General features: G+C 71.7%; 42 protein-coding genes and 1 pseudogene (1 of these 43 running past the window's edge). 27 read left to right on the forward strand and 16 right to left on the reverse strand.

The features are described 5' to 3' along the window. From ACFY01_RS43135 to ACFY01_RS43145, 3 genes are all read right to left on the reverse strand, one after another. A partial coding sequence (locus ACFY01_RS43135; RefSeq protein WP_390741244.1) for a GNAT family N-acetyltransferase occupies nucleotides 1–359 on the reverse strand: 359 nt, incomplete at its 3' end. Between the two features lie 608 nt (nucleotides 360–967). Then, complete coding sequence (locus ACFY01_RS43140) at nucleotides 968–1,210, reverse strand: DUF6207 family protein (RefSeq protein WP_390741285.1); 243 nt, start codon at nucleotides 1,208–1,210, stop codon at nucleotides 968–970. Between the two features lie 231 nt (nucleotides 1,211–1,441). Further along, a complete protein-coding gene (locus ACFY01_RS43145; RefSeq protein WP_390741245.1) occupies nucleotides 1,442–2,077 on the reverse strand; it encodes a TetR/AcrR family transcriptional regulator in 636 nt (211 codons plus the stop codon). Nucleotides 2,078–2,191: 114 nt separating this feature from the next. Here ACFY01_RS43145 and ACFY01_RS43150 point away from each other — a divergent pair, with 114 nt between their 5' ends. From ACFY01_RS43150 to ACFY01_RS43165, 4 genes are all read left to right on the forward strand, one after another. After that, the gene (locus tag ACFY01_RS43150) at nucleotides 2,192–2,578 is read left to right on the forward strand and encodes a DUF4267 domain-containing protein (protein WP_390741246.1); all 387 of its coding nucleotides are present in this window, start codon (nucleotides 2,192–2,194) and stop codon (nucleotides 2,576–2,578) included. Nucleotides 2,579–2,820: 242 nt separating this feature from the next. Then, complete coding sequence (locus ACFY01_RS43155) at nucleotides 2,821–3,720, forward strand: aminoglycoside phosphotransferase family protein (protein WP_390741247.1); 900 nt, start codon at nucleotides 2,821–2,823, stop codon at nucleotides 3,718–3,720. A 139-nt stretch (nucleotides 3,721–3,859) separates the two neighbouring features. After that, the gene (locus tag ACFY01_RS43160; RefSeq protein WP_390741248.1) at nucleotides 3,860–4,537 is read left to right on the forward strand and encodes a haloacid dehalogenase type II; all 678 of its coding nucleotides are present in this window, start codon (nucleotides 3,860–3,862) and stop codon (nucleotides 4,535–4,537) included. 5 nt (nucleotides 4,538–4,542) lie between these two features. Beyond that, on the forward strand, nucleotides 4,543–4,758 hold the full coding sequence (locus ACFY01_RS43165) for a hypothetical protein (protein WP_390741249.1): 216 nt from the start codon (nucleotides 4,543–4,545) through the stop codon (nucleotides 4,756–4,758). Nucleotides 4,759–5,051: 293 nt separating this feature from the next. Here ACFY01_RS43165 and ACFY01_RS43170 read toward each other — a convergent pair whose 3' ends face one another. After that, nucleotides 5,052–5,639 carry a hypothetical protein gene (locus tag ACFY01_RS43170; protein WP_390741250.1) on the reverse strand — a complete coding sequence of 196 codons (588 nt, stop codon included), beginning with the start codon at nucleotides 5,637–5,639 and terminating at the stop codon, nucleotides 5,052–5,054. Nucleotides 5,640–6,391: 752 nt separating this feature from the next. On the opposite strand from ACFY01_RS43170, the gene ACFY01_RS43175 reads away from it, so the two are divergent. Both ACFY01_RS43175 and ACFY01_RS43180 read left to right on the forward strand, forming a co-directional pair. After that, complete coding sequence (locus ACFY01_RS43175; protein WP_390741251.1) at nucleotides 6,392–6,691, forward strand: DUF1778 domain-containing protein; 300 nt, start codon at nucleotides 6,392–6,394, stop codon at nucleotides 6,689–6,691. Next, complete coding sequence (locus ACFY01_RS43180) at nucleotides 6,688–7,074, forward strand: fic family toxin-antitoxin system, toxin component (protein WP_390741252.1); 387 nt, start codon at nucleotides 6,688–6,690, stop codon at nucleotides 7,072–7,074. The genes ACFY01_RS43175 and ACFY01_RS43180 overlap by 4 nt, the downstream gene beginning before the upstream one ends. Nucleotides 7,075–7,444: 370 nt before the next feature. On the opposite strand, the gene ACFY01_RS43185 is transcribed toward ACFY01_RS43180, so the two are convergent. Next, nucleotides 7,445–7,912 carry a MarR family transcriptional regulator gene (locus ACFY01_RS43185; RefSeq protein ID WP_390741253.1) on the reverse strand — a complete coding sequence of 156 codons (468 nt, stop codon included), beginning with the start codon at nucleotides 7,910–7,912 and terminating at the stop codon, nucleotides 7,445–7,447. Between the two features lie 112 nt (nucleotides 7,913–8,024). On the opposite strand from ACFY01_RS43185, the gene ACFY01_RS43190 reads away from it, so the two are divergent. Continuing rightward, entirely contained in the window at nucleotides 8,025–8,873 is an 849-nt protein-coding gene (locus tag ACFY01_RS43190) for an alpha/beta fold hydrolase (protein WP_390741254.1), read from the forward strand. A gap of 221 nt (nucleotides 8,874–9,094) precedes the next feature. On the opposite strand, the gene ACFY01_RS43195 is transcribed toward ACFY01_RS43190, so the two are convergent. Further along, nucleotides 9,095–9,583: a GNAT family N-acetyltransferase gene (locus ACFY01_RS43195; protein ID WP_390741255.1), complete on the reverse strand. Its 489-nt coding sequence runs from the start codon at nucleotides 9,581–9,583 to the stop codon at nucleotides 9,095–9,097. A 326-nt stretch (nucleotides 9,584–9,909) separates the two neighbouring features. Here ACFY01_RS43195 and ACFY01_RS43200 point away from each other — a divergent pair, with 326 nt between their 5' ends. The 11 genes from ACFY01_RS43200 to metK all read left to right on the forward strand — a co-directional run bounded on the left by ACFY01_RS43200 (nucleotide 9,910) and on the right by metK (nucleotide 19,887). Next, nucleotides 9,910–11,274: a TrpB-like pyridoxal phosphate-dependent enzyme gene (locus ACFY01_RS43200; RefSeq protein WP_390741256.1), complete on the forward strand. Its 1,365-nt coding sequence runs from the start codon at nucleotides 9,910–9,912 to the stop codon at nucleotides 11,272–11,274. A 62-nt stretch (nucleotides 11,275–11,336) separates the two neighbouring features. After that, nucleotides 11,337–12,314, forward strand: coding sequence for a DMT family transporter (locus ACFY01_RS43205; RefSeq protein ID WP_390741257.1), 978 nt, complete (start codon nucleotides 11,337–11,339; stop codon nucleotides 12,312–12,314). A gap of 94 nt (nucleotides 12,315–12,408) precedes the next feature. Next, entirely contained in the window at nucleotides 12,409–13,098 is a 690-nt protein-coding gene (locus ACFY01_RS43210) for a LuxR C-terminal-related transcriptional regulator (RefSeq protein ID WP_390741258.1), read from the forward strand. A gap of 112 nt (nucleotides 13,099–13,210) precedes the next feature. Then, nucleotides 13,211–14,662 (forward strand): AMP-binding protein, encoded by a 1,452-nt coding sequence (locus tag ACFY01_RS43215; protein ID WP_390741259.1) that lies wholly within the window; start codon nucleotides 13,211–13,213, stop codon nucleotides 14,660–14,662. Continuing rightward, nucleotides 14,659–14,919, forward strand: coding sequence for an acyl carrier protein (locus ACFY01_RS43220; RefSeq protein ID WP_390741260.1), 261 nt, complete (start codon nucleotides 14,659–14,661; stop codon nucleotides 14,917–14,919). Before ACFY01_RS43215 ends, ACFY01_RS43220 begins: the two co-directional genes overlap by 4 nt. A gap of 56 nt (nucleotides 14,920–14,975) precedes the next feature. Then, a complete protein-coding gene (locus ACFY01_RS43225) occupies nucleotides 14,976–15,353 on the forward strand; it encodes an ectoine synthase (RefSeq protein ID WP_390741261.1) in 378 nt (125 codons plus the stop codon). Between the two features lie 19 nt (nucleotides 15,354–15,372). Then, a complete protein-coding gene (locus ACFY01_RS43230; protein WP_390741262.1) occupies nucleotides 15,373–16,533 on the forward strand; it encodes an acyl-CoA dehydrogenase family protein in 1,161 nt (386 codons plus the stop codon). An 88-nt stretch (nucleotides 16,534–16,621) separates the two neighbouring features. Then, nucleotides 16,622–17,305, forward strand: a complete 684-nt coding sequence (locus ACFY01_RS43235) for a transglutaminase family protein (RefSeq protein ID WP_390741263.1) — start codon at nucleotides 16,622–16,624, stop codon at nucleotides 17,303–17,305. A 13-nt stretch (nucleotides 17,306–17,318) separates the two neighbouring features. Further along, a complete protein-coding gene (locus tag ACFY01_RS43240; protein ID WP_390741264.1) occupies nucleotides 17,319–17,840 on the forward strand; it encodes a hypothetical protein in 522 nt (173 codons plus the stop codon). Nucleotides 17,841–17,913: 73 nt separating this feature from the next. Then, complete coding sequence (locus ACFY01_RS43245) at nucleotides 17,914–18,624, forward strand: nucleosidase (RefSeq protein ID WP_390741265.1); 711 nt, start codon at nucleotides 17,914–17,916, stop codon at nucleotides 18,622–18,624. Between the two features lie 39 nt (nucleotides 18,625–18,663). Next, entirely contained in the window at nucleotides 18,664–19,887 is a 1,224-nt protein-coding gene (gene metK, locus ACFY01_RS43250; protein ID WP_390741266.1) for a methionine adenosyltransferase, read from the forward strand. Nucleotides 19,888–19,962: 75 nt separating this feature from the next. On the opposite strand, the gene ACFY01_RS43255 is transcribed toward metK, so the two are convergent. After that, entirely contained in the window at nucleotides 19,963–21,327 is a 1,365-nt protein-coding gene (locus tag ACFY01_RS43255; protein WP_390741267.1) for an acyltransferase, read from the reverse strand. 233 nt (nucleotides 21,328–21,560) lie between these two features. Here ACFY01_RS43255 and rfbH point away from each other — a divergent pair, with 233 nt between their 5' ends. Continuing rightward, nucleotides 21,561–22,862, forward strand: coding sequence for a lipopolysaccharide biosynthesis protein RfbH (gene rfbH, locus ACFY01_RS43260; RefSeq protein ID WP_390741268.1), 1,302 nt, complete (start codon nucleotides 21,561–21,563; stop codon nucleotides 22,860–22,862). On the opposite strand, the gene ACFY01_RS43265 is transcribed toward rfbH, so the two are convergent. Together ACFY01_RS43265 and ACFY01_RS43270 are read right to left on the reverse strand one after the other, a co-directional pair. Beyond that, on the reverse strand, nucleotides 22,846–24,102 hold the full coding sequence (locus ACFY01_RS43265) for a macrolide family glycosyltransferase (protein WP_390741269.1): 1,257 nt from the start codon (nucleotides 24,100–24,102) through the stop codon (nucleotides 22,846–22,848). The two genes, rfbH and ACFY01_RS43265, sit on opposite strands and share 17 nt — an antisense overlap. Before the next feature lie 44 nt (nucleotides 24,103–24,146). Continuing rightward, nucleotides 24,147–24,752, reverse strand: a complete 606-nt coding sequence (locus ACFY01_RS43270) for a dTDP-4-dehydrorhamnose 3,5-epimerase family protein (protein WP_390741270.1) — start codon at nucleotides 24,750–24,752, stop codon at nucleotides 24,147–24,149. 147 nt (nucleotides 24,753–24,899) lie between these two features. On the opposite strand from ACFY01_RS43270, the gene ACFY01_RS43275 reads away from it, so the two are divergent. Next, nucleotides 24,900–25,862: an NAD-dependent epimerase/dehydratase family protein gene (locus ACFY01_RS43275; RefSeq protein ID WP_390741271.1), complete on the forward strand. Its 963-nt coding sequence runs from the start codon at nucleotides 24,900–24,902 to the stop codon at nucleotides 25,860–25,862. Between the two features lie 500 nt (nucleotides 25,863–26,362). On the opposite strand, the gene ACFY01_RS43280 is transcribed toward ACFY01_RS43275, so the two are convergent. From ACFY01_RS43280 to ACFY01_RS43295, 4 genes are all read right to left on the reverse strand, one after another. After that, the gene (locus tag ACFY01_RS43280) at nucleotides 26,363–27,151 is read right to left on the reverse strand and encodes a BTAD domain-containing putative transcriptional regulator (RefSeq protein WP_390741272.1); all 789 of its coding nucleotides are present in this window, start codon (nucleotides 27,149–27,151) and stop codon (nucleotides 26,363–26,365) included. Then, entirely contained in the window at nucleotides 27,145–28,152 is a 1,008-nt protein-coding gene (gene rfbB, locus ACFY01_RS43285; protein ID WP_390741273.1) for a dTDP-glucose 4,6-dehydratase, read from the reverse strand. The genes ACFY01_RS43280 and rfbB overlap by 7 nt, the downstream gene beginning before the upstream one ends. A 108-nt stretch (nucleotides 28,153–28,260) precedes the next feature. After that, entirely contained in the window at nucleotides 28,261–29,508 is a 1,248-nt protein-coding gene (locus ACFY01_RS43290; protein ID WP_390741274.1) for an activator-dependent family glycosyltransferase, read from the reverse strand. A 58-nt stretch (nucleotides 29,509–29,566) separates the two neighbouring features. Next, nucleotides 29,567–29,764, reverse strand: coding sequence for a ferredoxin (locus tag ACFY01_RS43295; protein ID WP_390741275.1), 198 nt, complete (start codon nucleotides 29,762–29,764; stop codon nucleotides 29,567–29,569). A gap of 298 nt (nucleotides 29,765–30,062) precedes the next feature. Between ACFY01_RS43295 and ACFY01_RS43300 the strand changes: the two genes are divergently transcribed. From ACFY01_RS43300 to ACFY01_RS43310, 3 genes are all read left to right on the forward strand, one after another. Next, entirely contained in the window at nucleotides 30,063–31,256 is a 1,194-nt protein-coding gene (locus ACFY01_RS43300) for a cytochrome P450 (RefSeq protein ID WP_390741276.1), read from the forward strand. Nucleotides 31,257–31,317: 61 nt separating this feature from the next. Further along, nucleotides 31,318–32,538 (forward strand): cytochrome P450, encoded by a 1,221-nt coding sequence (locus tag ACFY01_RS43305; protein WP_390741277.1) that lies wholly within the window; start codon nucleotides 31,318–31,320, stop codon nucleotides 32,536–32,538. Between the two features lie 21 nt (nucleotides 32,539–32,559). After that, nucleotides 32,560–33,990: an acyltransferase gene (locus tag ACFY01_RS43310; protein WP_390741278.1), complete on the forward strand. Its 1,431-nt coding sequence runs from the start codon at nucleotides 32,560–32,562 to the stop codon at nucleotides 33,988–33,990. Nucleotides 33,991–34,054: 64 nt separating this feature from the next. On the opposite strand, the gene ACFY01_RS43315 is transcribed toward ACFY01_RS43310, so the two are convergent. From ACFY01_RS43315 to ACFY01_RS43325, 3 genes and pseudogenes are all read right to left on the reverse strand, one after another. Next, nucleotides 34,055–43,474: a type I polyketide synthase gene (locus ACFY01_RS43315; RefSeq protein ID WP_390741279.1), complete on the reverse strand. Its 9,420-nt coding sequence runs from the start codon at nucleotides 43,472–43,474 to the stop codon at nucleotides 34,055–34,057. A 64-nt stretch (nucleotides 43,475–43,538) separates the two neighbouring features. Next, nucleotides 43,539–53,450, reverse strand: a pseudogene (locus ACFY01_RS43320) (SDR family NAD(P)-dependent oxidoreductase); the annotation flags it as partial. A 196-nt stretch (nucleotides 53,451–53,646) separates the two neighbouring features. Next, nucleotides 53,647–54,507 carry a 1,4-dihydroxy-6-naphthoate synthase gene (locus tag ACFY01_RS43325; RefSeq protein WP_390741280.1) on the reverse strand — a complete coding sequence of 287 codons (861 nt, stop codon included), beginning with the start codon at nucleotides 54,505–54,507 and terminating at the stop codon, nucleotides 53,647–53,649. Nucleotides 54,508–54,740: 233 nt separating this feature from the next. On the opposite strand from ACFY01_RS43325, the gene mqnE reads away from it, so the two are divergent. The 4 genes from mqnE to ACFY01_RS43345 form a co-directional block, all read left to right on the forward strand. Beyond that, nucleotides 54,741–55,904 carry an aminofutalosine synthase MqnE gene (gene mqnE, locus ACFY01_RS43330; RefSeq protein WP_390741281.1) on the forward strand — a complete coding sequence of 388 codons (1,164 nt, stop codon included), beginning with the start codon at nucleotides 54,741–54,743 and terminating at the stop codon, nucleotides 55,902–55,904. Between the two features lie 100 nt (nucleotides 55,905–56,004). Continuing rightward, entirely contained in the window at nucleotides 56,005–56,307 is a 303-nt protein-coding gene (locus ACFY01_RS43335) for a ferredoxin (protein ID WP_390741282.1), read from the forward strand. Between the two features lie 39 nt (nucleotides 56,308–56,346). Beyond that, nucleotides 56,347–57,111: a thioesterase II family protein gene (locus ACFY01_RS43340; protein WP_390741283.1), complete on the forward strand. Its 765-nt coding sequence runs from the start codon at nucleotides 56,347–56,349 to the stop codon at nucleotides 57,109–57,111. A 175-nt stretch (nucleotides 57,112–57,286) separates the two neighbouring features. Continuing rightward, nucleotides 57,287–57,671: the beginning of a menaquinone biosynthetic enzyme MqnA/MqnD family protein gene (locus tag ACFY01_RS43345; RefSeq protein WP_390741284.1), read on the forward strand. The gene runs 518 nt beyond the window's last position; the window shows 385 of its 903 coding nt (coding positions 1–385); its start codon is at nucleotides 57,287–57,289; its stop codon lies off the right edge, out of view.

Here is a 57,671-nt window from a genome sequence, read left to right on the forward strand (position 1 = left end):
AACTCCAGCGTGGCGTGCGCGGCTTCGGACGCGTATCCCTGGCCCCAGAACTGTGAGCCGAGCCGCCAGCTGATCGCCACGGCGGGCATCACCTCGGGCAGGAACTCCGGCACGGACAGTCCCGTGAACCCGATCAGTTCGCCCGAGGCCAGCAGCTCGACGGCGAAGAGTCCGAAGCCCTCCTCGTCCCATTCCTCCTCCCATCGCTCGATGGCCTCGGCCGTGTGGTCCAGGTCGCGCACCGAGCCGTCGTCGATCCAGCGCATCACCCTTGGATCCGCGTTGATGTCCGCCATCGGCACGAGGTCGTCGTCGTGCCAGCTACGAAGGAGGAGACGGGGTGTGCGGATCTCGGTCATGAGCCCATCCTCCCAGGTCAGAGGCGGGAAGGCGGGATCGTTTCAGCAATGTGTTCCTGCCGTGGCGAGCAAGACGATTGAGGATGTGCTGTTTCCCGGGAGCGGTGCACGGGTGGAGCTGATCGGCGGCTTCTCCGACGTCCTGGTGGTAGAGGCAGTGTCTCCCGGTCGTCCGAGCCGCTGACCGGGCTGCCGGAAGCAGGCGAGACGGGTGCACAGCTCATACCAAAGCAGCCCGGAGGCAGGCTGTTCCATAGGCTCGGTCGCCCGTCGTGCCAGCAGGCGACGCATCGCGCTACCGCGGTGCGCTCATGGTCGGCGTCGCGGTCAGGAGCGGCGATCGGTCGGCGCCCGACGGGTGGTGGACCGGGCAGTGCCCGCCGGGCGGCGTAAAGGCGGTGGACGGTACTCCGGGCTGCGGCCGCACTCGTTACGAGCCTCGGTCCACCTGGTGCAGCCCGAGGTGGTGACGGAAACGGCCATCGACATCGCCCAGGACAGCGCAGGACGCTGACGGCACCCTGCCCGGCCTCACTGCGTCCGCACGGACGTCGACGTGGCGCAGGTACCGCTGTTCGGCAAGGACGCCGCCTCGCCATGGGTCTTCTCTACGCCGTGGCTGGCTTCGTGGCCGGGCCGGCCACGGCGGGGAGCTCCTGGCGCAGATCGAGGTAGCAGCGCGGCCGTACGCCCGGCTCACCGGGCACTCTGGTTGTCCGGTCATCCGTCGCGGTCGCCGGGCGCCCGGCGAGCGCCTCCTGGAAAGCGAAAGCGGTGTCGTCGTCCGCGGCCGCGACGTCGACCACCACGAGCCCCGGTTCCACAACGTGTCCGTCCCTGATCGGCTTCATGCTCTGGTCGACGCCGGCGCAGTGGCGTCGGTTCGCCAACACCGGGGAAGCTCACCCGGGCGAAGGCACGGGGCAGTGGTCGGGTGACCCCGTGGCGAACGCGCTGCAGGGCAGCACCCGCTCAAAGAGGTACGCCCCGCGTCCGGCCGCTGGGAGCCTCCGCCGTCCAGGCCCCGCTATGGCCGGCGTCCCCGGGGATGGCGATATTTGAAAGCAATTCCCACCCCGTGCTCAGGGGTGGGACAGACTTGCCGAGTTGCTCTCCCCGCCCGAAGACGTTGATCTGGAGTCTTTCGGGGTGATCCCGTTGATGAGCAGGTCCAGGTGCGTCTTCTCGCCCTGCGCCGCGACGCGGCGGGCGGCCGACAGGGTGCAGATGCCGTGGAGCGCGGCCCAGAGCAGTTCGGCGCGTGCCCCGCGTTCGGCGGTGTCTTGGGGCAGTGCGTCCACGAATGCGTCGAAGGCCGCGAGCAGCGCTGTCGGTGTGTCGTCGCCGGCGAACTTCAGCTGCGTGGGCATCACGAACATGGCCTGGTAGAGGGCCGGGTGTTCGGTGGCGAAGCGCAGGTAGGCCCGGCACACTGCGCGCGGGCCGCGTTGCGGGTCCCTCCCGCGGGCGGCGGTCCGGGCACGGCGCAGCAGCACGGCCAGTTCGGTGAAGCCCTCTTCGGCAACGGCCGCGACGATGGCGTCCTTGCTTTCGAAGTGGCTGTAGAGGACGGGCTGGCTGTACTCCACGCGTTCGGCGAGGCGGCGGGTGGTGACCGCGTCCCAGCCCTCGGCCTCGGCCAACTCGCGCGCCACGGCGAGGATCAGGCGGCGGCGCTCGGCGCGCTCCCGTTCGCGGCGATTACTGGCGAAGGACACAAGAAGAAATTCTAGCACTGCTAGACATCAGAGCAACGATCTGACTAGCATTGCTAGCAGAACGAGCGGCGCTCGACAGGGGGTCGGCGCCGCCACGAGAGGGGAACACCTGCCATGCCTACCGCCGTTACCACTGCCGCCACCGTGATCACCTGGGCAATCGCCGTCGGGATCATCCTCGTCGGCCTCCGAAACCTGTGGGCCCCGCAGGTCGCGGCAGAGTTCGGCATCCCCGGCACCCGCACCGAGGATCCCGCCTTCCGCGCCTGGTTCTCCGTCCTGGCCGGCCGCGACATCGGCTACGGCCTCTTCCTTCTGATCGCGCTGCTCGGTGCAGGTACGCACCTCCACGGCTGGATGATGCTGGCCGGCTCACTCGTCACGCTCGGAGACGCAATCATCACCAAGCTCAGCGGCGGACCCGCCAAGGCGTACTACGGAATCCACGGTGGTACCACCGCCGTCATGGCCGCCGCCGGCACCGTACTGCTGCTGTCCTGACCCAGGCCCCCGACCGTCTCCCGCAAGGGCGCCAACCGATGGGTGCGCCGCATCGCGGCAAGCCCCCCGGAGACGTCACAGACCGGAACCCCGCCACGGGGCGAGCCGGGTACTCACGAGACCGGCTCAGCCCCACGCGCAGCGACGCTGAGCCGGAGGCACCCTGAAGGGCGTGTCGTGAAAGCGGTCGCGCCGGAAAAGCGATTGACGCTCGCCACTGTCCGGCGGTCGGATGACGTGCCATGAACGCAGGGCAGATGCATCCCGGTATGCATCCCATCGACGCCGACCTTGTACGGCGGCTGATCGCCGGGCAGTTCCCGCAGTGGGCGGGGCTGGCGGTCGAGCGGTTTCCGTCCGGCGGGACGGTCAACGCCATGTACCGGCTGGGCGATGACATGGTCGTTCGGTTGCCGCTCGTGCAGGGCGGGGCCAACGACGTGTCGATGGAGCGGACGTGGCTGCCCCGGCTCGCGCCTCACCTTCCTACGACGATCCCTGAGGCACTCGGGAAGGGGGAGCCCGCGGAGGGGTATCCGTGGTCGTGGTCGGTGTACCGGTGGCTAGCGGGGAAGAATCCCGAGGCGGGAGCCCTGAGCGAGCCGGTGCTGCTGGCCGAGGATCTGGCCGAGTTCGTGGCGGCGATGCGGAGCATTACCCTGCCGGGTGCGCCGCAGGCCCACCGTGGGGGGCCGGTCGCCTCGCTCGACGCGGAGACCCGGACGGCGATCGAGCAGCTGCGCGCAATCCCACAGGAGGGCATCGACTGCGATGCCGCCACAGCCGTGTGGGAGGAAGCGCTGCGGGCCCCTGGCTGGGACGGGCCGCCGGTGTGGCTGCACGCCGATCTCATGCCGGGCAACCTGCTGGTGGACGGTGGCAGGCTGACCTCGGTAATCGACTTCGGGTGTCTGGGGACGGGCGATCCGGCCTGCGATCTGTTCCCGGCGTGGAATCTGCTGCCAGCCAAGGCGAGGGCAGTCTTCCGCGAGGCGCTGAGCGTAGACGACGCGACCTGGATCCGGGGCCGGGGACGGACACTCTCGCAGGCACTGATCGCGCTGCCGTACTACCGGAAGACGAACCCGGCGATGGCGCACAATGCCCGGCACGTGATCCGGGCGGTGCTGCAGGAGGGCTGAAGAGCCTGAAGATACTCACCAAAGGGCAATATGGGCATAATGTGCATGCTCTGCTCAGTCGGCTGACCCGGTCCCCGTGGTCGGAGAGCCCAGCGTCCCCCATTCCTGACCAGCCACAGTCCCGAGGAGGACGCCAGCCATGCTCGCTGAAAGGCCAGCAGTGCTGATCTTCGATGTCAACGAGACCCTCAACGACCTGGCCCCGTTGCGTGGCCGATTCGAGGAGATCGGCGCCCCGGCTGAGTTGATGCCGCTGTGGTTCGCCGGGACTCTCCGCGACGGGTTCGCGCTTGCTGCAGCCGATTCCTACGCGGACTTCGCTGACCTGGCCAGCGACAGCCTGCGCGGACTGCTGACGGGGATGGCGCACCAGCCCACGGATCCGGAGGCTGCGGTCCGCCACGTCGTGTCCGGCTTCTCCGAGCTGGAGGTGCACCCAGACGTGCCGGCCGGAGTGCGGGCGCTACGCGCGGCCGGATACCGCCTGGTGACCATGACCAACGGCAGTGCTGCACACTCCGACAGCCTCCTGGACAGGGCAGGCGTCCGAGACTGCTTCGAGGCGCTGTGGGACGTCGCCGGTCCTGGCCGGTGGAAGCCACACCCGCGTGCCTACCGCTACGCGGTCGAACGCGCCGGTGTTCGCCCTGAGCAGGCCATGCTGGTGGCCGTCCACCCGTGGGACGTCGACGGCGCCCAGCGGGCGGGGCTGGCCGGCGCCTGGCTCCGACGCGGGCGTACCGCCTACCCGCGCTCGCTGACCGAGCCCTCCCTCGCCGCGGAGAACCTGACAGAACTCGCGCGTCTCATCGGCTGACTCGCGTGGCGGCCATCGCCATGTGGGCGGTGCAGGTCGCCGCGGTGGTCGCGGTCGGCATCCACCCGCGGCACCATGCCCGAGTGGGCGCGCCCCAGCTGCTGGACACGGCCGCCGCGCTGCAGGCCGTCGTCCCGTGCACCATCTGCGTGTGCTGCCGCTGCCCTGTGCGGTTCCTGCCTGCCGACATTCCCTGGTGGAGCGGGAGCAGCCGGACGTGACTCCGGAATCCGTCACTGAGGAGTAGGTAAGGGCAGTCACTTACGGCACGGGCCATGCAATCTCGACCCCCACGACGCACAGCGCGACCGCTGGCTGTACAGCGAGGCCGCGCGGCATCCCGCCCCCCTAGACCACTCAGGCCGCCCAGGCCTGGACCGACCGCGTGAAACAGACCGCCCAGCGAGCCGCCCTGCTCAAAACCTGCCTGCCCGGGCCGGCCTCGACGCCAAGTCCGGCCGCCTCGGCACCCGCTGCGCACACGAAGCGATTACCACACAGTGGACTCGCGCTTCTAGGACGCCGTCTGTTGATGGCATGCACAGGGGCATTCGGCTCCCGGACACTCCCCTGCGCGATAAGTGCGATCGACCAATCCCTTGTCCTGTAGGGCGAGCAGCAGCCTATGGAAGCCAGCCGCCGACTTGTCATCAGACACTTCCGCGGCAGATGCGTCTGCAAGCTTCCTGCGCGCGATGGCGAAGCCACAGGCGTATTCGGCAACGTGCCACGCAACAAGCTCATCGAGATAGCCGACTGCGTCGTCACCTCGCCGGCCGTTGCGGACGCCCTTGCGCCACAAGGCACCGCGACCGGCTTCGATTCGTTCAAAGCACCAAAGCAGTGTGAAATAGGCGGTCAGGGAGTCACCCCAGTCAGCCGTCGCGGGCTGCGACCCGAAGTCGCCATAGTGAAGGCTTCCGACGAGCTTGCGGGCAGCAGCGACTTCGCCGGTGGTCAAATCATGATGCAGGACCCGAGCGATCTCGAAGTTCGCCCGTCGGTGCTCTGACCTGAACGCGACCAGGGCGACCACGACTGCTGCCAGAGCCAGCACCGTAGACGACACCCCCGCCAGAGCCGACCAATCGTCAGCACTCATCCCCCGCCTCCCCCGCGCGGCCCTCCCCATCGGCTACTGGCCAACTCTGTCCAGCTTGGCCTGCGGCCATGCGGTTCCCAGTCCGGAAAAGGCAGCCGCTGTCACCGTAATCCTGGTCCGAGCACCCGAGACCGCAGCCGCCAGCCCGAAGTCGAGCTCAGCACATCCCTCTGCCGCGCGTGCTGCCCACGCCTGCCGGAGCGTGGTGTTGTCCTCAAGGCTGCCGGGTGGCGCTCGGTGTTCCACCAGGGCCACCCAGTCCAGCAGTACCTTCATGAAGTCGGCGAGGATCAGGTCGCGGATACAAGTGCTAATAGTGGATCTTGAGCATGCCGCTACAAGCGGTCACGGCTCAGTGCGTTGGTGGTCCAAGGAAAGACGCCCCGCTTCCTGCGGGGAAATGCAGGTGCAAGGCCTCCCCGGCGCTCCAAAGATCGGAAGCCCCGCCCCTGAATAGTTCAGAGGCGGGGCTTCTGGCTTGTGCGGGCGGCCAGGGAAGCCGTGGGGCTCTCTCCCGTTCAGCGGGTCAAAGTTGCCTGGTGGAAGTACAGGCGCCAGTCCTTGCTCGTTGGCGAACGGTGATGCCGGGAAGGCGGCGGGTGGGGTGATCGGCGCGGCCACACTCACCACCGCCGGGAGCGACCGAGCTCCAGGCAATGTGATCCGGAGCAAGGCGTGATCACGGGGTGCCTTTTCTGGCACGGGCTACCGGGGCTGGCCCGGCCTGTAGTACCGAAGGTACCATCAGTACCATGTCGCACCCCAAAGCTATGAACCTGCGTTTTCCCGATCCGGCCCAGCGCGCCGCGATCGAGGCCGCCGCAAGGCAGGAGGGCGTCAGCCTGCAGGAATACATCCTCTCGGCTGCCTACGCTCGTGCCACTGCCGTGGAAGAACGCTTTCTCGACGCATTCAGGGAGTCGATGTCCCGCAGCGGCGACGTGTTCGCCCAGGAGGCCGGCACGGTCGATCCCGCTGCGCAGCAGCGTGCCGCGGAGCTGGAGGCCCGGCGTGATCTCGAGGAGCAGCAGGGGCAGGACCACGCCGCGTGACTCAGAACGAACCCATTCATCCGCTTGATGTGACCTTCCTGCTGCACGCCGCCGAGCTGCTGCCCGGCGATCCGCAGGTGGACGACTACGGCCCGCTCTACGCGGCTGTCGCCCGGGTCAATGCCCGAGCTCTGGAGCGCGACATCTACGGGTCCCTGTACCTCAAGGCGGCGGCGCTGCTTCAGACGCTGGCGCGGCTGCCCTCTCTGGAGCACTCCAACGAGGCCTTCGCCTGGCACGCCGCAGAGGCGTACTTGGCCCTGAACGGGTGCCGGCTCGACTATCCGCCGAAGGAGGCGGTCGTGCTGGTGCGTAACGCCGCTTCTGGTTCGACGGGCGTTGGGTTGATCGGCCGTCAGCTCCGGACGTGGCGCACGCCCTGAGATGCGCAACGCAGGCAGTCGGGAGCAGCACCCCGGGCCCTCACCTTCTACGCCATCCTGCTCGACGCGGATCTTGAGCGCGCCGCCGAGAGCAGGCAGGGCTCAGTGCGTTGGTGGTCCAAGGAAAGACGCCCCTTCCTGCGGGGAAATGCAGGTGCAAGGCCTGCCCGGCGCTCCACACGGAAGCCCCGCCCCTCAGATGCCAGAGGTGGGGCTTCCCGCTTGTGCAGACCGATGGGACCGACGACGAGCCACCGCAGGCACTCGGCTTTACAGGACGGCCCTGACCCATATCTGCCAATCACCCGGCGGCCGTGCCGCCGACGAGCGTGAGGCAGTGCCCGCACCTCGCTTGCGGTGGGGTTCTCCTTCAGAGTTCGCGGGCCCGGGTGGCTGTTTCTGGGGTCAGGTGGCGGGCCAGGGCTTCGAGGGCTGTGGTGATCTCGGTGAGGGTTTCCGGGGGTGGGGGGGTGCCGTCGGGGGTGGTGAGGGCGGTTGCGAGGGCTGCGTCGATGGTGGTTGCGCGGACCTCGGCGACTCGGGGGGAGGGGCGCGCCGCGGGGTGGATGAGGCGGCGGCGGCGGTCGGTGGGGTCGGGGGCGGTGGTGATCGAGCCGGTTTCCTCCAGGCGGGCGACGGCGGTGGAGACCTGGCTCTGGGGCAGGCCCGTGCGGGCGGTGATCTCGCCGACGGTCGTGCCGGGGTGGGTGACGATGTCGCCGAGGGTGACCAGTACCGAGCGGACCGAGCCCCGTGGGCCCGACTTGGGCTCGGGCATGGCTTGTTCGCCGATCTTCATGAGGGTGCGGCCCAGGAGGAACAGTTCGACTCCGTTCATACGGTGAGGGTACATCTTTTTTGATGCATCTATATTGATGCATCTTTTTCGATGCATTACTGTCGTGGTGCCGGTCGGAGGTGCCGACGGCAGACTTCAAGGGGGATCCGCCATGGCCACGAACGCCGCCACCGCCCGCAGCCTCTCCGTCCCGGGTGCCACCCTCCATTACCAGGTCGAGGGCAGCGGCCCCGTCCTGCTCCTCTCACAGAGCGGCGAGGGCGACGCCGACCGCACCGTCGACCTCGTCCCGCACCTGGCCGACACCTTCACCGTCGTCACCTACGACCGCCGCGGCCTGTCGCGGAGCACGCTGGACGACCCCGCCCGGCCCCTCACCATGGCCGAGCACGCCGACGACGTGGCGCGCCTGCTCGCCGAAGTCACGGACGGGCCGGCACTGATGGCCGGGTTCAGCATGGGCGGGGCGATCGGCCTCCAGGTGGTGGCCCGGCACCCGGGCGTGCTCGCGACGCTGGTGGCGCACGAGCCGGTGACGCCGAGGCTGCTGCCCGACGCCGACCGCGCGGAGCACGCGGCCGAGCTGACGGCCATTCAGGAGGCCTACACCGCCGGGGGGCCGGCGGCGGCGTTCGCGGCCATCGCCCGGCACCTCGGTATCGACCCGGCCCACGACGACACCGAGGAGGGCCTCACCCCGCAGCCGATGACACCCCGCCGCCAGGCCAACTTCGGCCACTTCCTCGGCACAGAGTTCACGGCCGTCACGACCGACGCCTGCGACCCGGCGGAGCCGGTGCGGGCCGCGGCGCGGGCCGGGACCCGGATCGTCGCGGCGGTGGGGCGGACGACCCGGCCGACCGTGCACACGTACCGCTGCGCGCTCGCGCTGGCCGGACTGCTGTGCACGGAGCCGGTCGTCTTCCCGGGCGGGCACAACGGGGCCACCGCGTTCCCCCGGGCGACGGCGCGGACGCTGAAGACCGTGTTCGCCCGGTGACAATGTCGGCGAGCGGTGCCAGTGGTGTCAGTGGGATATAGTCGTACTCGAGTTCGCCGCCGGTAACCGGGGGTGGTGCTCGATGCGTTGGTGGTCCAAGGAAAGACGCCCCGCTTCCTGCGGGGAAATGCAGGTGCAAGGCCTGCCCGGCGCTCCAAGTCACAAAACCCCGTCCCTGCTGTGTCAGGGGCGGGGTTTCGCGCATGGGGCGTGCCGGTGGGTCAGGCCTGCCGGGCGAGGTCGGCCAGCGGTGTGCCGGACAGGCGGAAGACGGTCAGTTCCTTGCCCTGCACCGAGGGGATCTCCGCGCCGAGCGACCGGTAGAACGCGGCGATCGGTTCGTTGGTGACCCGTCCCCACCACTGCATGTGGCGGTACCCGCGTTCGGCGCACACGGCGGCCAGCGCGCTCAGCAGGGCCGTGTCGAACCCGCGGCCGACCGCGTCCTGCCGGATGTAGATGTCGTCGATGTGGATGGCGGTGCCGCGCCAGGTGCTGTAGACCAGGCACCACAGGGTGTAGCCGACGATCTCACCGGTCTTGTCGTCGACGGCGAAGTGGGCGTGGGCCAGCGGCTCGGGGCCGAACAGGGCGCGGCGCAGCTCGTCCTCGTCGGTGCTGATCTGTGCCGTCGCCTCCTCGTTCTCGGCCATGCCCTGCACCATCGCGTGGAGCAGCGGAAGGTCCTCGGCGGTGACTGGACGAATCATCTCTGGCTTCCCCTGGTCCTGTTGGTCCGACGCGCGCCCGGCGGACACAGGTTGGCACACGGCCGGGTATTCCTTCCGCCGGCCGGTCCAGAACTGGTGGAATTCCCATTCTTTTGCTCCGGGACTTCCCGTCGAGGGGTGCTTTCCCATACCACAGTGCCGTCGGGGAACAGAAGGTCCGGCGGGGCTGCGGTCGGCCTCGCGGGAATTTCCATTGTTTTCCCTACCACCTGGCGGCGGAGGTATCCAGCCGACGGGTTCGGTGGCCAGTATGCGTTGTCTGGAGGGTGGCCGGAAGAACGAAATCGACGCGCAGAGAGGCAGCCATGACAGAGCCGGTACGGTTCGAGCTCAGCGCCCGGGAGATTCCCGAGACCTGGTACAACATCGCCGCCGACCTCGACTATGTGGCGCCGGTGTTGAGCCCGGCGACCGGCAAGCCGGTCACTCGTGACGAGATGGCCCGCACGATGCCGGAGGCGCTGGTCGACCAGGAGCTCAGCAGGGAAGCCGAGTTCGAGATCCCCGGAGAGGTACGGCAGTTCTACGCGAGTTGGCGGCCCTCGCCGCTGGTGCGCGCCCGCGGTCTGGAGAAGGTCCTGGACACACCGGCGCGGATCTACTTCAAGTACGAGGGTGGGGCGCCGACCGGCAGCTTCAAGCCGAACTCCGCGATCCCGCAGGCCTACTACAACAAGCGGGCGGGCCGTACCGGCCTGATCGCCGAGACCGGGGCGGGGCAGTGGGGCAGCGCGGTCGCCTTCGCGGCCTCCCTGTTCGGCATGGACGCCAAGGTGTTCATGGTCAAGGTGAGCTACCAGCAAAAGCCCTACAGGCGTGCCGTGATGGAGACCTTCGGGGCCAGCTGCACGGCGAGCCCGAGCACGGAGACCGAGGCCGGGCGGGCGGTGCTGAAGGAGCACCCGGACCACCCGGGCAGCCTGGGCATCGCCAAGTCCGAGGCCCTTCAGGTCGCCTTCTCCGACCCCCGCTGGGGCTACACCCGCGGCAGCGCCCTGAACCACGTCTGCGCGCACCAGACCGTGATCGGTCAGGAGGCGATCCTGCAGATGGAGAAGGCCGGGGACTACCCGGACATCGTCGTCGGCTGCGCCGGCGGCGGCAGCAACCTGGCCGGTCTGGCGTTCCCCTTCCTGCGCGCCCAGCTCCACGGCGGCCCCGGCGTCCGGTTGATCGCCGCCGAGCCGGCCGCCTGCCCCTCGCTCACCCAGGGGCGGATCGCCTACGACTACTCGGACACCGCCGGCCTGACCTCGCTGACCCGCACCCACACGCTGGGCCACCAGTTCGTGCCGCCGTCGGTGCACGCCGGCGGGCTGCGGGCGCACAACATCGCCCCGCTCATCAGCCGGGTCGTGGAGGAGGGGCTGATGGAGGCGGTGGCGCTGCGCCAGCGCGACTGCTTCGAGGCGGGTGTGCTGTTCTCCCGCGCCGAGGGCATCATTCCGGCCCCCGAGTCGACCCACGCGATCCGGGGCGCGGTCGACGAGGCGATCCGGTGCCGCGAGGAGGGCGTGTCCAGGACCATCCTGTTCGGCCTGTCCGGTCACGGCAACTTCGACCTCAGCGCCTACGAGCGTTACCTGTCCGGCACGCTCGCCGACGACAGCATCGACCCCGCCGCCCTGGAGACGGGGCTGGCCAGCATCCCCGAGCTGGTGAACGCCTGACACGGCCCTGTGCACGCCGGCCGCGATCACGACAGACACGACAGAAGGGACGGGACGACCCCGTGAAACGTGTCAGCGCCCTGCAGTTCGTCGCCCTGGGGATCATCTGGGGCTCCAGCTACCCCCTGATCAAGGTCTCCGGAGAGGGGCTGAACCCGGGGCAGCTGGTGCTGGCCCGGCTGGTCCTCGGGGCGGTCGTCCTGATCGGCATCGGCGCGGTGACCGGGGCCGGACTGCCCCGGTTCGGCTTCGTCTGGGTGCACATCACGGTCACGACCGTGCTGGGCATGGTCGCCCCGTTCCTGCTGCTCGCCTGGGGCGAGCAGCACACCAGTGCGGCCATGGCCGGTGTGCTCACCGGCGCCACGCCGCTGTTGACGCTGGCGCTGGCCACCGTACAGCTGCGCAGCGAGCGGGCGACCGTACGCCGCGCGGCCGGGCTGGTGCTCGGCTTCGCGGGGATCGTGCTGGTCATCGCGCCCTGGAACGGCGCCACCGGCACCGTCGGCGGTGAGCTGGCCTGTCTGGCGGTCGCCGGGATCTATGCCGGGCACGCGGTGTTCGTGCGCAAGTTCCTGTCCGACCGCGGCATCCCCCCGATGTCCTCGGCCGCCGCCCAGACCCTGGTCGCGCTGGTCCTCCAGGCGGCGTTGCTGCCGTTCCTGGGCTGGCGCACCCCGTCGTTCACCTGGTCGGTGTCCCTGAGCATCGTGCTGCTGGGGGTGTTCGGGACGGGGCTCGCCTATGTGCTGTACAACCGGCTGATCGCCGACATCGGGGCGACCGGCGCTTCCTCGGTCAACTACCTGGTGCCGTTCATCAGTCTGATCATCAGCGCGGTCTTCCTCGGCGAGACGATCAGCTGGAACGTACCCGTCGGCGGCGTGGTGATCGTGGCCAGCATCCTGCTCGGCGAGAACCAGTTGCGGCTGCCGGGGCGTGCCGCGGGCCCGGCTCCCGTCGCGGCCGAGCCGGAGTTCGCCACAGCCCCGGGGGTCGCGCGGGCGGAGCCCGCGGGCGGGGCGGGCCGCCGTCCCTGACCGGTCGGGCGGGCATCGGGGCCGCTGCGTCCACGGACCGAGGCACTCCTCACCTCGGCATCTCATGAAGCGAGTTCGGAGGTCGATGTCCCAGATGCCCACCACCGATCCCATCACCCGGTCGGTCCGGATCGCCGTCCTGGCCCGTCGCCCGCTGCTCGTGACGGCACTGCGCGCCCTCATGGCCGGCGAACCCGGTCTGGAGGCGGTCGGGGAAGCCGGCTCGGCGCAGCAACTGCTGCACCTGCTGGACGCCGCGGAGCCGCGGGTCGTACTGATCGACGGCACCGACCCCGGCTGGGAGACCGGCGACGTCCTGCGTGCCGTGACCGCCGGCACCCCGCGCCGGACCGCGGCGGTCGTCCTCGTCGACCAGGCCACGGACGAGTTCGCGCTGGAGTGTGTGTGGGCCGGCGCGGACGGTGTCGTCCCGCACGACGCCGCACTGAACGAGATCGCCACCACGATCCGCGCGGTCTCGGCCGGCCACGCCGTGCTCCCGCCGGCGCTGACCCGAAGGCTCGTGGATCTTGTGGTGCGGCGTGTCCCGGCACAGGCCGGTCCGCCGCAGGAGCCGGCATTGACGTCAAGGGAACGCGAGATATTCGATCTCATAGCGGCAGGGATGTCCAACGGCGAGGTCGCCCGGGCACTGGTGCTGAGCGAGAAGACCGTGAAATTCCATGTGTCGAATCTGTTGCGCAAGCTCGGTGTACGTAACCGGGCGCAGGCAATCGTCCGTGCGTGGGAACCCCTTTTCCTCACTGGCTCGCCACCGAATTAGGTCCAAAGAACGGGTGCCAAACCCCGCCGCTGGTCCGAAGAAAACGACGAGTACCGGCCAGCACAATGTAGTTGACGGTTTATCCGGTCGGTGGACCGTGAAAAGGGGAGCCATGTCCAGATCGCTCGCAGAGGACGTCACAGCGCGTGCGCGGCAGAGCCCGGACGCTCCGGCACTGCTGTTCGGCCACACCGGGGAACAGGTCGTCACATACGGGGAGCTGGCCGGTGCGGCCGACCGGATCCGCGCGGAACTGGGCTCGCGGTATCCCGACCGGCAGCGGCCGCTCGCCCTGCGGGCGCCCAAGTCGCCCGTGGCGCTGGCCACGGTGCTGGCCTGTCTGCGGGAGGGCCGCCCGCTGCTGCTCGCCTCGACGGAACTCGGCCGGGACCTGCTGTCCGAACTCGTCGCGCGCAGCGGCTGCCAGGCCGTACTGGGCGTCGACGACGGAGCCCTGACGCACTCCTCGGCGGCCGCAGCCCCGGACACCGCGCCGGCGCTGCCCCCGGGCACCAGCCTGCTGCTGACCACCTCCGGTTCCACCGGCATCCCCAAACTCGTGCCGCTGGGCAAGGACGGTATCGACGCCTTCACCGCCTGGGCGGGCAGCGCGTTCGCGCTCGGCGCCGGCACGCGGGTGCTCAACTTCGCCCCGCTCAACTTCGACCTCACGCTGCTGGACATCTGGGCGACGCTGCGGCACGGCGGCAGCGTCGTACCGGTGGACCAGGACCGGTCGGTCGACCCCGGGTACCTGCGGCGGCTGCTGGAGAGCACCCGGCCGCACGTGGTGCAGGCGGTGCCGATGTTCTTCCGGCTGCTGACCGAGGCGGGCACCGGGTGGGTCTTCCCGAGCGTGCGGGAGCTGCTGCTGACGGGCGACCATGTGCCCCGGACGGTACGGGCCGGGCTGGCCCGGCTCTTTCCGGCGGCGCGGCTGCACAACGTGTACGGCTGCACCGAGACGAACGACAGCATGATCCACACCCTCGCCGCCCACGAGGCCGCCGACCGGGACGTGCTGCCGCTGGGCAGTCCCCTGCCGGGCGTGGTGGTCGAGGTCGTGGCCGACGGTGACGTCCTGCGGGGCGCCGGCACCGGTGAACTGCTCGTGTCCACGCCGTTCCAGACCACCGGCTACCTCGGCGAGCCCGGTGCAGAGGACCGGTTCACCGTTCGCGGCGGCCGCACCTGGTACCGCACCGGCGACCTGGTCACCCGCTCCGACAGCGGTGAACTGGCCCTGGTGGGCCGCACCGACTCACAGGTCAAGGTGCGCGGGGTGCGGATCAATCTGGAGGAGGTCGAACGGGTCCTCCAGGGCCACGCGGACGTCGCCGAGGCGGCCGTGGTGGCCGTGCCCCACCCCGACTCCGGGGCCGCACTGCACGCGTTCGTCCGGCGCACCGACGACGCGGTGACCGGACTGCAGCTGCGCAGCTACTGCGCGGCCAAGGTCAACCGGGCGGCCATCCCCGCCGCCTTCCATCTGCTGACCGACCCGCTGCCGATCGGGCCCACCGGCAAGGTGAGCCGTCGCCTGCTGCTGAAGAGGATCGCATGACCATCCAACGCGACATCACCGCGTACATCGTGGCGGAGTACCTGCCCGGCACGCCCGTCTCCGAACTGGACCCCTTCTACGACCTGCTGGAGAACGGGGTAATCAGCAGCCTGGACCTGCTGCGCCTCATCGAGTGGCTGGGCGACCGCTTCGACATCCCGTTCGCCGACCTGGAGATCTCCCCGGACGACTTCCGGTCGGTCGCCGCCATCGAGAAGGTCGTCCAGCGCTACGCGGGCGTCACCGCCCCCAAGTAGGCCCCCCCTTTCCCCGAGCAGCCCCGCCCTTTTAGGAGAAAGACGGAGAACGACACATGTTCATTCGCGAGAAGTCACAGGTCGCCCCGGTCGAGTGGGGCAGCGGTCCGAGCCACCGCCTGCTGGTCGAGGCCGACAACATGGGCTTCGGCATCTGCCACACCGTCGTCCGGGCGGGCACCAAGTCCCGGCTGCAGTACCGGCGCCACCTGGAGGCCTGCTACTGCATCGCCGGCTCGGGCCGGGTCGAGGCCGCCGACGGCAGCGTCGCGCAGGACCTGACCCCCGGCGTGCTGTACGTCCTCGACGACCACGACGCCCACTTCCTGATCGCCTCCCCCGACGAGGACCTGGAACTGGTCAGCGTCTTCAACCCGCCGCTGAGGGGCGACGAGAGCCACAGTCTCAGCGACGAAGCCTTCTCCCAGTACTGAGGATCGGAACCCTCCCGTCATGATTCGCTGGAGCGAGGAACAGCAGGAACTGCGTGAGGCGATCGGCGCCGTCGCCGCGAAGCTCGGCACCGACCACCTCGAACACGACCGGACGGGCACCTTCGACCGGGACGGCTGGCAGCGGCTGAAGAACGTCGGCCTGTTCGGGCTGCCGTTCGCCCCCGAGTACGGAGGTCTGGGCAAGGATCTGCTGACCACCGTCCACGTGCTGGAACAGCTCGGCTACGGGTGCCAGGACTCCGGGCTGAACTTCTCGGCGTCCACGCACATGGTGAGCACCGGTGTCCCGCTCCAGCGGTTCGGTTCGCCCGCGCTGAAGGCCCGCTACCTGCCGGAGATCTGCGCCGGCACGATGATCGGGGCGCATGCCATCACCGAGCCCTCCGGCGGTTCGGACGTGATGGGGATGCGCACCACCGCCGTCGTCGACGGCGACGACTACGTGCTCAACGGGAGCAAGTCGTTCATCAGCAACGGCTCCATCGCCGACCTGATCGTCGTCTACGCCAGGACCGGCGCGCCCGGGGACCTGGCCGGGATCACCGCCTTCCTGGTGCGCCGGGACTCGCCGGGGCTGTCGGTGGGCAGTCCGATATCGAAGATGGGGCTGCGCACCTCTCCGCTGTCGGAGGTCTTCCTGGACGACGTCCGGGTGCCCCGGGACCACGTGGTCGGCAGCAAGGGCGCCGGGTTCCTCCTGTTCGACCACGTCATGAAGTGGGAGATCCTCTGCGGCTTCGGGATCGCGGTCGGGGAGATGCGCCGCCGGCTGGAGCGGTGCGTGGAGTACGCCCGCACCCGTACCCAGTTCGGTTCGGTCATCGGCGCGAACCAGTCGGTCGCCAACATGATCGTGGAGATGCGGATCGACCTGGAGACCTCACAGAAGTGGATCTACGACACGGCCGAGAAGCTCCAGGCCAAGGGCGATGTCGCCAGTGACATAGCGATGACCAAGCTGGTGGTGAGCGAGGCGAACGTGCGTTCCGCGCTCAACGCGATCCAGGTGTTCGGCGGTTACGGCTACGTCAGCGAGTACGGGGTGGAGAAGGACCTGAGGGACGCCGTCGGCGGGCGGATCTACTCCGGCACCTCGGAGATCCAGCGACAGCGCCTGGCCACCCTCATGGGCCTGAACCGTCCGGTCGGGCCCGCATAGGACCCGAGACAGGAACCCGGGTCAGGAACCCGAGACAGGAACCCGAGACAGGATCTGCCGAGCGGATCCGGAAGGAAACGTCGAGAACATGGCAGAGCACACCGCCACGCTGGCCGCCACCGAGTTCCTGGACCACCGGTCGCCGACCGTCCGCGCGTTCGTCGACAAGACCCTCGACGGCGCGCCCGAGGCCGAGACCGACATCCAGAAGGCCATCGCCCTCTACTACGCCGTCCGGGACGGCATCACCTACGAGGTGTACGGCGCCGACCTGACCCGGCACGGCCTGAGCGCGACCGGCGTGCTGGAGAAGGGCTTCGGCTTCTGCGTCCACAAGTCCATCCTGTACGCGACCGCGCTGCGCGCCGTGGGCATCCCGAGCCGGGTCTACTACGGCGACGTGCGCAACCACCTGGCGTCGCCGCGGCTGCGGGAGCTGGTCGGCGGGGACGTCTTCCGCTTCCACAGCCTGACCGTGGTCAACCTCGAGGACACCTGGGTGAAGGCGACCCCGGTCTTCAACAAGCTGCTGTGCCGGCTGTACCGGATCAAGCCGCTGGACTTCGACGGCCGGACGGACAGCCTGTACCACCCGTACGACGAGACCGGCCGCCGGCACATGGAGTTCCTCCACGAGCACGGTTCCTTCGACGACGTCCCCTACGACCTGGTGGTCGGCGGGATCCGGCAGGCGCACCCGCAGCTGTTCGCCAGTGCCCACACCACGGTCGCCGGCTCGCTGGCCGACGAGGCCGCGTCCGCGGCCGCCTGAGAGGAGTCCACCGGTGCCGGCAGTGGCAGCAGACCTCGGCGACCTCACCGGGTACGCCGAGTACGGCGACTGGTCCCACCCCGTGCACGTCAGCGGCCCCGGGGGGCACCTGGTGCTGACGGGCGCCCGCCTGAAGTGGTACGACATCCGCGGTGCGGTCCAGGACCCGACGCCCGGGGTGAGCGAGGAGGCGCGGGAGTTCCTGCGCGCCGAGGTGGCGGCCGGACGGCTGGGGTTCCGCAGGGAGCTCGGCTACGTCCTGCTGCACCACTGCGAGGGCGGCCACCACGTCATGCAGGTCTGCGTGTGGCGGGACCGCAACGAACTGGTCCAGGCGATCTACGTACGGGACGCGGACGGCTTCCGGCCGTACGAACAGGAGGACGGTCTCCAGCTCGCCACCCAGGACGTCGTCGAGCTGGACGTGACCGGGCACGAGCGCCGTGCCTGGTCGGCCTACCTGCGGTCGGCGCGCGACCCGGCCGCGAAACGGGCGTACCTCGAGGACTTCGACACCGAGCGCGAGGTCGGCTGACCGCCGCGGCGGCGAGGGCCCCGGGGCCCCTCGCCCAGGACGGATCCCACTCCCGCGAAAGACAGGAAGCACCGTGCCCGACACCCTGGCCGCTCCCCCGGTCACCGACCCCGTGTTCCGCCCGCGCCTGACCGGTGAGATCCGCCCCGACCGCCCGCTGATCGTCGCGGCCGTGGAGGAGGAGGCGGCCCGGCTGGACGACCGGTTCCCCGTGCTCGTCACCGGGATGGGGAAGGTCAACGCGACGGCGGCCCTCGCCCTCGCGCTGGCCGGGAACGAGCTGCCCGGTGAGATCGTCAACCTGGGCACGGCCGGAGCGCTGAAGGAGGGCCTGCTGGGCGTGCACGAGGTCTCCCGGGTCCTCCAGCACGACCTCGACACCGCCCTGCTGCACGCGATCAGCGGCCAGGTGCACGGGGCGCCGCTGACCGTGGCCACGGGGCCCGGGCCGACCCTGGCGACCGGGGACACCTTCGTCTCCGACTCCGCCGTGCGCGAGCGGCTGGCCCGTGACGCCGATCTCGTCGACATGGAGGGGTACGCCGTCGCGGCCGTGGCCCGGCGGCTCGGTGTTCCCGTACGTCTCGTCAAGTTCGTCAGCGACCAGGCCGACGAGGGCGCCCGCACCACCTGGCCCGAGGCCGTCGACCACGCCGCCGGGATCCTCGCCGCCTGGGTCGACGAGCATCTGCCGGCGGGTGGAACGCCCCGTCGGCTGCCCCTGCGCACGCGCACGTCCGTCACCTTCACCGTCCATCCGCTGCCGGCACCGCAGGCCTCGTAGCCTGCCGTCGCCGGCGACCGCCGTACCCAAGGGAGCGCTGTGTCCCGTCGCCTGTTCACCTCGGAGTCCGTGACCGAGGGGCATCCCGACAAGATCGCCGACCAGATCAGCGACACCATCCTCGATGCCCTGCTGCGCGAGGACCCCTCCTCGCGCGTGGCAGTGGAGACACTGATCACGACCGGCCTGGTGCACGTGGCCGGCGAGGTCACCACCAAGGCCTACGCGCCGATCGCGCAACTGGTCCGCGAGAAGATCCTGGAGATCGGCTACGACTCCTCGGCCAAGGGCTTCGACGGGCTGTCGTGCGGGGTGTCCGTCTCGCTGGGCGCCCAGTCGCCCGACATCGCCCAGGGCGTCGACTCGGCGTACGAGTCCCGCGTCGAGGGTGCCTCCGTCAGCGACGGGGGTGACGGGCTCGACCAGCAGGGCGCGGGCGACCAGGGCCTGATGTTCGGCTACGCCACCAACGAGACGCCGTCCCTGATGCCGCTGCCCATCGAGCTGGCCCACCGGCTGTCCCGGCGGCTGACCGAGGTCCGCAAGGACGGCACACTTCCCTATCTGCGGCCCGACGGCAAGACGCAGGTCACCGTCGAGTACCTGGGCAGCAGGCCGGTGCGGCTGGACACCGTCGTCGTCTCCTCGCAGCACGCGGCCGACGTCGACCTCAGGTCGCTGCTCACCCCCGACATCCGCGACCATGTCGTCGAGCACGTCCTGGGCGCCCTGGCCGACGACGGCATCAAGCTGGAGAGCGACGACTACCGTCTGCTGGTCAACCCCACCGGCCGGTTCGAGATCGGCGGCCCTATGGGCGACGCCGGCCTCACCGGCCGCAAGATCATCATCGACACCTACGGCGGCATGGCCCGCCATGGCGGCGGCGCCTTCTCCGGCAAGGACCCCTCCAAGGTGGACCGTTCGGCGGCGTACGCGATGCGCTGGGTCGCCAAGAACGTGGTCGCGGCGGGTCTGGCCGCCCGCTGCGAGGTGCAGGTGGCGTACGCGATCGGCAAGGCCGAGCCGGTCGGTCTGTTCGTGGAGACCTTCGGTACGGCCCTCGTCCCGCAGGCCGTGATCGAGCGCGCCATCGGCGAGGTCTTCGATCTGCGCCCGGCCGCCATCATCCGCGACCTCGACCTGCTCCGCCCGATCTACGCCCAGACCGCCGCCTACGGCCACTTCGGCCGCGAGCTCCCCGACTTCACCTGGGAGCGCACCGACCGGGTGGACGCCCTTCGTGCGGCGGCCGGCATCTAGCGCCTGTGGTGCCTGCCGGGCCCGGCATCCCCCCGGGGGCGCCGGGCCTCGGTGTGCCCGGCCGGCCCGGGGCGCTCAGGACTGTGGTGCGTGGGTGTGGAGGCGCTTGGTCCACTCCGGTGTGACGAGGGCCCGGGCGGCGTCCTCGGGGACGCTGAAGTGGACGTCCCGGCTGTCGTCGCCGAGAGGCGTGGGAGTGACCAGGAGGGTCCACGGCACGGGGTTGGCCGGGTACTCGAACCAGAACGGCCGGCCCGCGCCGAAGTCGACGTCGTAGACGGGCAGTCGGCTGACGTTGTTCAGCGCGACGGTGCCCTCGAACGCGTCCAGGGCCATGCGGCTGAGGATCCGGTGCGTACGGCGGGCGCGGCGCTGGGCCTCGAGGAAGGCGACCTCGTCGCGCACCCGCTCCGGCGTGATGCTGTCGACGGCCTCACGGACGGCCGCGGCGGTGTCGGCGAGCGGGGCGCGGCGCAGCTCGCCGGCCGGCAGTGCCGGGGTGATGTTCGTGACGGCGTTGCCCCAGTAGCCGTCGGGCAGGGCCGCGCGCAGCGCGGAGCGCAGGCCGACGACCATCCCGAGGCGCTCGGTGCTGTCGTCGGGCCGCGCCCGGAGTTCGGCGAGCACCTGCCACAGGTGGGCGCTCAGGGCGTCACCGGCGGAGATCCGTGGGCCACGGCCGGCGAGCCCGGCGCGGGCGTGCTCCTGGAGGGCGCGCACCTCGTCGGCGGCGAAGCGCAGGGTGACCGTACGCACCCGCCGCGCCCCGGCGTTGACCCGCCAGATGAAGCCGAACTTGCGCCGCCCGGAGACCAGGGCGTACTGGTCGCTGTGGTCCTCGGCGCCGGGCGCCGCGCCGTCCGCCACGTGGTCGAGGAGGGTGCGCGCGTACGGGGCCGCCCGGTGCTGAAGGCCGTGGTGCACCCGGGACCAGTGCTGGAGGAAGTCGAGATAGCCGGAGCCGTCCACGACGCTGTGGTTGATCGCGACGCCCAGCACCGACCCGCCGCCCCGCATGTGGGTGATCCGCACGGTCAGCAGCGGGACGTCGTGCCCGACGACCCTGAAGGCGGCTGCCCGGTGGATGTACGAGTTCAGGTCCTGCTTGGCCGAGCGGTCCAGGCCGTACTCGGGCATGGTCCGGTCGCTGTGGCTCTCGGTGAACGGGATGCCCGCGTCCGCGCAGACGACGCTGAGCCCGCCGTCGTCGTCGCGCACCAGCCGGCCGGTCAGCAGCGGGTAGTGCGGCAGGGTCGCGGCGAGGGACGCCCTGAGTGCCGCGGCGTCCAGGGTCCGCCGGTAGTAGAAGGTGCGCGGGGTGGCGAAGGTGCCGGTCATGAGGTCGTACACGCTCAGCCGCACCCGCTCGCCGGTCGCACCTCCCGCTCGGACGGTGACGGTCTGGCGGTCTCTCCGGTACGCGGCGGGGCGCAGGTTCACGGTGCCTCACTGAAGTCGGCCGACGGGCGCGGCGGATGTGCGGACACTCCAGCGTTCCGTGTACCGCGCGAGGAAATCCCTAGGCCCTGGTACCGGCCGGCCTGCGGGAGACCGGTTTTGGTGGATCCCTAGACTTCCGCGGCAGTGCTGGGCAGGCGCGCGGGCGGTGTGCTGGTCTGGGCATCCCGACCGGCAGACGTCCCCGCCGGCAGCCACAGGGAGGCCACCAGCCGATGGGCAACGACAAGACAGAGATCCTCGACCTGGTACGCGAGTACCACCGCAACAAGGCGGCATCGGGGTTCGTCCCCGGTGTCACGCCCGTCCTGCCCTCCGGTGCCGTCCTCGACGAGGAGGACCGTGTCGCGCTGGTCGAGGCGGCCCTGGACCTGCGGATCGCCGCCGGGCCGAGCTCACGCAAGCTGGAGCGGGCACTGGCGAAGTACTTCGGTCTGCGCAAGGCCCATCTGACGAACTCCGGTTCGTCGGCGAACCTGCTGGCGCTCAGCGCGCTCACCTCGCCGCTGCTGGAGGACAGCCGGCTCGTGCCCGGCGACGAGGTGGTCACCGTGGCGGCCGGTTTCCCGACGACCGTCAACCCGATCCTGCAGAACGGTCTGGTGCCGGTCTTCACCGACATCGAGCTCGGTACGTACAACCCGAGGCCGGAGCGGATCGAGCAGGCGATCGGCCCCCGGACGCGGGCGATCATGGTGGCGCACGCGCTCGGCAACCCGTTCGCGGTCGAGGAGATCGCGCAGATCGCCGAGGACCACGGGCTGTTCCTCATCGAGGACAACTGCGACGCGCTGGGCAGCACGTACAACGGCCGTCTCACCGGTACGTTCGGTGATCTGGCGACCGAGAGCTTCTACCCGGCGCACCACATCACGATGGGTGAGGGCGGTGTGGTCCTGACGGACAACCTGGCGCTGGCCCGCATCGTGGAGTCCATGCGTGACTGGGGCCGTGACTGCTGGTGCGAGCCCGGCGAGGACAACCGCTGCTTCAAGCGGTTCGAGCAGCAGATGGGGACGCTGCCGACGGGCTACGACCACAAGTACATCTTCTCCCACGTGGGTTACAACCTGAAGTCGACCGACATCCAGGCGGCGCTCGGCCTGCAGCAGTTCTCCCGGATCGACGAGTTCGGCAAGGCCAGGCGTCACAACTGGGCGCGGCTGCGGGAGGGCCTGGACGGTCTGCCGCACCTGATCCTGCCGGAGGCGACCCCCGGCAGCGACCCCAGCTGGTTCGGCTTCGCCATCACGGTCGGTCCCGGCGCCCCGTTCTCACCGGGCGCGCTCATCGACCACCTGGAGTACAGCAGGGTGAACACCCGCCGGTTCTTCGCGGGGAACCTCACCCGTCACCCGGCCTACGCGGGGCGGGAGTTCCGCGTCAGCGGTCCGCTGACCAACAGCGACATCACCACCGAGCGCACGTTCTGGATCGGCGTCTATCCCGGCCTGACGGACGAGATGATCGACCACAGCATCGCGACGGTGAGCGAGTTCGTCACGCTGCCCCACTGAGCCCGGCCGGCCCGGCCGGCCCGGCCGTGTCCCGTCGGCGGTGCGCCGCCGCCCAGCCCTCGAGGGTGTCGGCGGCGCGGTGCGCACCGCCGGCGGCGTGTACGGCGGCCCGCATCCGCCGCAGACTGCCAGGGGTCGCCGGGTCGTCGAGCAGTCCGGTGACGGTGCGGGCGAGGAGCGGCGCGTCCAGTTCCGAGCGGGACACCGTGCGGCCGACGCCGCACTCCTCCAGCCGCCGGCCGCTCAGGCGGAGTTCGTGGGCGCGCGGGATCGCCACCACGGGTGTGCCGAAGTACAGGGCCTCCATGAGGCTGCCCATCCCGGCGTGGCAGACGAGCACGTCGGCGTGTGGCAGTACGGCCGGGTGGGGCAGCCACTCGTGGACCTCGACGTGTTCGGGCAGCGGTTCCAGCCGTGCGCGGTCGGCGCCGTGCCCGAGCGTCATCACGACGTGCCAGGCGGCCGGGTCGAACGCCGCGGCGCAGGTGCGGAAGAAGTCGCGCCGGTCGCCGGACTCGGTGCCGAGGGACACCAGCGCGGTGCGCCGGCCGTCCGCCGGTGGCGTCCAGCGGCCGGGGGCGGCCTCGGTGACCATCGGGCCGACGAACGCGAAACGGTCGTCGAAGGTGTCGCCCTCGATCTGGAAGTCCCGTGGCAGGAAGACGAGGTTGTGCTCGTCCCATTCGGTGCCGTAGCGGCCCATCTCCTCCAGGCCGATGCCGTTGTCGCCCATGAAGTCGATGAGGACGCGCGCGCCCTCGGCCATGACCGGGTCGTCGCGGTCCCACATCTGGGCGCGCAGGGAGAAGGTCTCGTTCGCGGCGTGACTGGGGGAGAGCTGTACCGACAGCGCGTCCAGGACCCGGGCGGCCACCCGGCCGGCGGCCACGTTCTCGAAGTCGTACAGGACGGCGTCGGGGGTGTCCTCGGCGAGGGCGGTGAGGGCCGTGGGGTACACGGTGCGGACGGTGTCCACCAGCAGCGCGTACCCTTCCTCGGCCAGCAGGGCGGGCGTCGGGTCGGCGGCGCGGTAGAAGTCGCCGCGCGCGGAGGTGTAGGTGACGGCGCGGGCGCCCGCCTCCTCGACCAGGGCGGCGAACCGCTCGTCCACGACGTAGGTCACGCGGTGGCCGCGGGCGAGGAGTTCTCGGGCGACGCCGAGGCTGGGGGCGACGTGCCCGAAGTCCGCGAAGGGCAGGACGGCGAAGTGGAGCGGGCGCGGGGCGGTGCGGTTCGGCATCGGCGGTTCCTTCGGTACGGCGGCAAAGCTGCGCGGGGCGGGTGTCAGCGGGTGCCGCGCAGCTCCGCGTAGTGGGCGAGGCAGTCCTCGTAGCGCGGCAGCCGGCCCGCCTCACGGGCGGCGGCTACGGAGACCGCGGTGGAGTCCTTCGGGGACATCAGCGGGGTCTCCGACAGTTGCCAGGGCAGGTCGAGTTCGGCGTCGAAGGGATCGATGTCGACCTGGGTGCCCGGGATGAACTCGGTGGTGCACAGGTAGGAGACGCAGGTGTCGTCGGTGAGGGCGAGGAAGCCGTGCACGAGTCCCTCGGCCACGAAGACGGTGTCACCCGACTCGGAGGTCATCCAGTTGACCTCGTGCACGCCGAAGGTGGGCGAGCCGAGCCGCAGGTCCACGACGATGTCGAGGACCGCGCCCCGTACGACGCAGACCACCTTCGCCTGGCCCGGCGGCAGCAGGGTGCCGTGCAGCCCGCGCAGGGTGCTGCGGCGGGAGACCGAGTAGTTCACCTGCACCACGGGCACCGGGCGGCCGATCTCCTCGGCGAGCCTGTCGTGGCGGAACGACTCGTAGAAGCTTCCCCGCACGTCGCCGATCTTGTGCGGCGTGATGTGGAACGCGTCCGGCACGGCCATCTCTCGAACCTTCATGGTTGCGCCAGCGTATGGGGTGCCGTTCGAGGACCGTTCGAGGGTCGCACAGGCGTCGCTCAAGTCGAACGGTCCTGGAGAGTTCCTCGATCGCGGGGTGCGACAGTGACCGCACAAGGCTTCGGCGGAATGCGGCAGGAGAGCGGCATGGCACTGGTCGGTACGCAGGGACTGCCCGGACGGGTGGTCGTCCTCGGCGCGACCGGGTTCGTGGGCCGGCACGTGGGCGTGGCCCTGGAGGCCGCGGGTCATGAGGTGCTGGCCGTCGCACGGCAGGCCGCGAAGACGCCGGTCTCGTGGCGTTTCTGCCCGATGGACCTGGTCAAGGACGGGCCGGCCGCGCTGACGGAGCTGATCGACGCCGAGCGTCCGGTGGCCGTCGTCAACGCGGCCGGGGTGGCCTGGTCGTCCGAGCCCGGCATGATGTGGGTGGGCAACGAGGTGCTGGTGGAGCGGTTGCTGGTGGCGCTGGATGCCGCCGCGTGGCGGCCGCGGCTGGTGCATCTGGGTTCGGTGCACGAGTACGCGCCGCAGCCCGCGGGGGTGTGTCTGACCGAGGACTCCCCCACGCGGCCGACGACGGAGTACGGGCAGTCGAAGCTGCTCGGCACCCGGGCGGTGCTGCGGTCCGCCGCTCAGGGCCGTACGGACGCGGTGGTGCTGCGGCTGTCGAACGTGGTCGGCGCCGGGGCCCCGCCCAGCAGTCTGCTGGGCCGGGTGGCGCAGCAGTTGCTGGCCAGGCCGGCCGCGGGCGAGCCCGTCACGGTGCAGCTCGCTCCGCTGCGCAGCAGCCGGGACTTCGTGGACGCGAGGGACGCGTCCGAGGCGGTCGTGGCCGCGACGCGGACGCCGGCGGTGACGGGCCGGGTGCTGAACATCGGCAGCGGCACCTCGCAGCACGTGCGCAGCATGGTCGACCTGCTGGTCGCGGCGAGCGACCGCACGGCGCGGCTGGTGGAGGACACCGGGAGCACGGTCCGGCCCGCGGCGGGCGGGGACTGGATGTGCGTCGACATCACCGCTGCCCGCGCCCTCCTCGACTGGTCTCCCCGCCGTGACGCCGAGGCCACGGTACGGGACCTGTGGAACGCTGCGAAGAACGCCGACTGAGCCGCACGCGGCGCTGCCCGCACCGGGGCGGAGGAGGCGGGCTGGACGGACGGCGGGCGACGGGCGGACGCGAACCCGGGCCGGGGGCTCGGCGACGGCCGGGCGGGGCAGGGGGGGCGCTGCTGCTCACCGGGTCACGCACGGAAGGCCCGGCCCACGGCAGGCGAGGCAGGGGTGCGGGCAGGACTCGGCCGGCGGTGGGCGGGGCCGGGCAGGGGTCGCCGCCCGGTGGGCCGCGGGGGCGGGCTCCGGGGTGGGGCCGGCTGAGGCAGGCGTGCGGGCGACGCGCGAGCGAGGGCAACGGCCAGGCCCGGCCCACGGCAGGCGAGGCGGGGGCGCGGGCAGGGCCCGGTGGGCGGGGCCGGGCACCGGGCACGGTGGGGGCGCGGCGGGATCCGTCCGGCCGTGGGCGGTGCCGAGCGGGAGCGAGACCCCGCTCACGGCGGGCGCGGGCGTGGGCTGCCCGGTGAACGGCGCAGGTGGGGCGCGGGTGGTGGGGATCAGCCTGGGAGGAGGTCGAGGTCGGCTGCGGTGGCGTGGCCTGTGAGGACGTGCTGGCGGATCTGCTGGAGGCCCGGGGAGGGGTCGAGGCCGAGTTCGTCGCGCAGGAGGCGGCGCAGCCGCTGGTAGACCTGGAGGGCCTCGCTGCTGCGGCCGCAGCGCTGGAGGGCGATGATGAGGCCGCCCTGGAACCACTCGTGCAGCGGATGGGTGCTGGCCAGTTCCTTGAGCTCGGCGACGAGTTCCCGGTGCAGGCCGAGTCCCAGCCCGGCGGCGATGCGCATCTCCAGGGCGTGCATGTGGAGCTCCTCCAGGCGCAGCGCGTACGCCTGGAGGTAGGGGCCCTGGGTGACGTCGGCGAACGGCTGGCCGGCCCACCAGGCCAGGGCGGCGGTGAGCCGTTCGGCGGCCGTACGGAAGTCACCCGTGTCGAGCGCGGCCCGTGCCTGGGCCGTGAGCTGCTCGAACTCCTCGGCGTCGTAGGCCCCGGGCGGCACCCGCAGCATGTATCCGGTGGCTCCGGTGACCAGTGGCCCCGTTCCGTCGGCCGTCTCGTCGTCGCTCTGCAGCAGCTTGCGCAGCTGGTAGACGTACGTCTGCACGGTGGCGGTGGCGCTGCGCGGCGGCGCGTGGTCCCACAGTTCGCCGGCGATGGCCGCGATCGACACCAGCGTGTTGCGCCTGGCCAGTAGCAGGGCGAGCATCTGCCGGACCTTCGGTGCGGTCGGTGTCACCGGCCGTCCGTCCAGGGCCGCCTCCAGCACTCCGAGCGTGCGGAAGGTCAGCATGCGGGGGCCCCGGCGGCGGCGTCCGGGGTGCCGTCCGCGCGGTCCCACCACTCGCGGTGGTCGCGGTACCAGGCGACGGTCTCGGCGAGGCCCTCGGCGAAGTCCTTCTGCGGCTTGTAGCCCAGCTCGGTGTGGGCCTTGTGCCAGTCGACCGAGTAGCGGCGGTCGTGGCCCTTGCGGTCCTCGACGTACTCGACCTGGTCCCAGGTGGCGCCGCACGCCTGCAACAGCCGGTCGGTGAGCTCGCGGTTGTTGAGCTCGGTGCCGCCGCCGATGTTGTAGATCTCGCCGGCCCGTCCCCGGGTGCGGACGAGTTCTATGCCACGGATGTGGTCGTCGATGTGGAGCCAGTCGCGCACGTTCATCCCGTCCCCGTACAGCGGGACCTTCCTGCCCTGCAGGAGTCGGGTGACGAAGAGCGGGACGATCTTCTCGGGGAACTGGTGGTGGCCGTAGTTGTTGGAGCAGCGGGTCACCCGGACGTCCAGGTCGTGGGAGCGGTGGTAGACCAGCGCGAGCAGGTCGCTGGCCGCCTTCGAGGCGGCGTACGGCGAGTTGGGGTCGACGGACTCCTCCTCGGTGCTGGAGCCGGTCGGGACAGACCCGTAGACCTCGTCGGTGGAGACGTGCACGAAGGTGCTGATGCCGTGGTGCAGCGCGGCGTCGAGGAGCACCTGCGTGCCCATGACGTTGGTGCGGACGAACTCGGCGGAGCTGGACAGCGACCGGTCGACGTGGGACTCGGCGGCGAAGTGGACGACCTCGTCGTGCTCGGCCATGAGGGGGCCGACGACCTCCGGGTCGCAGATGTCGCCGACGACGAGCCGGAAGCGGGGCGAGTCGCGGACCTCGTCGAGGCTCGCCGGGTTGGCCGCGTAGGTGAAGGCGTCCAGCACCGTCACCGAGACGTCGTCGGGGCCGAGGGGCCCGAGGAGGGTGCGGACGTAGTGGGAGCCGATGAAGCCGGCACCGCCGGTCACCAGGATGCGCGTCTGACTCATCGGGGTTGCGGCGCCCACTGCCCGGGCGGGGCGGTGGGGACGCCGTCCTCCTTCCTCGTGTGTACGGTGCGTGGGTCCGGCCGGTGTGCCGGGCAGTGCGGGGTGGTGTCAGCGGCCCGCGGCCAGCCGCTCCAGTCGCCCCACCAGGGCGTGCGGGCTGGGCATGGCGGTGGCCTCGTCCCGCAGCCGTCGTGCGGCGGCCGCGAACGACGGTTCCTCCAGGAGCATGCGGGTGTGGACGAGGACCTGTCCGGGGTCGACGTCGCTGTGGTGTACGAGGATCCCGGCTCCGGCCTTCTCCAGTGAGCGGCCGCGCAGTTCCTGGTCGGCGACGTTGGTGGACAGGGCGAGCTGGGGGACACCGTTGACGAGGGCGGTGGAGAAGGAGCCCCAGCCACCGTGGTGGACGACGGCGGCGCAGCTGGGCAGCAGGGTGTTCAGCGCGATTCCGCTGACGGCGCGCACGTTGGGGGGCAGCTCTCCGAGCTGTTCGGCCTGTTCGGGCATGAGCGCGGCGACGACGTCGACGTCCAGTGCGCCGAGGGCGGTGAGGATGTCGTCCAGGGGGACGTAGTCGCCGCCGTATGCCTCGGTGTTGGTGCGGCCGAGCGTGACACAGACCCGGGGTTGTCGGGGTTTCTCTCGCAGCCAGTCCCACTGCACGGCGGCGCCGTTGTACGGGACGTACCGCATCGACAGCTGCTCCAGGTCGCTGGGCGGGCGCAGGCTCGGGGGCAGGGTGTCGATCGTGAACTGGCCGTTCAGGAGCTCTTCGTCGCAGGACACGCCGTAGGGGGCGGCCCGTTTGTCGATCCACTCGGCGAGCGGGTCGGTGCGTTCGGCCTCGGGGACGTCCCGGGCGAGTTCCACGAAGGTGCGTCTGGCCTGCCCGTAGACGTCGGCGCACCACAGCAGGCGGGCCTGGGCCGCTCCGCAGGCGCGCGCGGCGACCGCACCGGCGTAGGCGATGGGGTCACGGATGACGAGGTCGGGCCGCCAGTCCCGGGCGAGGGCCACCATGTCGTCCATGACGGGGTCGTTGTAGCGGGCGAAGCCCCAGGGCACGCTGATCTCGTAGCGGGCCCGCAGGTCGGCCCAGTCGACCTGGCCGCGGCCGAGGCGGCTCCAGTTGGCGACCTCGTTGTCCTGGGAGTCGCGGGAGCCCGCCATGTCCGTGTGCAGGGTGTGGTCGTTGCCGACGGGGGCGGCGACCAGACCGGCCGCGGTGGCCACGGGGGTCAGGGACGGGGAGTTGGCCATCAGCACGTCGTGCCCGGCCGTCACGAGGGCCCAGGCCAGCGGCACCATGGTGTAGAGGTGCGACTTCTCCGACAGGCCGGCGAACAGAACGCGCATGGCATCCTCTCGTTCCTGGAAGGTTTGCGGCCGGGCCGCCGGACGGGCCTCGGGGCCTCTAGTGCTGCCGGAGGGTGATGGCACCCAGCGGGCAGGCCTCGTGGGCTTCGCGGATCGCCTCGTGGTGCTCGTCCCCCGGCCGTTCGACCAGGAGCAGGGCGCGGCCGTCGGTCTCGTCCTGGTCGAAGACCTCGGGTGCGATCAGCACGCACTGGCCCGCTCCCATGCACTTGTCCTGGTCGATCGCGATGTCCATGCCGGCCTTCCGCGTCTTGGGCGCTGTGGGCGCCCCGCTGCCCGGGGCGTGCCCATCTTGGGCCGGGTGACGGCCCGTTGCCGCCCAGGACGGCCACTGTCTGGGGTTTCCTCCAGAGATTCCGGCGTGTTGGAGGCCCGGCGCGTGGGTCCGGGTGGGTGGTACTCGGTGAATCCCTAGACAGTGGCGTCGTTCCTGGCTCCCTGTGCGCGTCCCGTGCTGGAGTGGCGCGAGAGCCGGGCCCCGCCGCGGGCCGCGGCCGCGCGACAGGCCGGGGCCGTACGAGAGGGGATCACTGGTGGCGGACGAAGGTACCTCGAGCAGTCCCGGCAAGCCCCCCACGGTCGAGCCGGACGGCGGGGCGACGCTGCTCGCCTGGCTCGCGCGGATGCGGGAGGAGTGCCCGGTCTGGCGGGACGGGGCGGGGAACGTGCACGTCTTCCGGTACGAGGACGTCCAGCGCGTCCTCGCCGACCCGGCGACCTTCTCCTCGGACACCGTCGGCCGGCTGTCGGGCGGTGCCAAGAAGGCTCCGCGCGGCACCCTGCTGCTGCTGGACCCGCCGCTGCACGGCAAGATGCGCCGCCTGGTCAGCCGCGCCTTCACACCAGGTCTGATCAGCGGTCTCGAACCGTGGATCACGACTCTGACCGCCGAACTGCTGGACGCGGTCGAGGCGGACCGCTTCGACCTGGTGGACACGCTCGCCAACCCGCTGCCGGTGACCGTCATCGCGCGGATGCTCGGCGTGCCGGAGGCGGACCGGGACCTGTTCCAGGGATGGGCGGACCAGTTGCTGTCGACGGACCCGGAGGACCCCGACAGCGTGCGGCGCATGGAGGAGACCGGCGTCACCATCTCGGCGTACCTGCGGGGTTTCATCGACGACCGGCGCGGCCGTCCGCAGGACGACCTGCTGGGCACCCTGGTACGCGCGGAACTCGACGGCGAGCGCCTCGACGACGAGGACATCTCCAGTTTCGCCACCCTGCTGCTGCTCGCCGGACACATCACCACCTCGGTGCTGCTGGGCAACACGCTGATGTGCCTGGACCGGGACCCGGAATGGTTCGAACGGATCCGCGAGGACCGGTCGCTGGTGCCCGCGGTGATCGAGGAGACGCTGCGGCTGCGTCCGCCGTTCACCCGGATCGAGCGGGTCACCACGGCCGGGACCGAACTCGCCGGAACGGGCATCGCCCCCGGCACCCTCGTGCACCTGTGGCTGCTGTCGGCCAACCTCGACGACCGGGTCTTCGAGGACGCGGCCGTCTTCCGCCCGGAACGTGCCAACTCCCGTCAGGCGGCCTTCGGTCACGGCATCCACTACTGCATCGGGGCGCCGCTGGCGCGTCTCGAGGGACGGGTCGCCCTGAACGCGCTCCTCGACCGGTTCGCCCGGATCGAGGTCGACCCGGATGCCCGGCTGGTCTACCACGGCACCAACGTCTTCGGCGCGCGGCACCTGCCACTGGTCGTCAAGCGTGCCTGACCCCACGACAGCCCTCGCCCCACGACATCCACGGCGCAGCCGGCACACCAACGGAGTGACCATGAAGACCAGGCCCGACGCACCCGTGATCCCGACGGACCGCGGCAGGTGCCCCTTCGACCCGCCGGCGGCCTACGCCCGGCTGCGCGAGGAGGCACCGGTCAGCCCCATCACCTTCCAGGTGTTCCCGAAGGACCCGTCCGGCTGGCTGATCACCCGGCACGACCTGGTGCGCCAGATCCTGGCCGACAACCGGTTCAGCCACCGCAACGAGCTGCTGGCCCATGTGGTCGCGCCGCCGTTCCCGATGACCGAGTACGCCCCCCAGCCGTCCGCGCCGGGCTCGTTCGCGAAGACCGACGCGCCCGAGCACTCCAAGTACCGCCGGCTGCTGGCCGGTCACTTCACCGTGCGCCGCATCCAGCAGTTCGAGCCGGAGCTGGTCCGCATCGTCGACGAGACCCTCGACGAGATGGCGGCGGGCGGCTCGCCGGCCGACCTGCTGACGGCGTTCGCGGAGGTCATCAGCGTCCGCTCGGTGTGCTCCCTGATGGGGGTCTCCGCCGAGCTGATGGAGGTCATCTCCGAGCACTTCTCGGCGATGATGACCCTGACGTACACGCTGGAGGAGTTCATCGACCACATCGAGTCGATGGACGCGGCGCTGCGGCCCATGGTCCGGGAGCGGCTGGCGAAGCCGGGTGACGACTTCTTCGGGCAGTTGGCGGCCAGCGGAGAGCTGACCGAGGAGGAGATGGTCAACCTCGCGGTCCTCACCCTGGGCGGCTCCCTCGACACGACGCCCAACATGCTGGCCCTGAGCACGTTCGCGCTGCTGGAGCAGCCGGAGCAGCTGGCCCTGCTGCGCAGCCGCCCGGAGCTGTACGAGACCGGCGCCGTCGACGAGCTGATGCGGTACCTGACCATCTCCCAGCTGGGCTCGAGCCGGTGCGCGCTGGAGGACGTGGAGATCGAGGGGGTGACCGTCAAGGCCGGGCAGACCGTCGTCCTGTCGCTGCCGGCCGCCAACCGCGACCCCGCGGTCTTCGACGACCCCGACACCCTCGACGTCACCCGCGTCCCGCGCAAGCACCTGGCGCTCGGCTTCGGCGCCCACCAGTGCCTGGGGCAGCATCTCGCCCGCGCCACCCTCAGGATCGCCCTGCGCTCGCTGTTCGAGCGGTTCCCGAAGCTGCGCCTGGCGACGCCCGCGGAGGAGGTGCCCCTGCGCGACCGTGCCGTGCACTACGGGGTCGACCGTCTGCTCGTCGCCTGGGACTGAACGGCCGCGAGGAGGACGACCGTGACGAAGACCGTGACCAAGCCCGGGACGACGGCCGAGACGCCGTTCCGCCGCGCCGTGGAGAGCCGCGAGGAGCGGTCATTCCTGGTCCGCGCCGGCCGGGCGGACCACACCCGGGTCCGGCTCAGCGGCTACGACCTGCTGACCGGCCCCTGGTACACGCCCCTGACCTTCTTCTACCGGCAGACACTCGACGGCGCGGAGCTCCGCGCGTCCCTGGCGCGCACGCTGCGCCACTACCCGCCGCTCGCCGGCCGGCTCACCCGGGACCGGTCGGGCGGACTGAGCGTGCTCTGCAACGACGCCGGGGTCCGTTTCACCGAGGCGGTGTCCGCCGAGCCCATGCGGGAGTACGGGCCCGGTCTGCGCACCGAGCCGGTGATCGGCAACCTGCTGCGCGAGGTGAGCGCCTTCCGGGTGGTCGACCGTGACACACCGCTGCTGAAGGTCCGGCTGACCCAGATGCGCGGCGGCGGCTCGATCCTCGGCGTGATGATCAACCACAGTCTCGCGGACGGCGGGAACACCGTGGCGTTCCTGGAGAACTGGTCGCGCGAGCACCGCGGCCTGTCCTACCCGGAGCCGTCCCACGACCGTGGCGCCCTCGACGCGCTGGGCCGGAAGTCGGCGGACCCCGTGACGGTGGCCTCGCGCGCGTTCATCGGTGTCTCCCGGCTGCGGCTGCTGACCACGAACATCAAGGCCGGTCTGCACAAACTGGCGACCGTGGCCACCCGTTTCGAGGCCGCGGAACTCGCCGCCATGAAACGGGCCGCGCTGGACCAGCTGGCCGGCGACGGCTCCTGGGTGTCCACCAACGACGTACTGACGGCGCACCTCTGGCAGGTGTTCGGCGAACTGCGCGACCGGTCCGACGACGCCGCCGAGTGGCTCGGGATGATCGTCGGCGCGCAGTCCCGGCTCGGTGCCGAGCTGCCCGCCGGGTACTGGGGCAACTGCGTCAGCAACAGCTGGACCGGGACGACGACGGCCCGACTGCGCACCCGCCCGCTCGGCCGGGTCGCCCAGGACGTCCGGGCCTGTCTGGACGCCAACACGGCCGACAAGCTCCGCGACGAGATCGCCTTCCTCGGCTCCTACCGCAGGGCGGGCGTGTCACGGCACGTCATGTCGGTGCGGGCCCCGGACGTCTCCGACACGGCCCTGACCGTCAACAACTGGTCGCAGTTCCCGCTGTACGACATCGACCTGGGTGCCGGGAAGCCGTTCTGGTACGAGTTCCCCGACCTCCCGGTGCCGACGGTGCACATCGCGCCGACGCCCACCGGGGACGGGGGGCGGGACGTGTACCTGTGCCTGCAGCGGGAGCACGCGGCCATGGTGCGCGAGCCGCACTGGCTGGAGCGCCTCCACGCCTACGGGAAGCTCCCGGAGGGCGCCGTGCCGGGAGCCGTGCCCGCAGTGGAGTGAGTGGGGCGGGTTCCCGCGAGGGGGGCCGGGAACGGTGGTGACACCGTTCCCGGCCCCCCTCGCGTCATGACTCGTCCAGTTGCCGGCTGATGAAGTCGAACAGCTCCTCGTCGGTGGCGTCGTCCAGCTGGTCCGCCACGGACTCGGCCGCCGGCAGCTCGTCCGTACCGGGCTCGGTGTCCTCCAGCTCCGCGAGGAGCGTCCGCAGCCGCGCCTTGAGCAGGGCCCGGACGTCATGCCCGGGCCCGGACGTCATGATCCTCGCCACCGTGCTCTCGACCTCCGCCAGCAGTACGGCGGCGCTGCCCTGCCCGTCCCCGAAGAGCTCACCGGCCAGGTGGCGGGCGAGATCGGCGGGCGTGGGGTGGTCGAACACGAGGGTGGTCGGCAGCCGCAGCCCGGTGTCCTGGTTGAGCTGGTCGCGCAGTTCGACCGCGGTCAGGGAGTCGAAGCCCATCTCACGGAAGGCTCTGGTGGGCTCGACGCCCGACACCCCGGTGAAGCCGAGGGCCGTGGCGGCGACGCTCCGCACATGGTCCTGGAGCATGTGGACGCGCGCGTCGGCGGGCGCCGCGGTCAGTTTCTCCACCAGAGGATGGAAGCCGTCCGTTCCGGCCGTGGGGTCCGGCGTGGTGTCCGCCGTGAGGTCCGCCGCCTCCGGGAGGCCGGACAGCAGCGGGCTGGGACGGCGGCTGGTGAAGGTGGGCAGGAACCTCTCCCAGTCGACGTCGGCCACCACCACCGTGCCGTCCCCGACATCCAGGGCACGGCCCAGCCCGGCCAGCGCCCGGTCCGGATCCATCACCCGCAGGCCCCGGCGACCCAGCTCGACCGCGCCCTCGTCGGACACCATGCCTCCGCCGCCCCAGGGGCCCCAGGCGACGGCGGTTCCGGTGAGCCCCTGGGCGCGGCGGCGTTCGACGAGGGCGTCGAGGTGGGCGTTGGCCGCCGCGTAGGCCGCCTGGCCGCCGCTGCCCCACACCCCCGCGATCGAGGAGAACACCACGAACGCCGACAGGTGCATCTCCCGGGTCAGCGTGTCGAGGTGATCGGCCGCCACGGCCTTGGCGCGCAGCACGGCGGCCGTGCGCTCGGGGGTCGTCGCGTCGATCACGTCGTCGTCCAGGACACCCGCCGCGTGGAAGACCGCGTCGACCGGGTGCTTGTGCAGGAGCCGGGCGACCGCGTCGCCGTCGGCCATGTCGCAGGCCTCGACGACGGCTTGTGCGCCGAGTTCCTCGAGTTCGCGGCTCAGCTCGGCGGCGCCCGGCGCGTCCGGGCCACGGCGGCTGGTGAGGACCAGTTCCCGAGCGCCCCGCCCGACCAGCCAGCGCGCCAGGTGCGCGCCGAGCGCCCCGGTACCGCCCGTCACCAGCACCCGGCCCGGCGCCTGCCAGGCATCGGCCGACAGCGCCGACGGGCCTCCGGGCACGGGAGCGTGCGAGAGACGGCGGGCGAAGGACCCGGATTCGCGTACCGCGACCTGGTCCTCGTCCGAGGCCAACACGGACACGAGGCTCGCGAGGACAGTCCGGTCCACGCGGCTGGGCAGGTCGACGAGACCGCCCCAGCGGTCGGGGTGTTCCAGGGCCGCGACCCGGCCGAAGCCCCAGAGGGCCGCCTGCGCGGGTTCGAGAGCTTCGCCGGTGTCGTGTCCTGCGGTGACGGCTGCGGTGGTGAGCAGCCACAGGGGTGCGGTGAGGTCGGCGTCGCCCAGTGCCTGTACGAGGGTCAGGGCGTCCGCCGTGCTCTGCGGGCGGGCCAGGACACCGGTGAGGGGATCGCCTTCCGCTGCGGCGGCGGTGAGGAACTGTGCCAGCTCGGCGCGGCCGGCCTGGGGATCGTAGGTCAGCTGCTCGATACCGGGCAGGAGCTCACCGATGCCGTCGAGCGGGCGGGCATCGGAGGGCTGGAGGAGCAGCCAGCGGCCGGTGTCCGTGACGGGGGGCGGTACGGTGGCGGGCTGCCAGTCGATGCGGTAGCGCCAACCGTCGACACGAGAGCGCTCTGCCGCGCCCCGACGCCAGGCGGACAACGCCGGCACGACGGCGTCGAGTTCCTGCTCGCCGACGCCCAGGACCTCGGCGAGGCCCTGCGCGTCACCGCGCTCCACCGCCTGCCAGAAGTCCGCGTCCAGTGGATCGGCCGAGGCGGCGACAGTGGCCGACTGCGCGGGCTCGGGCCAGAACCGCTCGCGCTGGAAGGCGTACGTCGGCAGCTCGACCGGCCGCGCACCCGAACCCGCCAGCAGGGCCGGCCAGTCGACACCCACCCCGTGCACGAACGCCTTCGACAGCGCGGCCATCGCGGTGTCCGGCTCGGGACGGTCCTTGCGGAGGATCGATGTGAAGAGCAGCTCGCTGTCATCCGTGACGCAGGACTGGGCCAGCGCGGTGAGGGTGCCGTCCGGGCCGATCTCCACGAACCGCGTGACCCCTTGCTCTTCCAGCGTGTGCACGCCGTCGGCGAACCGGACCGCCTCCCGGACATGACGCACCCAGTACTCCGCCGACTCCAACTCACCCGCGCCCGCCAGCTGTCCGGTCACGTTCGACACGACCGGGATGCGCGGCGCCGAGTAGGTCACGCTGTCCGCCACCGCACGGAAGTCGGCCAGCATCGGCTCCATCAGCGGGGAGTGGAAGGCGTGGGAGACGCGGAGGCGGGACGTACGACGGCCCAAGGCCGCGACTTCTTCCGCGACCGCCGAGACCTCCGCCTCGGCACCCGAGACCACCACCGACTGCGGCCCGTTCACCGCAGCGACCGACACCTCACCTGTCAGCAGCGGGACGACCTCCTCCTCGGAAGCCTCCACCGCGAACATCGCACCACCCGCAGGCAGTTCCTGCATCAGCCGGCCCCGCGCCACCACCAGACGGCACGCATCCTCCAGCGACAGCACCCCGGCCACATGCGCAGCCGCCACCTCACCTATGGAATGCCCGACGACGTAGTCCGGGGACAGGCCCCAGGACTCCACCAGCCGGAACAACGCCACCTCAACGGCGAACAACGCCGGCTGCGTCCACCCCGTCCGGTTCAGCAACTCCGCATCCGCCCCGAACACCACCCCACGCAGGTCACCCTCCAGATGCACGCACACCGCGTCGAAGGCCTCCGCGAACACCGGGAAGGCGTCATACAACTCCCGCCCCATGCCAAGCCGTTGAGCGCCCTGTCCGGAGAAGAGGAAGGCCGCCTTGCCCTCGGACAGAACTCCCTGGACCGCACCCGGCAGTCTCTCGCCACGGGCGACGGCCGAAAGTCCCGCGAGCAGTTCCTCCCGGTCGGCGCCACGGACCACCGCACGGTTCTCGAACGCCGACCGTGTCCCGGCAAGCGACAGCGCCACATCGGCGGGGTCGAGGTCGGGGCGCGCCTCGACATGCGCGAGCAGCCGCTGTGCCTGAGCCCGCAGAGCCTCACTACCCTGCCCGGAAACGACCCAGGGGATGACCGGCAGCGGCCGGGTGACCTCGGTGGCTTCCTCCTCCACCGGCTCGGGCGCCTGCTCCAGGACCACATGCGCGTTCGTGCCGCTCAACCCGAACGAGGACACACCCGCCCGGCGAGGACGCGCCACCTCGGGCCACTCCACCGGCTCCGCCAGCAGACGTACCTCACCCGCCGACCAGTCCACGTGCGACGACGGCTCATCCACATGCAGGGTGGCGGGCAGTACGCCGTGCCGCAGCGCCTCCACCATCTTGATCACACCCGCGACACCCGCCGCCGCCTGCGTGTGACCCAGGTTCGACTTCACCGAGCCGAGCCACAGCGGGCGGCCGGCGTCACGCCCCTGCCCATACGTGGCGATCAGCGCCTGCGCCTCGATCGGATCACCCAGCGCGGTCCCCGTGCCGTGCGCCTCCACCGCGTCCACATCCGCCGGCGACAGGCCGGCACTGGCCAGCGCCGCCCGGATCACCCGCTGCTGAGAAGGACCGTTCGGAGCCGTCAGACCGTTGGAGGCACCGTCCTGATTGACCGCCGAACCCCGCACGACAGCGAGCACCGGGTGGCCGTTGGCCCGGGCGTCGGACAGCCGCTCCACCAGCAGCACCCCGACACCCTCACCCCACCCCGTCCCGTCCGCACCCTCCGCGAACGCCTTGCACCGGCCGTCCCCCGCCAGCCCACCCTGACGGCTGAACTCCACAAACGCCCCCGGCGTCGACATCACCGTCACACCACCGGCCAAGGCAAGATCACACTCGCCAGAACGCAGCGACTGCGCGGCCAGATGAAGAGCGACCAATGACGACGAGCACGCGGTGTCGACAGTGACCGCCGGACCCTCCAGGCCCAGCACATACGACACCCGCCCCGAGAACACACTCGCCGCGTTCCCCGTGCCCACGTAACCGCCGAAGTCACCCTCCGACACCGAAAGCAACGCCGGATAGTCCTGGCCGTTGGTCCCCGCGAACACCCCCGTCCGCGAACCCCGCAACGACCGGGGATCGATCCCCGCCCGCTCCACCGCCTCCCACGAGGTCTCCAGCAACACCCGCTGCTGCGGATCCATCGCCAACGCCTCACGCGGCGAAACACCGAAGAACCCCGCATCGAACGCACCCACATCACGCAGGAAACCGCCTCGACGCGTGTACGCCGTGCCCTGACGCCCGGATGCGGCATCCAGACCGTAGAACGGGTCGAGCCCCTCCCAGCCTCGGTCGGTGGGGAAGTCGACGATCCCGTCACGCCCCTGCGACAGCAGCTCCCACAACGCCTCCGGGGAATCCACCCCACCCGGGAAACGGCACGCCATCCCCACGATCACCACCGGATCGTCGGACACCCCCGCCACAGCCCCCGAGAACGACACCCCCGACGCCTGCGCGTCCGCCGCACCACCACCCAACTCGCCGTACAAGAACTCCGCCAGAGCCACCGGAGTCGGATAGTCGAACACCACCGTCGCCGGCAGCCTCACCCCGCACTCCGCCCCCAGCACGTTCCGCAACTCCACCGCGATCAGCGAATCCACACCCAGATCACGGAACGCCCGATCCGCCGGAACCGCCTCCGGACCCCCATGACCCAGCACAGCCGCCGCCCGCGCCCGGACCAGCTCCAGGGCGGCCCGGACGCCCGCTTCGTGGGGCAGGGAGCCTATGCGGGAGCCGGTGTCGTCAGTGCGGCTCGCCGACGACACCGGGCCGGCGGGCAGGGAGCTGGCGGCCTCCGGCAGATCCCGCAGGAGTGCGCTCGGCCGGACCGCCGTGAAGGCGGGGGCGAACCGGGTCCAGTCGATGTCGGCCACGAACTCGCCGGTCACGCCCGCGTCCAGGGCGGTGCCGAGGGCGGCCACGGCCAGATCCGGGTCCAGCGACGCCACGGCGCCCCTGCCGCGCCGCCGGCCGCCCGGGCTCTCGGTGGCCATGCCGGCGCCGGCCCACGGGCCCCAGGCCACGGAGGTGGCGGGCAGCCCCTGGGCGCGGCGACGCTCGGCGAGCGCGTCCAGCACGGCGTTGGCGGCGGCGTAGGCGCCCTGTCCGGCGTTGCCCAGGACACCGGCGAGGGAGGAGAAGAGGACGAAGGCTGACAACTCACGGTCTCGGGTCAGTGCGTCGAGGTGCAGGGCGGCCTCGGCCTTGGCCCGCATGACGTGTCCGATGCGCTGGGGGTCGGTCCCGCCCAGGACGGCGTCGTCGAGTACGCCCGCGGTGTGGAACACGGCGTCCACGGGGTGCCGTGCGAGGAGTCCGGCCACCTCCTCCCTGACGGACACGTCGACGGCGGCGATCGTGACGCGGGCGCCCAGCGCCCGGAGTTCCGCTTCGAGTTCCGCGGCGCCGGGTGCCTGCGGGCCACGCCTGCTCACCAGGACGACGTTCTCGGCACCCCGCTCGACCACCCAGCGGGCGACCCGGGCTCCGATGGCCCCCGTACCGCCGGTGATCAGGACGCTGCCGCGCGGCTGCCACGCTTCTGGCGGCGTCGGCCGGGGCCGCGACAGCCTGCGGCCGAAGACACCGGAGCCGCGTACCGCCACCTGGTCCTCGCCGGACTCGCCGGGCAGCGCCGTGAGGAGGGCGGCGAGCCGGTCGACCGCCCGTCGGTCGAGTTCGTCCGGCAGGTCGACGAGTCCGCCCCAGAGATCGGGGTGTTCCAGCGCCGCCACCCGGCCCAGGCCCCATACGGCGGCCTGCTCGGGCGCCGTGAGCGTGTCGGAACGGCCGACGGAGACGGCGCCGCGCGTCAGTGTCCACACCGGACCGGGCAGCCCGGTGTCGGTGAGCGCCTGGACCAGCGTGGCCGTCGTCGCCGCCACCCCGGCCTGGTCCGCTGCCAACGGGAGCAGGGACAGCACGGCCGTGACGGGACCGCACTCGTCCGCCGCGTCCTTGAGCCGGGCGGCCAGCACGGCGCGGTCCGCCTCGGAGCCGGAGAGCGCGGCCTCGACCTGCAGCAGGTCGAACCCGTGCGCCCGGAGCCCTTCGAGTACGGCGCGGATCGTGGCGTCGGCCCGCTCGTCGCGCGCCTGCGGGAGGACCACCAGCCGACGGCCCTGAGCCGGTGCGTCCGGGGCAGCGGTGAGCTGGGTCAGAGGTTTCCAGGTGACGCCGTACCGCCAGGAGTCGGTGACATGCCGGTCGCTGCGTTTCCGGTACCAGCGCGAGAGCGCCGGTACGACCGCGTCCAGGGCCTCGAAAGCCACGTCGAGGTCTTCAACGAGGGTGTCGATGTCCTGTCGCTCGACCGCTTCCCAGAACTCCGTGTCGACGACGGCGGAGGCGTGCGCCGCGTCGGTGCCGGACTTCGGCCCCTGTGCGGACGGGTCGAGCCAGTAGCGCTCGCGTTGGAAGGCGTACGTCGGGAGTTCCACGGCCTGGGCGGTGTCGGCACCGGCGAGGAGCGCCCGCCAGTCGACCGGCGCACCGTCCGCGTGCAGCCGGGCCAGCCCGCGCAGTACGGAGGACGGTTCGGAACCGTCCTTGCGCAGAAGCGATGCGAAGAGCGCCTCGTCGCCGCCCGTGACGCAGGACTGGGCCAGGGCGGTGAGGGTGCCGTCCGGGCCGATCTCCAGGAAGCGGCGCACTCCGCGCTCCCGCAGCGTGTGCACGCCGTCGGCGAACCGGACCGCCTCCCGGACATGACGCACCCAGTACTCCGCCGACTCCAACTCACCCGCGCCCGCCAGCTGTCCGGTCACGTTCGACACCACCGGGATGCGCGGCGCCGCGTAGGTGACGCTGTCCGCCACCGCACGGAAGTCGGCCAGCATCGGCTCCATCAGCGGGGAGTGGAAGGCGTGGGAGACGCGGAGGCGGGACGTGCGACGGCCGGACGCGGACAGCTCCTCCGCGACCGCCGACACCGCCGCCTCGGCACCCGAGATCACCACGGACCGCGGCCCGTTCACCGCCGCGACCGACACCTCACCTGTCAGCAGCGGGACGACCTCCTCCTCGGAGGCCTCCACCGCGAACATCGCACCACCCGCAGGCAGTTCCTGCATCAGCCGGCCCCGCGCCGCCACCAGACGGCACGCATCCTCCAGGGACAGCACACCAGCCACATGCGCAGCCGCCACCTCACCTATGGAATGGCCGACGACGTAGTCCGGGGACAGGCCCCAGGACTCCACCAGCCGGAACAACGCCACCTCAACGGCGAACAACGCCGGCTGCGTCCACGCCGTCTGGTTCAGCAGCTCCGCATCCGTACCGAAGACCACCCCACGCAGGTCACCCTCCAGATGCGCGCACACCGCGTCGAAGGCCTCCGCGAACACCGGGAAGGTGTCATACAACTCCCGCCCCATCCCCAGCCGTTGAGCCCCCTGCCCCGAGAACAGGAACGCGACCTTGCCCTCACCACCCGCGGAACCCGTGACCGTGAACGGGTCCGGCTTCCCGTGGGCCAGCGCCTTCAGGCCGCGGGTCAACGCGTCGTGGTCGCCGCCGACGACGACGGCACGATGCTCGAACAGGGACCGCGCCGCCAGGGCATGAGCCACCGCGTGGTCGTCACCCGACCGACGAGTCTCCAGATGAGCGAGCAGCGCGCGTGCCTGGCCCCGAAGGGCCTCCGGAGTCCGCGCGGACAACAGCCACGGTACGACTCGCGGACCCCCCTCCGTTCGCGGTGCCGGATCGACGGGTGGCGCCTGCTCCACGATCACATGGGCGTTCGTACCGCTGACACCGAAAGCGGACACGCCAGCCCGCCGCGGCCTGCCCGGATCCGACCACTCCACCGACGACGTCAGCAGACGGACTTCGCCCGCCGACCAGTCCACCTGGGTCGAGGGCTGATCCACGTGCAGGGTGGCGGGCAGTACGCCGTGCCGTAGCGCCTCCACCATCTTGATCACACCCGCGACACCGGCGGCGGCCTGCGTGTGACCCAGGTTCGACTTCACCGAGCCGAGCCACAGCGGGCGGTCGGCGGGGCGGTCCTTCCCGTACGTGGCCAGCAGCGCCTGTGCTTCGATCGGATCACCCAGCGCGGTGCCCGTGCCGTGCGCCTCCACCGCGTCCACGTCCTGGGGCGACAGGCCGGCGTTGGCCAGGGCGGCCCGGATCACCCGCTGCTGCGAAGGACCGTTCGGAGCCGTCAGACCGTTGGAGGCGCCGTCCTGGTTGACCGCCGAACCCCGCACCACCGCCAGCACCCGATGGCCGTTGGCCCGGGCGTCGGACAGCCGCTCCACCAGCAGCACCCCGACACCCTCGCCCCACCCCGTCCCGTCCGCACCCTCCGCGAACGCCTTGCACCGGCCGTCGACGGCCAGCCCGCCCTGACGGTCGAACTCGGCGAACACGTCCGGGGTCGACATCACCGTCACCCCACCGGCCAACGCCAGATCGCACTCCCCCGCGCGCAGCGCCTGCACCGCCAGGTGCAACGCCACCAGCGAGGACGAGCAGGCGGTGTCGACGGTGACCGCAGGGCCTTCCAGGCCCAGTACGTACGACACCCGGCCGGAGACGACGCTCGCAGCGTTGCCGGTGAGCAGGTGGCCCTCGATGCCCTCGGGCAGGTCGCGGCCGGTCGTGGAGCCGTAGTTCTGGTTGCTGCACCCGACGAAGACGCCGGTGCGGCTGCCGCGTACGGCGTCGGCGGCGATGCCCGCGCGTTCCAGCGCCTCCCAGGAGGCTTCCAGGGTGAGCCGCTGCTGCGGGTCCATGGCGAGGGCCTCGCGGGGCGAGATGCCGAAGAAGCCGGCGTCGAACTCGGCGGCGGAGGTCACGAATCCGCCGCGCGGTGTCCTGGCGTCGGTGGTGGCTCCGGTCAGGTCCCAGCCGCGGTCCTGCGGGAACTCGGTCATCGCGTCCCGGCTCTCGGCCACCAGCCGCCACAGGTCGTCCGGTGAGTGGACGTCTCCCGGGTAGCGGCAGGCCATGCCGACGACGGCGACGGGTTCGGTCGCCGTGCGGGTGAGACGGTCGTTCTGCTTGCGCAGCCGCTCGTTCTCGAGCAGCGACGCACGCAGGGCCGCGACAACGCGTTCCTCGGAGGTGGGCATACTCAGCTCCACTGTTCTTGCTTCGGGCTTCGGCAGACGGGGAAGGGTGGGGCGGGCCGGACGGTCAGTGGGCCGAGTCGCCGAGGGCCAGTTGGACGAGGTCGTCGACGTCCATCGCGTGGATCGACTCGCTGTCCTCCGCCTCTGCCTCGGCCGCCGCGGTGTTCACGACGGCTTCCTCCGGTCCCGACGGCCGATCCGGCTCGGCGAGGGCCAGCAGCGCTGCCAGCAGGCCGCTCTCCTTCAACCGGGTCAGCGGGATGGCCGACAACTTCTCGCGCAGCGCGGCCTCCTCACCGGTGTACGCCGGGCCGGCCGGGAAGAGTTCGGCGCAGAGGTGATCGGCAAGGTGTGCGGGGGTCGGGTAGTCGTAGACGAGCGTGGTGGGCAGGCGCAGACCGGTGTCCTGGTTGAGCTGGTCGCGCAGTTCGACGGCGGTCAGGGAGTCGAAGCCGATGTCGCGGAACGCCTGGGCGGGTGCCACGGTCTCACCGCCCGCACGTCCGAGGACCGAGGCCGCACGGTCGCGTACGAGGTCGCGCAGCGCCAGTTTGCGGTCGGCCTCGGAGAGCGGGGAGAGCTGGTTCAGCAGGGCCGTGCCACTGGCCGTTGACGCCGTGCCGTCCGTTCCGGCCGGGGGGTCCGGCGTGGTGTCCGCCGTGAGGTCCGCCGCCTCCGGGAGGCCGGACAGCAGCGGGCTGGGACGGCGGCTGGTGAAGGTGGGCAGGAACCTCTCCCAGTCGACGTCGGCCACCACCACCGTGCCGTCCCCGACATCCAGGGCACGGCCCAGCCCGGCCAGCGCCCGGTCCGGATCCATCACCCGCAGGCCCCGGCGACCCAGTTCGACGGCTCCTTCCTCCGTCACCATGCCGCCACGCCCCCACGGGCCCCAGGCGACCGCGGTTCCGGCGAGACCTCGGGCGCGGCGGCGTTCGACGAGGGCGTCGAGGTGGGCGTTGGCCGCCGCGTACGCCGCTTGACCGCCGCTGCCCCACACCCCGGCGATGGAGGAGAACACCACGAATGCCGACAGGTTCCTGTCTCCCAGAAGATCGTCCAGATGGGCCGCGCCGGCGGACTTCGCGCCCCATACGTCCGCGAGGTGCCGGTCGTCGATCTCGTCGAGCGGCGCGGCGTCGCCCAGGCCCGCCGCGTGGAACACCGCGTCGACCGGGTGCCGCCGCAGGAGCCCTTCGACCGCCGCGCGATCCGCCATGTCGCAAACCTCCACCGTGACCTGGGCGCCCAGGTCGCTCAGCTCCTGCGCCAGTTCGGCCGCGCCCGGCGCGTGCGGCCCGCGCCGGCTGGTGAGGACCAGGTCCCGCGCGCCCCGCCCGACCAGCCAGCGCGCGAGGCGCCCACCGAGGGCGCCCGTTCCACCGGTCACCAGGACCCGGCCTCGTGGGGTCCAGGGCGCGGCCGGGGCCGAGGCGGACGGGGCCTGGGACAGACGGCGGACGAGCAGTCCGGGCCCGCGCACGGCGACCTGGTCCTCGCCGGACAGGACAGCGGACGCGATCCCGGCGACACCGTCCCGGTCGACCGGGCCGGCCGGAAGGTCCACGAGACCGCCCCAGCGGTCGGGGTGTTCCAGCGCGGCGACACGTCCCAGGCCCCATACCGCGGCCTGGGACGGATCCGCCGGCCCCTCGGCCGACCCACCGGTCGACACGGCTTGCTGCGTCACCACCCACAGCGGAGCCGAGAGCCCCGCGTCACCCAGCGCCTGCACGAGCGCCGCCGTCGCGCCCGCGCCCCCGGTGGGCGCGAGGCACGACAGTACGCCCGCGACGAGCCCGCACTCACCGGCCTGCGTCAGGATCCGCCCCAGCGCGGCACGGTCCGTCGCCTCCGCGGGGCAGGTGAACCGGTCGATCCCCGGAACGAACTCCTCGATACCCGCCAGTTCGTCGTCGGAGGGCTGGAGCAGGATCCAGCGGCCCGGTACCGGCGCGGGAGGGGGCGGCACGGACATCGGCTCCCAGTCGACGCGGTAGCGCCAGCCGTCCACCCCTATCCGCTCGGCCACGCCCCGCGCGGGCTCGGGCCAGAACCGCTCGCGCTGGAAGGCGTACGTCGGCAGCTCGACCGGCCGCGCACCCGAACCCGCCAGCAGCGCCGGCCAGTCGACACTCACCCCGTGCACGAACGCCTTCGACAGCGCGGCCATCGCGGTGTCCGGCTCGGGACGGTCCTTGCGGAGGATCGACGTGAAGAGCAGCTCGCTGTCATCCGGGACGCAGGACTGGGCCAGGGCGGTGAGCGTGCCGTCCGGGCCGATCTCCACGAACCGCGTGACACCTTGCTCTTCGAGCGTGTGCACGCCGTCGGCGAACCGGACCGCTTCGCGGACATGGCGCACCCAGTACTCGGCCGACTCCAACTCACCGGCGTCCGCGACCTGTCCGGTCACGTTCGACACGACCGGGATGCGCGGTGCCGCGTAGGTCACGCTGTCCGCCACCGCACGGAACTCCGCCAGCATCGGCTCCATCAACGGCGAGTGGAAGGCGTGCGAGACACGCAGACGGGACGTACGACGGCCGGACGCGGACAGCTCCGCCGCAACCGCCGACACCGCCGCCTCGGCACCCGAGACCACCACCGACCGCGGCCCGTTCACCGCGGCAACCGACACCCCGTCCACCAGCAGCGGCACGACCTCCTCCTCGGAAGCCTCCACCGCGAACATCGCCCCGCCCGCAGGCAGTTCCTGCATCAGCCGGCCCCGCGCCACCACCAGACGGCACGCATCCTCCAGGGACAGCACCCCGGCCACATGCGCAGCCGCCACCTCACCAATGGAATGGCCGACGACGAAGTCCGGACGCACCCCCCAGGACTCCACCAGCCGGAACAACGCCACCTCCACCGCGAACAACGCCGGCTGCGTCCACCCCGTCCGGTTCAGCAACTCCGCATCCGCGCCGAACACCACCCCACGCAGGTCACCCTCCAGATGCGCGCACACCGCGTCGAAGGCTTCCGCGAACACCGGGAAGACGTCATACAACTCCCGCCCCATGCCAAGCCGTTGAGCGCCCTGTCCGGAGAAGAGGAAGGCCGCCTTGCCGTCGGTCACAGCTCCCTGGACCGCACCCGGCAGTCTCTCGCCACGGGCGACGGCCGAAAGTCCCGCGAGCAGTTCCTCCCGGGAGGTGCCACGGACCACCGCACGGTTCTCGAACGCCGACCGGGTCCCGGCAAGCGACAGCGCCACATCGGCGGGGTCCAGTTCCGGACGGGCCTGCACGTGCGCCCACAGCCGTTCCGCCTGGGCACGCAGTCCGTCCCGGCCTCGGCCTGAGACGACCCAGGGGGTGACGGGCAGCAGTCGGAACGCCTCGGGAGCGGCTTCCTCCGCCACCGGGTCCGGCGCCTCCTCCAGCACCACATGCGCGTTCGTACCGCTGAACCCGAAGGCGGAGACGCCCGCCCGGCGAGGACGCGACACCTCCGGCCACTCCACCGGCTCCGCCAGCAGACGTACCTCACCCGCCGACCAGTCCACGTGCGACGACGGCTCATCCACGTGCAGGGTGGCGGGCAGTACGCCGTGCCGCAGCGCCTCCACCATCTTGATCACACCCGCGACACCGGCGGCGGCCTGCGTGTGACCCAGGTTCGACTTCACCGAGCCGAGCCACAGCGGGCGGCCGGCGGGGCGGTCCTGCCCGTAGGTGGCGAGTAGTGCCTGCGCCTCGATCGGGTCGCCCAGCGTGGTCCCCGTGCCGTGCGCCTCCACCGCGTCCACATCCGCCGGCGACAGGCCGGCACTGGCCAGCGCCGCCCGGATCACCCGCTGCTGCGAAGGACCGTTCGGAGCCGTCAGACCGTTGGAGGCACCGTCCTGATTGACCGCCGAACCCCGCACCACCGCCAGCACCCGATGGCCGTTGGCCCGGGCGTCGGACAGCCGCTCCACCAGCAGCACCCCGACACCCTCGCCCCATCCCGTCCCGTCCGCACCCTCCGCGAACGCCTTGCACCGGCCGTCGACGGCCAGCCCGCGCTGACGGCTGAACTCGACGAAGGCGGCCGGGGTCGACATGACGGTGACTCCGCCGACGAGGGCCATCGAGCACTCCCCCGCGGTAAGCGCGCGGATCGCCCAGTGCAGGGCGACCAGGGAAGCCGAGCAGGCGGTGTCGACGGTGACCGCAGGGCCTTCCAGGCCCAGTACGTACGACACCCGGCCGGAGACGACGCTCGCGGCGTTGCCGGTGCCGAGGTAGCCCTCGGTGTCGGCGTCCGCCGTGCTCAGCACGTGCGCGTAGTCCTGGCCGTTGGTGCCGGTGAAGACGCCGGTACGAGTCCCGCGCAGGGAGCGGGGGTCGATGCCCGCCCGCTCCACCGCCTCCCACGACGTCTCCAGCAGCAGGCGCTGCTGCGGATCCATCGCCAGGGCCTCGCGGGGGGAGATGCCGAAGAACTCCGCGTCGAACGATCCGGCGTCGTGCAGGAAACCGCCGCGACTGGTGTACGTCGTGCCCCGGCGCCGGGATTCGGGGTCCGGGTCGTGGAGGGCGGCCAGGTCCCAGCCGCGGTCGGTGGGGAAATCGGTGATGCCGTCGCCGCCCTTGATGAGCAGGTCCCACAGCTGCTCGGGGTTCTGGATCCCGCCGGGGAAGCGGCAGCCCATCCCGATGATCGCCACCGGGTCGTCGGCGAGGTCCGCCGGGGTGCCGGGGGCCGGCTGTCCGGGCCGGGCCGACGCCGTCGCGGTGGGGGCGAGGCCTGCCAGGAGGGCGTCGGCGAGGGCAGCCGGGGTGGGATGGTCGAAGATCAGCGTCGCCGGCAGGGTGAGGCCGGTCGCGCGGGTGAGGGCGTTGCGGAGTTCCAGGGCGGTGAGGGAGTCGAAGCCCAGCTCCACGAAGGGGCGGTCGGACCCGATCGACGCGTCGCCGCTGTGGCCGAGGACGCCCGCGGCCGTCGTACGGACCAGGGCCTGGACCGCTGTCCGCCGCTGTTCCTCGGGCAGCGCGGTGAGGGCGTCGGCCGGGGATGCCAGGGCACTTCCCGTCGCGGCGCCGGCGGCCCGCCGCAGCGGTGCGACGCCGGCCAGGGAGCGCAGGACCGGGGGCAGTTCGGCAGCGTTCCGGCGCAGCGCCGGCAGGTCGACGCGCAGGGGCAGCGGTGTGCCGGTGGGGTGGGACAGGCAGCGGTCGAAGAGGGCCAGGGCTTCCTCGGTGGGCAGGGCGCCGATGCCGCTGCGGCCGATCCGGTCGCGCCGGTTGGGGTTGAGGGTGCCGGTCATGCCGCTGTCCTCGGCCCACAGGCCCCAGCCGACGGCGAGCGCGGGGCGGCCACGGTGGCGGAGGTGTGCGGCGAAGGCGTCGAGGAAGGAGTTGGCGGCCGAGTAGTTGCCCTGGCCGGGGCCGCCGAGGGTGGCGGCGGCCGAGGAGAACAGGACGAAGGCCGACAGGTCCAGGTCCCGGGTCAGTTCGTGGAGGTTGACCGCGGCGTCCACCTTGGGGCGCAGCACGGTGTGCAGGCGTTGCGGGGTGAGGGAGGTGACGACACCGTCGTCCAGTACACCGGCCGCGTGCACGACGGCGCCCAGCGGGTGGGCCGGCGGAACGGCCGCGAGCAGTGCGGCCAGGGCGTCCCGGTCGGCGGCGTCGCAGGCGGCCACGGTGACCTCGGCGCCCGCCTCGGTCAGTTCGGCGGCCAGTGCGCGGGTGCCGGGGGCGTCCGTGCCCCTGCGTCCGGCGAGGAGCAGGTGCCGGACCCCGTGCCGGGTCACCAGGTGGCGGGCGGTTGCGGCGCCGACGCTGCCGGTTCCTCCGGTCACCAGGACCGTGCGCTCGGGGTCGAAGGCCGGTGCGTGCCCGGGCGGTGCGGCGTCGGGGGCGTCGGGGGCGTCGGTCCTGGTGAGGCGGGGCAACAGGACCCGGCCGGCCCGGACACTGACGTCGGGCTCGTCGTGGCGGAGGGCCTCGGCGACGTCCTGCGGGGCGGGCTCGGCCGTGTCGGTGTCCATGAGCAGGAAGCGCCCCGGGTTCTCCGACTGGGCGGAGCGTACGAGTCCGCGTACGGCCGCGGCGGGCAGGTCGGTGACCGTCTCGCCGTCCGCCGCGGCGACCGCGCCGGAGGTGAGCAGCAGCAGGCGGGAACCGGCGAGGCGGTCGTCCGTCAGCCAGCACCGCAGCAGGGTGAGCGCTTCGCCGGTGGCCGCGTGGACGGCTTCGGCGGTCGGCGTGCGGTCGTCCAGGGGGGTACGGAAGGGCAGGGCGACGACCTCGGGCAGGGCGTCGTCCGCGGCGGCGAGGACGTCGTCGAGGCCGGCGTGGAGGGCGAGTCGGGGGGCGGTGGGCAGGAGAGGTGCCCCGGCGTCGGTCCATGTGAGACGGAAGAGGTCGTCGCTCTCCGCGAGCGTCGAGGCGGTCGGTAGGTCCTCCGGGGTGAGGGTGCTCGCGGTCAGCTCCCGGGCGCTGAGGACGGGTGCGCCGGCGGTGTCGAAGAGGTCGAGGCCGACGGCGCCGTTCCGGTGGGGACGGATACGGATGCGCACGGACTCCGCGGCTGTGGCGTGCAGGGTGAGGCCGGACCAGGACAGGGTGTGGGGGGCGGTACGGCCGGTCGCGCAGAGGGCCTGCAGGGCGCCCTCGACGAGAGCGGGGTGCAGGGCGAAGCGGCCGGCCTCGGCGCGCTGCGACTCGGGCAGGACGGCTTCGGCGTACATCTCGTCGCCGAGCCGCCAGGCGGCCGTCAGGGTGCGCAGGGCGGCACCGGGGACGGTGTCGCGGTCCTCGAGGGTGCGGTACAGCTCGTCGACGTCGAGGACGGCGGCACCTGCGGGCGGCCACGCGCCGAGTGCCTCGGGCGGGCCTGCGGTCGCGTCCTCCGGCTGTCGGACGAGGACGCCTCGCGCGTGCCGCTGCCAGGGGTGGTCCCCGCCGTCGTCGGCGGTGCCGGCCGGGTCGACGGGTCGGGAGTACGCGGTGAACGTCCACCGGCCCTCCTCGTCGGTCCCCTCGACCACGGTCTGGATCTCGGTCTCACCGGTCCCGGTGAGCGTGAGGGGCGGCGCCACGGTGAGTTCGGCCAGGTGCGGGCTGCCGAGCCGGGCACCGGCGTGCAGTGCCAGGTCGGTGAAGACCCCGGCGGGCACGAGCGGCACGCCGAAAGCGGTGTGGCCCGCGAGCCACGGCTGGGTCCGCCCTGAGACACGGCCGGTGGAGACGACGGACGTCGACCCCGCGAGCGCGACCGTGGCACCCAGCAGCGGGTGGCCCGTCGTCCTGACGGTGCCCTGGGCCACCGGGTCCAGCCAGTAGCGGCGGCGCTGGAAGGCGTAGGTGGGCAGGGCCACCGGCGGGTGGTCGCCGCCCTGGATGACGGCCGGCCAGTCGACGGCGGTACCACGCGTGTGCAGGGCGGCGAGCGCGCCGAGTGCCGTGACCGGCTCGTCGCGGTCCTTGCGGAGGATCGACGTGAAGAGCAGCTCGCTGTCATCAGTGACGCAGGACTGGGCCAGCGCGGTGAGCGTGCCGTCCGGGCCGATCTCCACGAACCGGGTCACGCCCTGCTCTTCCAGCGTGTGCACACCGTCGGCGAACCGGACCGCCTCCCGGACATGACGCACCCAGTACTCCGCCGACTCCAACTCACCCGGCGCCGCGAGCTGTCCGGTCACGTTCGAGACCACCGGGATGCGCGGCGCCGCGTAGGTCACGCTGTCCGCCACCGCACGGAAGTCGGCCAGCATCGGCTCCATCAGGGGGGAGTGGAAGGCGTGCGAGACACGGAGGCGGGACGTGCGACGGCCGGACGCGGACAGCTCCTCCGCGACCGCCGACGCCGCCGCCTCGGCACCCGAGACCACCACCGACCGCGGACCGTTCACCGCCGCGACCGACACCCCGTCCACCAGCAGCGGCACGACCTCCTCCTCGGAAGCCTCCACCGCGAACATCGCCCCACCGGCAGGCAGTTCCTGCATCAGCCGGCCCCGCGCCGCCACCAGACGGCACGCATCCTCCAGGGACAGCACCCCGGCCACATGCGCAGCCGCCACCTCACCAATGGAATGGCCGACGACGAAGTCCGGACGCACCCCCCAGGACTCCACCAGCCGGAACAACGCCACCTCAACGGCGAACAACGCCGGCTGCGTCCACGCCGTCCGGTTCAGCAACTCCGCATCCGTACCGAAGACCACCCCACGCAGCCCGCCGTCCAGATGCGCGCACACCGCGTCGAAGGCCTCCGCGAACACCGGGAAGGAGTTATACAACTCCCGCCCCATGCCAAGCCGTTGGGATCCCTGACCGGAGAACAGGAACGCGACCTTGCCCCTGTCCCGGCGGGCCCTGCCCACCGTCACCTCCGACATGGAATCACCACCGGCCAGAGCCTTCAGCCCACGGACCAGAGCATCATGGTCGCCACCCACGACAACGGCTCGATGCTCGAACACCGACCGCGCAGTCACCAACGCATGAGCCACAGCGCGGTCATCGCCCGCCGGACCACTCTCCAGACAGGCGAGCAACGCACCCGCCTGAGCCCGCAACGCCTCCGGACTCTGCGCGGACAGCAGCCATGGCACAACCGGCAGATCCACACCCGCACCCACACCCGCGGCCGGTTCCGCGGGCGGTTCCGCGGGCGGCGCCTGCTCCACGATCACATGCGCGTTCGTACCGCTGACACCGAAAGCGGACACGCCCGCCCGCCGCGGCCTGCCCGGATCCGCCCACTCCACCGACGACGTCAGCAGACGGACGTTGCCCTCCGTCCAGTCGACGGTGGTGGACGGCCGGTCGACGTGCAGGGTGCGGGGCAGCCGCCGGTGGTGGAGGGCCTGCACCATCTTGATGACGCCGCCGACGCCCGCGGCTGCCTGGGTGTGGCCGATGTTCGACTTGAGCGAGCCGAGCCAGAGCGGGCGGTCGGCGGGCCGGTCCTGGCCGTAGGTGGCGAGGAGGGCCTGGGCCTCGATCGGGTCGCCGAGTCGGGTGCCGGTGCCGTGTCCCTCGACGGCGTCGACGTCGCCCGGCTGGAGGCCGGCCGCGGCGAGCGCGGCGCGGATGACCCGCTGCTGGGCGGGGCCGTTGGGTGCGGTCAGGCCGCTGCTGGCGCCGTCCTGGTTGACGGCCGAGCCGCGGATGACGGCGAGGACCTCGTGTCCGGCGCGCCGGGCGTCGGAGAGGCGTTCCAGGAGGAGCATGCCGACGCCCTCGCCCCAGCCGGTGCCGTCGGCGGCGTCCGCGTAGGACTTGCAGCGGCCGTCGGCGGACAGTCCGCGCTGGCGGCTGAACTCCAGGAAGGTGACCGGGGTGGACATGACGGCGACGCCGCCGGCCAGCGCGAGGTCGCACTCGCCCGAGCGCAGCGCCTGCACGGCCAGGTGCAGCGCCACCAGCGAGGACGAGCACGCGGTGTCCACCGTGATGGCCGGTCCTTCGAGGCCGAAGGTGTAGGCGACGCGGCCGGAGGCGATGCTGGCCGCGCTGCCGTTGCCGATGTATCCGTCGAGTCCCTCGGGTGGTTCGGGGAACCGTGAGCCGTAGTCGTTGTACATGACGCCGGCGAAGACGCCGGTCGCCGTGCCGCGCAGGTCGGCGGGGCGCAGTCCGGCGCGCTCCATGGCCTCCCAGGCGACCTCGAGGAGCAGGCGCTGCTGGGGGTCGGTGGCGAGGGCCTCGCGCGGTGACATGCCGAAGAAGTCGGCGTCGAAGTCGACGGCGTCGTACAGGAAGCCGCCGTCGCGGGTGTAGCAGGTGCCGGGGCGGTCGGGGTCGGGGTCGTAGAGGGCGTCCACGTCCCAGCCGCGGTCCTCGGGGAAGCCCGCGATGCCGTCGGTGCCGGTGTCGACGAGCGACCAGAGGTCCTCCGGGGTGCGGACGCCGCCCGGGTAGCGGCAGCTCATGGAGACGATGGCGATGGGTTCCGTGGCCTTCGACTCGACCTGGCGCAGGCGGTTGCGGGTGCGCTGGAGGTCTGCGGTGACGCGCTTCAGGAATTCGCGGAGCTCGCGAAGGCTGTCGTCGCTCACGGAGGGGTTCCCTTCGACGGCGGGCCCATGGTCTCGCCGGTGGTGGCACGGGCGGAGGCGGCCTCGGACGGGTGCGGACGGCCGGGGCCGATTATGCGGACGGTCATGAGCCCCCCGGACCTGCCCTGACCGGCTCTAAGAGAACCCCTAGAGCGTCGGCCGGCCCCTAGGGCCCGGCCGGGAGGTCGAGGGCGCTGTCGGGGACGGCGGGCAGCAGGCCGAGTGCGGCGCTGCGGCCGAGGAGTTCGCGTACGGCGGCGTAGCCCTCGTCGCCGAGTTCGGCGGTGAAGGAGTTGACGTACAGCTCGATGTGCTGGTCGACGACGTCGGTGGCCATCTCCTGGGCGTGCTGGAGGACGTACGTCCTGGAGGCCTCGGGGTTGCGCCAGGCGTACCGGACGGAGGCGCGGACGGCGTCGGTGAGTTCGGTGAGGCGTCGGCCGCCGAGGCTGCGGCCGGCGATGATGGCGCCGAGCGGGACGGGCAGCCCGGTCTGCTTCTCCCACTCCTCGCCGAGGTCGGTGACGCGGTGCAGGCCGTAGTCGTGGTAGGTGAAGCGGGCCTCGTGGATGACGAGGCCGGCGTCGACGCGGCCGTCGCGGACGGCGGGCATGATCTCGTGGAAGGGCAGGACCACGATGTCGCCGACACCACCGGGGACGGCGCGGTCGGCCCACAGGCGGAACAGCAGGTACGCCGTGGAGCTGGTGCTGGGCACGGCGACGCGGGCGCCGGCGAGGGTGTCGGCCGGGCCGGCCGCCCGGCGCAGGACGAGCGGTCCGCAGCCGCGGCCGACGGCGCCGCCGCACGGCAGCAGGGCGTAGTCGTCGAGGACGTGGGGCAGGACGGCGTAGGAGACCTTCAGGACGTCCAGCTCGTTCCGTTCGGCGAGGCCGTTCGTGACGTCGATGTCGGCGAGCCGCACGTCGGTCGCGGGCGCGTCCGGGACCAGGCCGTGGGTCAGGGCGTGGAAGACGAACGTGTCGTTCGGGCACGGGGAGTGCGCCAGGGTCAGTCGTGCTGTCATGCCACCCGCCTCATTCTCTGCCGTGTTCTGTGCCGTGGGTGCCGGCGCCGGCGCGCCCCCCTCTCCAGGAAACCGTCAGTGGGTGTGGGGTTTTCCCCAGACTGCCCTCCGCGAGTATGAGGGTGCCTCACCCGACGCGGCCGGATCCCCCGCATGAACGAGTCACGTGCCATGCCGCGTGCTCACACTCACTACGTGTGCCGCCAGGCACTGACCGAGGAGGTTCCCCGGTAATGGACGCTGGGCTCAAGCGTGAGCTGGAGGAGAAGGTCCTCTCCGGCGAGCGGCTGTCCCGTGAGGACGGCCTCGCGTTGTACGAGTCGGACGAGCTGGCCTGGCTCGGCGCGCTCGCACACCATGTGCGCACCGTCAAGAACGGTGATGTGGTCCACTTCAACGTCAACCGTCACCTCAACATGACGAACGTGTGCACCGCTTCGTGTGCGTACTGCTCCTTCCAGCGCAAGCCGGGCGAGATGGACGCGTACACGATGCGCATCGAGGAGGCGGTCCGCCTCGCCAAGGCGATGGAGAGCGAGCACCTGTCGGAGCTGCACATCGTCAACGGCCTGCACCCGACGCTGCCTTGGCGCTACTACCCGCGGTCGCTGCGGGAGCTGAAGAAGGCGCTGCCGAACGTGTCGATCAAGGCGTTCACGGCGACCGAGATCCACCACTTCGAGACGATCTCCGGGCTGTCCGCGTCGGAGGTCCTGGACGAGCTGATCGACGCGGGGCTGGAGTCGCTGACCGGTGGCGGCGCGGAGATCTTCGACTGGGAGGTCCGGCAGCACATCGTCGACCACCGCACCCACTGGGAGGACTGGTCGCGGATCCACCGGCTGGCGCACGAGAAGGGGCTGAAGACCCCGTGCACCATGCTGTACGGGCACATCGAGGAGCCCCGTCACCGCGTCGACCACGTGCTGCGGCTGCGTGAACTGCAGGACGAGACCGGCGGGTTCCAGGTGTTCATCCCGCTGCGCTACCAGCACGACTTCGTGGACATGAAGGACGGCAAGGTGCGCAACAAGCTCCAGGCGCGCACCACCATGGCGACCGGTGCCGAGGCGCTCAAGACCTTCGCGGTCTCGCGTCTGCTCTTCGACAACGTTCCGCACGTGAAGGTGTTCTGGGTGATGCACGGTCTGCACACCGCGCAGCTCGCCCTCCAGCACGGTGCCGACGACATGGACGGCTCGGTCGTCGAGTACAAGATCACGCACGACGCCGACGACTTCGGCACCCCGAACAAGCTGACCCGCGAGGATCTGCTCGACCTGATCCGGGACGCGGGTTTCCGCCCTGCCGAGCGCAACACCCGTTACGAGATCATCCGCGAGTACGAGGGCCCGGACCCGGCCCGCCGCGACGAGCCGCAGCCGATGCGCGTCTGACTCCGCGGTCCGCGCAGCCGGGCCCGATGGGCCTTCCTCCGCTCCTCACTCCCGTGCACCGCGGTGCACGCCCCACGACAGAATCGGCAGGCAGGTGGACATGTCCCAGCAGACGAGCGAAGAGCAGGCCTTCGAGGTCTGGATCGACCATGAGCTGTGCACCGGCGACGGTATCTGCGCCCAGTACGCGCCCGAGGTGTTCGAGCTGGACGTGGACGGCATCGCCTATGTGAAGGACGAGGACGACGAGCTGCTCCAGGCGCCCCGCGCGACCACGCGGGTGCCCCTGGATCTGCTGCGGGACGTCGCCGACTCGGCCAAGGAGTGCCCCGGTGAGTGCATTCACGTGCGCCGCGTCGAAGACGCCGTCGAGGTCTGGGGGCCGGACGCGCAGAACGACTGATCCGATCCCGCCGAACCTTTGGAAGGACATCCGCGTCCCATGAGTTCACGTCCCGCGGACGATCTGTGGATCCGCAGTTTCCGCCCCGCTCCGGAAGCCGCCGAGCTTCTGGTGTGCTTCCCGCACGCGGGCGGCTCCGCCAGCTACTACCGGCCGGTCGCCGCGGGCCTGGGCCCCGGCGTCGACGTGGTCGCCGTGCAGTACCCGGGCCGGCAGGACCGGCGCCACGAGCCGGGGCTGACCTCGGTCGCCGAACTCGCCGACCGGGTCACCGAGGCGCTGGTGCCCTGGCAGGACCGGCCGTTGACGTTCTTCGGGCACAGCATGGGAGCGGTGGTGGCCTTCGAGGTCACCCGGCGCCTGGAGCGGGCCGGCACCGGCCCGGTGCGCCTGTTCGCCTCGGGGCGGCGGGCACCGTCCCGCACACGTGACGAGAAGGTGCACACCCTCGGCGACGACCGGCTGATCGCCGAGATCCGTTCGCTCAGCGGCACCGACGCCCGGTTCCTCGAGGACGAGGAGCTGCTGCGCATGGTGCTGCCCGCGATCCGCAACGACTACACGGCCGTCGAGACGTACCTGGCCGCGCCCACCGACACCGTGCGCTGCCCGGTCACGGTGCTGGTCGGCGACGACGATCCCAAGACCTCGCTGGAGGAGGCACGCGCCTGGGACGGGCACACGCTCGGCGGCAGCGAGCTGCGTGTCTTCCCCGGTGGGCACTTCTACCTCACCGACCGGGCGGCGGACGTCCTCGCCGTCCTCACCGAGCACTTCACCGCGTCGGTCTCCCGCGGGGCTTAGGGCCCGCTGTGGGCCGCAGGGCAGGGCCGCACCCGTTCGGCCCGTGTCCGGGTCCCGGCCGGCCGCCGGGGCGCTCCGCTTCCGGCGCGCCGCATCCCGTCACTCCTCGTTCCGTGCGCCGGGCATCCAGTCCGCCCCGTCGCCCTTCTCCGATCCGCTCCGGGAGCGTCCACAGATGACCGAACAACTCGTCGCAGAGCCTTCGCCGTTGCTGCGCGACAAGCGTCGCCGGCCCCGGGTCGGGCACATCGAGTTCCTCAACTGCCTGCCGCTGTTCTGGGGGCTCGCCCGTACCGGCAGCCTGCTCGACCTGGATCTGCGTACGGACAGCCCGGACGGCCTCAACGACGCGCTGGCCGCGGGCGATCTCGACATCGGGCCGATCAGCCTCGTCGAGTTCCTGCGCAACGCCGACGACCTGGTGGCCCTGCCCGACATCGCGGTGGGCAGTGACGGTGGCGTCATGTCCTGCCTGATCCTCAGCCAGGTACCGCTGGAGGAGCTGGACGGCGAGCGTGTCGCGCTCGGCTCGACGAGCCGGACCTCGGTGCGGCTGGCCC

It is taken from the genome of Streptomyces sp. NPDC001480 (genome assembly GCF_042894725.1).
In the GTDB taxonomy this organism is placed as follows: domain Bacteria; phylum Actinomycetota; class Actinomycetes; order Streptomycetales; family Streptomycetaceae; genus Streptomyces.

Excerpts from the sequence above, each read along its gene's own strand:
- ACFY01_RS43140 (WP_390741285.1), bottom strand. The coding sequence starts at position 1,210 with ATGAAGCCGATCAGGGACGGACACGTTGTGGAACCGGGGCTCGTGGTG.
- ACFY01_RS43150 (WP_390741246.1), top strand. The coding sequence starts at position 2,192 with ATGCCTACCGCCGTTACCACTGCCGCCACCGTGATCACCTGGGCAATC.
- ACFY01_RS43155 (WP_390741247.1), top strand. The coding sequence starts at position 2,821 with ATGAACGCAGGGCAGATGCATCCCGGTATGCATCCCATCGACGCCGAC.
- ACFY01_RS43160 (WP_390741248.1), top strand. The coding sequence starts at position 3,860 with ATGCTCGCTGAAAGGCCAGCAGTGCTGATCTTCGATGTCAACGAGACC.
- ACFY01_RS43170 (WP_390741250.1), bottom strand. The coding sequence starts at position 5,639 with ATGAGTGCTGACGATTGGTCGGCTCTGGCGGGGGTGTCGTCTACGGTG.
- ACFY01_RS43175 (WP_390741251.1), top strand. The coding sequence starts at position 6,392 with ATGTCGCACCCCAAAGCTATGAACCTGCGTTTTCCCGATCCGGCCCAG.
- ACFY01_RS43185 (WP_390741253.1), bottom strand. The coding sequence starts at position 7,912 with ATGAACGGAGTCGAACTGTTCCTCCTGGGCCGCACCCTCATGAAGATC.
- ACFY01_RS43190 (WP_390741254.1), top strand. The coding sequence starts at position 8,025 with ATGGCCACGAACGCCGCCACCGCCCGCAGCCTCTCCGTCCCGGGTGCC.
- ACFY01_RS43195 (WP_390741255.1), bottom strand. The coding sequence starts at position 9,583 with ATGATTCGTCCAGTCACCGCCGAGGACCTTCCGCTGCTCCACGCGATG.
- ACFY01_RS43200 (WP_390741256.1), top strand. The coding sequence starts at position 9,910 with ATGACAGAGCCGGTACGGTTCGAGCTCAGCGCCCGGGAGATTCCCGAG.
- ACFY01_RS43210 (WP_390741258.1), top strand. The coding sequence starts at position 12,409 with ATGCCCACCACCGATCCCATCACCCGGTCGGTCCGGATCGCCGTCCTG.
- ACFY01_RS43215 (WP_390741259.1), top strand. The coding sequence starts at position 13,211 with ATGTCCAGATCGCTCGCAGAGGACGTCACAGCGCGTGCGCGGCAGAGC.
- ACFY01_RS43220 (WP_390741260.1), top strand. The coding sequence starts at position 14,659 with ATGACCATCCAACGCGACATCACCGCGTACATCGTGGCGGAGTACCTG.
- ACFY01_RS43225 (WP_390741261.1), top strand. The coding sequence starts at position 14,976 with ATGTTCATTCGCGAGAAGTCACAGGTCGCCCCGGTCGAGTGGGGCAGC.
- ACFY01_RS43230 (WP_390741262.1), top strand. The coding sequence starts at position 15,373 with ATGATTCGCTGGAGCGAGGAACAGCAGGAACTGCGTGAGGCGATCGGC.
- ACFY01_RS43235 (WP_390741263.1), top strand. The coding sequence starts at position 16,622 with ATGGCAGAGCACACCGCCACGCTGGCCGCCACCGAGTTCCTGGACCAC.
- rfbH (WP_390741268.1), top strand. The coding sequence starts at position 21,561 with ATGGGCAACGACAAGACAGAGATCCTCGACCTGGTACGCGAGTACCAC.
- ACFY01_RS43265 (WP_390741269.1), bottom strand. The coding sequence starts at position 24,102 with ATGCCGAACCGCACCGCCCCGCGCCCGCTCCACTTCGCCGTCCTGCCC.
- ACFY01_RS43270 (WP_390741270.1), bottom strand. The coding sequence starts at position 24,752 with ATGAAGGTTCGAGAGATGGCCGTGCCGGACGCGTTCCACATCACGCCG.
- ACFY01_RS43275 (WP_390741271.1), top strand. The coding sequence starts at position 24,900 with ATGGCACTGGTCGGTACGCAGGGACTGCCCGGACGGGTGGTCGTCCTC.
- ACFY01_RS43280 (WP_390741272.1), bottom strand. The coding sequence starts at position 27,151 with ATGCTGACCTTCCGCACGCTCGGAGTGCTGGAGGCGGCCCTGGACGGA.
- rfbB (WP_390741273.1), bottom strand. The coding sequence starts at position 28,152 with ATGAGTCAGACGCGCATCCTGGTGACCGGCGGTGCCGGCTTCATCGGC.
- ACFY01_RS43290 (WP_390741274.1), bottom strand. The coding sequence starts at position 29,508 with ATGCGCGTTCTGTTCGCCGGCCTGTCGGAGAAGTCGCACCTCTACACC.
- ACFY01_RS43295 (WP_390741275.1), bottom strand. The coding sequence starts at position 29,764 with ATGGACATCGCGATCGACCAGGACAAGTGCATGGGAGCGGGCCAGTGC.
- ACFY01_RS43305 (WP_390741277.1), top strand. The coding sequence starts at position 31,318 with ATGAAGACCAGGCCCGACGCACCCGTGATCCCGACGGACCGCGGCAGG.
- ACFY01_RS43315 (WP_390741279.1), bottom strand. The coding sequence starts at position 43,474 with ATGCCCACCTCCGAGGAACGCGTTGTCGCGGCCCTGCGTGCGTCGCTG.
- ACFY01_RS43325 (WP_390741280.1), bottom strand. The coding sequence starts at position 54,507 with ATGACAGCACGACTGACCCTGGCGCACTCCCCGTGCCCGAACGACACG.
- mqnE (WP_390741281.1), top strand. The coding sequence starts at position 54,741 with ATGGACGCTGGGCTCAAGCGTGAGCTGGAGGAGAAGGTCCTCTCCGGC.
- ACFY01_RS43335 (WP_390741282.1), top strand. The coding sequence starts at position 56,005 with ATGTCCCAGCAGACGAGCGAAGAGCAGGCCTTCGAGGTCTGGATCGAC.
- ACFY01_RS43340 (WP_390741283.1), top strand. The coding sequence starts at position 56,347 with ATGAGTTCACGTCCCGCGGACGATCTGTGGATCCGCAGTTTCCGCCCC.